A 57445-nucleotide genomic window follows, 5' to 3' on the forward strand; every position below is an offset into this window, starting at 1 on the left:
CCGATCGCCTGAATCGATGAAATGATCTCCGATACTTCCAGCCAGCTGACAAAGGACGCGGCCATTGCTCCGGGATCAGCGGGCATATCAATGGCCCTCTCGATGGTTGCGCCTGAAATATCTGTCATGATCAACCGGGTTCCGGGGATGCCAATTCGCTCCACCCGGCCATGCATTATTTGCTGCAATGGCTCTCCAACCCGGTATTGGGCAAAACGGATGCTGGAAGAACCCGCATTGATGATCAGAATTGTCGGTTTGGTTGTGTTCAAAAAAGCTGTTTTTCCGGTGTTGATCCTGTGTCTGATCTGATCGACCGGATTAACCGGTCTGGCATATGACATATCAATTTGTGCCAGACCGTTCAATCATGCCGATCAATAGCAAACCCTTATTTTTGCTGTCTTAAAAGATCGCGAATTTCCTGTAGCAACAGTTCCTGAGCTGGTGGCGGTGCTGGTTCTGCGGGTGCAGCTTGTTCTTCCCGTTTCATTGAGTTGATCGCCTTGACTGCCATAAAAATGGCGAAGGCGATAATGATAAAATCAACCAGTGTCTGGATAAATTGCCCGTAGCTGATGACCACCGCCGGCATATCGTTTGCGGCTTCCTTGAGCGTAATGACCAGGTTGGAAAAGTTGACACCACCGAGCATTACCCCGATGGGTGGCATAATGACATCTGCGACAAATGACGAGACGATTTTGCCAAAGGCAGTACCGATAACAATACCCACGGCCATATCGACCACATTCCCCTTTACTGCGAACGCCTTAAACTCTTTTATCATGCCCATGATGGAGGCTTCCTTATAATTTGGTTTAATTTGGGATTTCGTTGCAACCATATTCGGGGTGGCATCACTTCCCGTTGGGGTGAATCTGTTTATTCAGCCCCAGATTTTATTGTAAAAGTCTCGAGCCGGATTGATTCTATCGGGCTATCTATTTTTAGTAAGTAATAATTTTCTGATATGCAGCATTTTCTTTTGGTTGCTCCGGTTTATCTGAACCCACCGGACAATAATGTATTAGGTTGCCGACATTCCACCTTCGCCTAATTGTTTCAGGTCATCATTCAACGCTATCTTTTGGGTAGAGTAATGGCTTTCGGGTAAAGTAGCTGCAAATCGTGTGTGGGCAGGTTTTATGTCGATAAGTGTGGAAGTGGCCCTAATCAGAGACTTTCTCGCCGGGTGTCTTGTGTGATGGTGGTAGATGACAGAAGCCGGTTGAGCGGTCTGTTACCTAGTGACGGAGCGACCCGGCGAGGAAGACGGCTACTTTAAAGCACTGGCGAGTTATGTGAACGATGCTCTGCAACGCCGCCAGTAGCAATGGGATTCTTCTGCCCCCAGATCGCTCATCTGGTTCGGACGTGAGCACACATCGCTGGCCCGGATAGTCTCCGGTTAAGATGTATCCCGGCTTATCGGATGAGGCTTTGCCCAGGAAAAATCCCTTTGAGCTGTTATGCAAAGGTCGAATAGATGCTAGGCTTCATCTCCTTTAATCTGGGCCCTATAGAATTGATAACGAGAGGGAGGATTTCATGTCCGCAACCAATATTCGTCCCGTCCCCGACGACTTCGCTACGCAGGCACACATCGATGCTGAAACCTACGAGCGTATGTATCGCCACTCCATTGAGCACCCGGATGAATTCTGGGCCAGGGAAGCCGAACTGTTTCTCGATTGGGAAACACGCTGGCATGAGGTATGTGATTACGATTTCAACACCGGCGAAGCCAGCTGGTTTTCCGGTGGCAAACTGAATGTGACGGTCAACTGTATCGATCGCCACCTTGCGGAACACGGTGACAAGGTGGCGTTGATCTGGGAAGGTGATAACCCGGTGGAAAGTACCGATATCTCCTATAACGAGCTCAGTGAACAGGTCAATAAACTGGCCAATGTGCTGAAATCCCGGGGTGTAAAAAAAGGTGATCGGGTATGCATTTATATGCCGATGATTCCCGAAGCGGCCTATGCCATGCTGGCGTGTGCACGCATCGGCGCGGTTCACTCCGTCGTGTTCGGCGGATTTTCTCCCGATGCCCTGAAGGATCGGGTTCTCGACTCGGATTGTCAGGTGCTGATCACGGCGGACGAAGGTCTGCGTGGCGGCAAGAAAATTCCACTGAAAGCCAATGCCGACCAGGCTTTGCGGAGTTGTCCGAATGTGCACACCTGTCTTGTGGTGGAGCGCACCCGCGCCCTGGTGGAGTGGGACGACAAGCGAGATCTGTGGTACCACGAAGAAATGATGGAGGCGAATGAGTACTGTGCGCCCGAGCTGATGGATGCCGAGGATCCGCTGTTTATCCTCTATACCTCAGGCTCCACCGGGATGCCAAAGGGCGTGATGCACACCACCGCCGGTTATTTATTGCAGTGTGCCATGACCCACAAATATGTATTCGACCACAAGGATGACGACATCTACTGGTGTACTGCCGATGTGGGCTGGATTACCGGTCACAGTTATATTGTCTACGGCCCGCTCTGCAATGGTGGGACTTCGCTGTTATTTGAAGGCGTTCCCACTTATCCCGATGCTTCCCGTTTCTGGCAGGTAATTGAAAAACATAAAGTCACCATTTTCTACAGCGCACCCACGGCCATTCGCGCGTTGATGGGTGCCGGTGAGGATTTTGTCAAACAAGCTGATCTCAGTTCCCTGCGCTTGCTGGGTACTGTGGGTGAGCCGATCAATCCTGAAGCCTGGGAGTGGTATTACCGGGTTGTGGGAGACAGTCGCTGTCCGATTGTCGATACCTGGTGGCAGACGGAAACCGGTGCCCATATGCTGACGCCTCTGCCCGGTGCGACCCTGATGAAGCCCGGTTGTGCGACTGCCCCTTTCTTTGGCGTACAGCCTGTGCTGTTGGATGCCGAGGGGCATGAAATCGAAGGTCCCGGTGAAGGTGTTCTGGCTATCAAGGCGTCCTGGCCCGCTCAGATTCGTGGTGTATACGGTGATATGGAACGTTACCGGGAAACCTATTTTGCCCCCTATAAAGGTTACTACTTTACCGGTGATGGCGGTCGTCGGGATGCCGATGGCCACTATTGGATTACTGGCCGGGTGGATGATGTGCTGAACGTTTCCGGGCACCGCATGGGGACTGCGGAGGTGGAAAGTGCTCTGGTGTTGCATGCCAATGTGGCAGAGGCCGCAGTCGTCGGTTATCCCCATGATATCAAGGGGCAGGGTATCTATGCCTATGTCACACTGATGAACGGTGCAGAGCCGTCGGATGAATTGCGCAAGGAGCTGGTGGCGCTTTGTGTCAAGGAAATTGGTCCAATTGCCAAACCGGACGTCATTCATTGGGCTCCGGGGCTGCCGAAGACCCGGTCGGGAAAAATCATGCGCCGTATTTTGCGCAAAATTGCTGCCAATGAACTGGAGAATCTGGGTGATACCTCAACGCTGGCAGATCCCGCTGTGGTAGAGCAGTTGATCGAAAATCGGGCCAATACCTGAGTTCCGGCGCCAGTAAAACAGAGGAGAGAGATGAAAGTCCGGCTGGTTGATTATCAGGGGGGGGCGGATGCCTTCTATGGTCAGGCTTCCTCACCATTTGGGATGACCTGGCTGGTCTGGACGGTGTCCGGTATTGAGCAGTTGGTGTTTCAGGATCGGGGCGAAACGGATCCCTTTCGGGTTTTTCCCCGGCTGGACAGATCCCGGTGTTTCCATCGGGATGATGCGAACGCGGCACTTGTCATGCAACCGTTGTTTAAGCGGCCCGGACAGGAAAACTCGCAGCAAACCACCTTGATGTTGAGCATGCAGGGGACGGCATTTCAGCGACGGGTCTGGCAGGTATTGCTGTCAATACCCTTTGCCACTGTGAGCACTTATCAGCAGATCGCCAGCGCTATTGACCAGCCCAAAGCGGTGCGGGCGGTGGCCAGTGCCATTGGTGCAAACCCGGTGGCCTGGCTGGTTCCCTGCCATCGTGTAATTCGCAGCAATGGTGAGTTGGGCGGGTATCGCTGGGGATTCCCCAGAAAACAGCAGATGCTGGACTGGGAAAGGGCTGTTCCCGCATAACCAAAAAACCCGGCATAAATGCCGGGTTTTTTTATTCGCAGGTGTTGGTGCGGGTTTTAGCTTTCCTCTTGCAGATAGCGATCACGCGAAGCGGTAATTTCTCTGCGGGCGGCCTCGGCATTGTCCCAGCCTTCAACTTTCACCCACTTGCCGGCTTCGAGGGTTTTGTAGTTTTCAAAGTAGTGTTTGATCTGCTTGATCAACAACTCCGGCAGATCGGCAATTTCCTGAACATGGTCATACAGTTTTGTAAGTTTGGTATGCGGTACTGCCAGTAATTTGGCATCCACACCGGATTCATCGGTCATGTTCAGCACGCCGATGACACGGCTGCGGATCACTGAACCGGGCATGACCGGGTAGGGTGTTACTACCAGTACATCCAGCGGATCGCCATCTTCCGACAGGGTCTGCGGGATATAGCCGTAATTGGCGGGGTAGAACATCGGTGTTGCGACAAAGCGGTCAACAAAAATTGCATCACTGTCCTTGTCAATTTCGTATTTGATGGGGTCGTGGTTGGCGGGGATTTCAATGACCACATTGATATCGTGTGGCAGGTCGTTGCCAGCGGGAATCTTGTTGTAGCTCATGTCTGGTCTTCTTCTCTCTTGCAGTTAGGGAAGCGGAAATGCACAGGTTCAGCCGGCGGGTTTCCAGAGTGGCGGGATTATACTGGCCAGCATGGGCCATTGCCAGTTACACCTTGGTCTATACACCGGGGATAAAGCAACATCCGGGAAATTACCCGACAGGGTTCTGTTCGGGGCACGACTGTGGTTATTGGGCGATGACCGGCTCAATGATCAGCTCCACCCGGCGGTTTTCCGCACGGCCCCGGCGGTGCTGTTGTCAGCGATTGGCCGGTTTTGCCCGAAGCCCTGAACCACCAGTCTCATGGGTGCGATACTGTGCCGAGAAAGGTATTCCCCGATGGCGAGGGCGCGCTGCTCGGAAAGCCTTTGATTATAGACGGCCTCTCCCTGATTGTCGGTATGACCAGCCACGGTAACCATGGTGTGGTCATACTCTGACAACACCCCGGCAATGGTCGTCAGGGCCGACTGCGCCCCTTTGTTGATGGTCGTACTGTTGACATCAAAGGTAGTTGTTCTGGGGATAATCATGGTGATTTTAGTGTTCTGCCGACTGAGACTGATGTCATCAAGGCGGAGTTTTTGCTGCAGGTTGGCATACTGAACATCCATGTAATAACCCACCTGTTCAGTGGGTAACGGGTTGATTTTGCTGCTGCGGCTCAACTGCTCCATGCGTTTTATAGGGCCATTTTTCGTGTTCTCGACCGAAAGACTGGTGATTTTGGCCGGCTCTGACTGTTCAGTCAGGGACTCCCATACGGCACAGCTGCTGCTTGCCAATGCAATGATCGCTATTAATAGCCAGCGCATGGGCATTGCTGGACAGGCTGAGACGGGTGGGCTTTTCAAGCAGTCGGTACTCCCGTGGCTTGTTCAGTATCGGTCAGGGCGGGGTGGATTGGGTCTGGCCATTCCCCAGGGTTCGGATAGTTTATCCGGAGTGGAGCAGCCGGTCAGCTGTGTTTTTGATGAAAGGCAATAAATTGTCGAGCACTAAGCGGGCGACTAAAGAGGTAACCCTGTCCCAGCCTAACGTCCTGACTCAATAGCCAGTCCACCTGGTGATCACTTTCGACACCCTCGGCAATAATGTCCAGCCTCAATGATTTTGCCATCTCGATCACATGGACAATGACACTGCTGGTAACAGCTCGGTTTTCGATGGCATCGACAAAGGATTTATCGATTTTCAGCGCATCGAGCTCAAAGCTTTCCAGGTAGGAAAGGCTGGAGTAACCGGTACCGAAATCACCGATAGCCACCAGATAGCCCTGCTGGCGGAGGGTGCGGATTCGCTGTCGTGCCGTATCGCTGTCCACCAGAGCCCGTTCGGTGATTTCCAGTTTGATCGCCGAAGTGGTAAGCCCGGCAGCCTTCAGCTCGGTCTCAAGGTGATCAAACAGCTGGTCTGTCTGGAGATCCTGTGCAGAGAGGTTGAGATTGATACTGAGATTCGGACACTTTTTGAGATGATCGCCCAGTTCGCGAAGGATGCCATGCAGCATGGCCTGTGCGAGTTCAGTGGCCAGCCCGGCTTCCTCGGCGATGGGGATAAAAATATCCGGACCGACCATTTCACCGTTGCCGCGCGTCCAACGTGCCAGTGATTCGGCACCGAGGCAACGTCCATTGGACATATCCACGATGGGTTGATAGTTGACGCGCAATTGATGGTTGGTGATCGCGTCACGCAATTCGGCAGCCAGACTGAGGTGCTGGCGGGAGTAACGCACCACGGCGAATACCCAGAGAGGGATGAGTAGCAGGCCCAGTATCCCGGCGGTTATCAGGGTGGGTAGATAGCGTTTCCAGAATTCGCTCATTGGCTGAATGGCGACAATATCGATGGGGAAAAGCGTGCCCAGGGAAAACCGGGAGATCATCTGTTGCGTCGAGCGGTCGACGGTCAGCCCCAGTCTGAGGTGATCCAATGGTGGAAAAATCGCGTCCGGGGGCGTTGTGATCATGGGCAGGTTCTCTACCCAAAGACCAGCCATCTGACCATCCGGAAGCCCCACATTCAGTAACAATCGCGGGTCGATCACCACATCATGGTTGCCAAATCGCATCAGAAACAGCTGTACACCGCCCACTTCTGTCGCCTCGCTGGGCCACCAGGCAATAACGCCCGGGTCGTATATCCGGCTGGCTTTGGGTGGTGTGAAAGAGACGCCCTGAATAAACCCGGCACCGCAGTGCCGCTCGGCGGCCCGCCAGTAGCCAATCGCCCGGATATAGGGGCGAGCGACGGCGATATCCTGTATCATAGCCAGATGGACGGCGTTACATGGGTCGGTGGTCCGCTCATTGAGGGTTTCAAGTAGATTGCGGGCGTCAATAATGGCATGTTCCGTTTCCTCGCCGAGCCGCTGTGACAATTACTGCAGGCGCTGCTCCTCTGTGCCCACAGACTCTCGCCAGATATACCAGCCAAGCAGTACCGACAGGGTTAGCGTACCGAGTATTGTGACGGCTAAAATGCCGAAAAAGATCTTGTCTCGACGTGCCAGCATAGGTGGTTTACCGCAGCGGATTGATGAATCAATGGAGCATCACAAACAACGGATACAGGATACCGTATACCGGCCAGCGGTGCGATAAACAGGGCCACAGACTTGTTGGTTGATCGACATCAAGAGACCGTTGTCGAACCGCTGCTAGGATCTGCATTCTCCCCAACAGGTCTTTGATTGCAGTGATTTCCGACCATGGCATTGTTTGAGATCGGCACTTGATCGAGCGCTACGATCTCTCCGGGCCCCGTTATACGTCTTATCCCACAGCGCCACAGTTTCACGATGGGTGCGGTGAGGGGGTGCTGCGTCAGGCGATTGCGCGGAGCAACGCAGCGGGTCGTCCTCTCTCTCTGTATTTCCATATCCCGTTTTGTAGCATCGTCTGTTACTACTGTGCCTGCAACAAGATCATCACAGCCAACCGCAAGCGTGCGATGCCCTATCTGGAGCGGTTGATTGTCGAGGTGGCCCAACGGGGTGCATTGTTCGACCATTCGCGGCCAGTGCACCAGTTGCATTGGGGAGGCGGTACGCCCACGTATATCAGCGATGATGAAAAACGCCTGTTGATGGCAGCCACCCGCAAACATTTCAATCTGTTGGAGGATGATAGCGGTGAGTACTCCATCGAAATTCACCCCGGGGATATGGCTGTCAGTACCATCGCCTGCCTGCGGGAGCTGGGCTTCAATCGGCTCAGCATGGGCATCCAGGATTTCGATCCCGTGGTACAGTAGGCAGTCAACCGTTTCAACTCCGTGGAAGAAGTGCACGCACCGGTGGAGGCGGGCAGAGCCGAGGGTTTTCATTCCATCAGCATGGATCTGATCTACGGTCTGCCCCATCAGAGCTGGATGACCTTTGAGCGCACTCTGGGCAGCATCATTGAACTGGGGCCGGATCGCCTGTCAGTGTTTAACTACGCCCACTTGCCCCACTTGTTCAAGGTGCAGAAACAGATCGATAAGACGGCTTTGCCCAGCGGTACCGAAAAGTTGCTGATGATGGAACGGATGACCCGGATGTTACACGATGCGGGTTACGTCTACATTGGTATGGACCACTTCGCCCGCCCGGACGACGAGCTGGCGGTGGCCCAGCGCAATGGTTTGTTGCAGCGCAACTTCCAGGGCTATTCCACCCACGGTGGCTGCGATCTGGTGGCCTTTGGCGTATCGGCCATCAGCGCCATTGACAATGTGTTTGCCCAGAACCATAAGCAGATTGAAGATCACCAGACTGCCATCGACAGCGGTTATCTGCCGGTGGCGCGGGGGTTTGAGCTGAGCGCCGACGACCTGTTGCGCCAGGCGGTGATCAAGCAGTTGATCTGCCATTTCGAGTTGAACTTTGCTGACATCGAGCAACAGTTTGGTGTCAGGTTTGCCGAGTACTTTGCCCGGGAGCTGGCCCAACTAGAGTCTATGGCAGACGATGGTCTGGTAGCCTTTGGCGCAGAGGGTGTTCGGGTAACCCCGGCGGGACGATTGCTGATTCGCCGTATATGTATGACATTCGATGCCTATATCAACAAATCCGGATCGGAAATTCGATACTCCAGGATTATTTGAGTACAGTCATTGAGTTGGTGACTGATTCGCGTAGAATCGCAATTTCGCCTGCTCACAGCAGCTGAGTTTTCCTAAGGGGCGGCGCAAGCCTGAGACATCTTCGGATGAACCCTTTGAACCTGATCCGGATAGTACCGGCGTAGGGATAGGACGCAAAAGTCATCGTTCACTCCTCCCATATCCGGGTCTCCTTAACAGTGTTAATGAGGCTCATCATGATAGATAAATGTCGAACAACCCGGCTATTGGCTCTCGCCATCTGCCTGTTTTCGGGCGGCGTGCTTGCCACAGAGCTCGGGGATTCAGACAAGCCGACAGCCGATGCCACCACCCGGTCGTTACAGGATGAAACAATCCAGGAAGTCGTGGTGACTGCCCAGTTTCGCGAGGTATCCGTGCTGGATACCGGCAACAGTATCACCGTCCTCGACAGTCAGCAGATTGAACGCCGTCAGGCCCGTCATCTGGATCAGCTCCTGAATCTGGTGCCCAATGTAAATTTTTCCAGCGGTGCATCACGGGGCAAGTTTATCCAGATTCGCGGTATCGGTGAGCGCAGTCAGTTTATCGAGCCGCTGAATCCCTCGGTGGGATTGTTGATTGACGGGATCGATTTCAGCGGTATTGGCGGAGCGGCAACGACGCTTGATTTGCGTCAGGTAGAAGTATTGCGTGGCCCCCAGGGCACGCTTTACGGTGCCAATGCGCTGGCGGGGTTGATCAACATGACATCAAATGCCCCCGCCGACGTGTTTGAAGGTCAGATTGAAACCTCCATTGCTGACTATGAAACCCGCACCACCAGCGCGGTGTTGAGTGGACCGATTACCGATAATCTGGGTTACCGTCTGGCCGTGCAGAGCCACCGCAGTGACGGCTATATCGATAACGAATTTCTCCACCGCAAGGATACCAGCAACATCGATGAGCTGACCGCCCGGGGCAAGTTGAACTGGCGGGTCAGCGATCAGTTACAACTGAATTTTACCGGTTTCTACGTGAACGCGGACAATGGTTACGATGCCTTCTCGCTGGATAACACCCGCAATACACTCTCCGATCAGCCGGGTCATGACCGGCAGGAGTCCACGGCTTTTGCGGTAGAGAGTATCTGGCAGGCCACCGAGCAGTTTGATGTGGTCGGGCTGGTCAGTTATGCCGATACCAACCTTCAGTACAGTTATGATGAGGACTGGAGCTTTGCGGCTATTTGCGATGGTCTGCCCTGCGAGAGTTGGGCCTATTCCTCGTTTGATCGCTACCGGCGCAGCCGTTATAACGGCACTATCGACCTGAAGCTGGTTTCCAGCGAAGCCGGACGTTTATTTAATGGTGCCAGCGACTGGGTACTGGGTATTTACTACCGCAGGCAGAACGAGTCGTTGCTGCGTGAATACACCTATGCCGACGGTGATTTCACCAGCGATTTCGATACCCGCAACCGGGCTGTCTATGGTCAATTGGATACCCGGCTAAGCGATCGTTTAAACCTTGTCAGTGGCGCACGGATCGAGTTTCGCCGCGCGGACTACCTGGACAGCGAGGGAGTTCGTCACGATACCAGTGAAAGGCTCTGGGGTGGCCGTCTGGCTCTGGAATACAGTCTGACGCCGCAAACGCTCCTGTATGGTCTGGTCTCCCGGGGTTACAAGGCGGGTGGGGTCAACAGTAACCCTGAGCTGGAGCCCGGTGCGAGGGATTTCGATACCGAGTATCTGTGGAACTTTGAAACCGGGATCAAGGGTGACTGGCTGGACCGCACGTTGCAGCTTCAGCTGGCCCTGTTTTATCAGAAGCGCCGGGACATGCAGGTCAAGCAATCACTGGTCAAGCCGATTGCCGGTGACCTTTGTCCCTGCAGTTTTATTGACTCCTTTGACAACGCGGCCAAGGGTCGCAATTACGGTCTCGAGCTGATGTTCGACTGGCTGGCGATGGAGGATGTCCAGATATACGGCAGTCTCGGTTTGCTCCGGGCAACCTACCAGGATTTTGAAAGCTTCAGTCATGTGGATGCCGATCCGGAAAACAATGTGGCGGTCGATCTGGATGGCCGTGAACAGGCGCATGCGCCTTCCTACCAGTTTTCTCTGGGAGTCGAAGTGGCATTAACCGGGCAGCTGTCGGCGGCTCTGGAAATGGAAGGCAAGCAGCAGTTCTATTTGTCACCGCGTCACAATGCCAGGTCAAACCGCTACGAGCTGTTTAATGCCCGCCTTGAGTACCGTATGCAACAGTGGGATTTGCTGCTGTGGGGACGTAATCTCACAGACCGGGATGTGATTGTTCGCGGCTTCGGTGGCTTCGGCAATGACCCCCGCAATTTTTATCAGACTGAACCCTACTATCAGTATGGTGAGCCGCGCATTGTCGGTGTCACCGCCAAATACCGTTTTTAGTGGGTTTGACCAGGGAGATTTATCCTATGCAGGTAATCATTGATGTCAGTATGTACCCCAACCGGGAGGACTTTATTCCGCCGATCAAGGGGTTTATTGAAAAGATAAACCCCTATCCGGCGCTTGAGGTGCAGACCTTTCCCACCAGTACGGTGGTGCAGGGTGAATACCGGGCCGCCATGCAGGCAGTACAGGACACCATCGCCGACTGCCGTGAGGAATTCGGCATGGCGGTGTATGTACTCAAGGTAATTCCCGGCTATGAGGCGTTCTGAATGTCGTGGCTGAGCCTGGAGGCATTGGCAGTGGTGTTTTCACTGGCCTACCTCGTACTGGCGATGCGGGAGAACAGCCTGTGCTGGTTTTGTGCTTTTATTGGCACAGCCATCTACATCTGGGTTTTCGGTGGTGTCAGTCTCTACATGGGCTCGTTACTGCATGTCTATTATCTGGTGATGGCGGTTTACGGGTGGTATCAGTGGCGTCGTGGTGGTGCCGATCACCGCGGCGTCAGCATTTCCCGCTGGGGACTGGAGCAACACCTTTGTGCGCTGTTGGCTGTTCTGCTGGTATCCGCGATATCCGGCTACCTGCTGGCTGAACACACCGATGCCCACTTGCCCTATCTGGATTCCTTTGCCACCTGGGGCGGTGTGTTGACCACGGTGATGGTGGCCCGCAAGATTCTGGAAAACTGGCTCTACTGGATTGTCGTCGATGGGGCCTCGATTTATCTGTACCTGGATCGCGAACTCTATCTTACAGCCGGGTTATTTGCCGTTTATCTGGTGCTGGTCGTGTTCGGTTTTGTCCGTTGGAGAAGGCATTATATTGAGCAACAATCCGCTGAATAGCCGCGACAGTCTGTTGCAGCAGGTGCTATCCAGTTGGCGACGCTGGGAAGTCGGTCTGCCGGGCAAGCCATCTCTGGTGAATCCCCTGTCCGGTGGCAGAACCAACTCGTCATTTCTGGTGGCAAGTGGCTCCAGGCGTGCCGTAGTGAGGGTGAATACGCCGCACGGCAAGGCGCTGGGAATTGACCGGCAAAGGGAAGAGACACTGCTGCGCCTGTTGCAGCCCACCGGGTTGGTGCCAAGGATTTTTTATATAACTACAGAAGTACTGGTGACAGAATTTGTCGACGGGCGATTATGGGGGGCCGGGACGGCTGGCAACGATCGGGTAAGCCAGCAACTGCTGCCTTTGCTTGCAAAAATCTGGGCGTTTCCCAAACCCGATGCAGTCAATCGTTTCAGTTATCTGAAGCACTGTCGACATTACCTTTCCCAGTTGGCTGTTCGTCCCGTGGCAGCAGATGCTATCGAAGAGCATGCCGCGGCTGTCGATGCCTGTTCCTGGCAACCGGTCATCTGTCATCATGACTTGATACCGGACAATATCATCGATACGGGTCGTGGCCCGGTGATACTGGACTGGGAATATGCCGCGTGGGGGCACCCCGCCATGGACCTGATGCGGTTGGGTGTCGCGGCAAGCCATCACAATACTGATGATCTCAGCAAACTACAGGGCCTCCAACGCGGTATGGATACCCTCTGGCTAATGCTCAAGAACCAGCTGGGGGAGCCCGTTCGCTAGCGACAATAATTAAACGTGCGCCCCGCGGGCTTTGCCTTTCGGGTCAGGCTGACGCTTCCCTGTGAGCCGCCGCAATCATGGTGGATGCGAGGATTCCATAAGCAGCCAGCCAGGCGTCCCTGACATCATCGGTAAAATTGTCGCCAAGGCCGGTCTGTAAGGTTTCTATCAACGCACTACCGACAGTGTCATAGTGGGCATCTTCAACGCCGTAGGCGAGATGGCGCCTGCCCATGGCTTCCACAATGGGCACCAGTTCGTCGAGCCGATCGAGCATACGCACCGCAGCGCCGATCATTTCCATCAGCTTTTTGTCCTGTGCCTGCATGTCTCCCTTGAACAGGTGCTTCAGACTCGGATCAGCCGTAAACAGATTATTCTAGAACAGGGAAGCGGCGGTGTCGGCAATCGGTTCCACCTTGGCCCAGGAGGTTTTGCAGGCGTGTATTTGTTCGGGTGTCATGGATATATCCTCTATTGCGGTTCGGTGGTCAGCTGCGACAGCATATAGCTGACCGCCTGTGCCATTTGTTGGTCAGTCAATTCGGAGCCGCCGCGGGCGGGCATCAGTCCGTAGCCTTCAATGGCGTGTTGAACAAGGGTTTTCTCTCCCTGACTGATCTTGGAGGCCCACATTTTGGGGTTGCCGATGATCGGTGCACCATTGATCCCCGATGCATGGCAGACGCGACAATTGGCTTTCACCAGTGGTTCGCCAGGGTGGGCTGAAGGTTCAGCCACCCTGGCAGGTGTGCCGCTGTCAACGGATGAATCAGGCCTGTCGGAACAGGCCGACAGGCCGAGACAAAAAACAGCGGTGGCGATCATACATAACTTGTTAAGCATATGGGTCACCAGGGTCGAAAAAATCCGGTCAGTTAAAGGGGAACACGGATCACGACACCACCCATCACGTCGCCGATATCAAAGTCGGTTTTGGGAGAGTCCTTGTGTTCGTTATGGCAGGTTGTACAGGCTGGAGAGACAGCGACATCGGGGTACACCGCGGTAAAGTAGGTCACGTCACCCAGTTTTTCCTCGCCGTAGAAATTTTCACCGGGATTGTCCACGGTGTATTGCAAGCCCTCTTCTTCCAGGGGTGTCTTGGGTGCATTCTGCTTGTTGATTGGCCACAGGGATTGCAGTGAGTAGGTGAATTCATCGGTGACTTCTGCGACTGCTTCCGAGCCCGCCCGAAACATCTGGGCTGGCAATAATGCGCCGTTCTCTATTTCCTTCCAGTGTTCATCGGGTTTGATGGCGCCCGCGCCATTGGGCCCCAGGCGTTGAATGATCAATTTGGTGTAGTTGGCCCGGTCTGCATTCATCACCGCAAACAGGGAGTCGGTGTAGAGTTTTGGGGCGATACCAGCTGTTGCGGGCGGCGCTTCATTACAGGCAGCAATAACCAGGCTGCCAGAGACTAATGTGGTGATCAGGGCGATTTTCTTGATGTGTTGCATGGTGAATTCCTCGTGTTTTCAGAGTAATGGTAGGTAGGGTGGTTGGTGGTATTTTCAGCGGTGAATGGCATCAGTCGATCACCCGTTTGAGCGACCAGTCGATGGATGGAATATGAGTTGCCGGTTTGCCATTGAAGTTGTTGTTGATCAGTGTCGGGTCGGCCAGGGCATCAATGGAGAAGCCGAGGTTGTGGCACTGCATGCAAACCGGCCGGATCATCTTTTCATTGGGACGCAGGTTATGGTTCTGGTTGTGATTGACCTGTACCAGGGTCTCTCCATTCACAATGTTCTCCTCTCTCGGCATATGACAGGTGGCACAGCTGACGGCCTGTTCCACAGGAATCACACCGGCGATTGCCTGACTTAACAGCTGTCCGTGAGGCGATGCCTCAAACCCCAGTGAGTGTTCATCGTTGTGGCAGGTCAGGCAGGCTTCGCTGGCGGCAAACAGGGTGTCTGTCCGGTGTGCACTGTGACAGCTGTTGCAACCCTGTTGCAGGGACATCGCTGTCTCCTTGAAAGACATCTTAGAATCGGCGGGGCGGATAGCGGGCAGGGACTGAGCCAGTCGCATGCCGTGTTTGCCGGATTTGAAGCTGTCAGCTTCGTCGATATGGCAGCTTTGGCATTGTTCGATGCCCGGCTTCTCAATCCACTCATTTGAACCGGTGTCGCTATGACAGCCACCGCAATCCACGCCCGCATCGGCATGGCTGCTACCAGACCATTCGTGGTGAATGTCGGGGTGGGCCGCTTTCTGCCCGGGGAATGCCGGCTGTTGTTCGGGTATGCGTTTGCTGGCCAGAATGGCGGCCCCGTTGGGATTGGTCAGGCGAGCCATTTCTTTCAGCCAGGGACCTGTGTGGTTATCGACGAGAAAATCTTCAAAGAGTGCCCGGTTGTCGTAATAGTTGTGACAGCCTGCGCTGGCACAGCTGTCAAAGGCCAGATCCTGATGGCTCTCCCGGTCATCGCCGACATCGATGTGGCAGTGAAAACAATAATCGGCCGGCAGGGTCACTCCCATCGGGGCGGTGATTTCTTTGCGGTGCTCGGTATGACAGCTGACACAGTAGCGGGCGTCTACCACGCTGAGCCGGTCAGCATTGCGCGGGTCGGTAAATTTCTTTTTTGGGTGCGTGTCATTGGCCTCGGCCAGTTCGGCACCATGGCAGCTGACACAGGCTTCCTGAATCAGCTCGGGGCCACCAAAGGCCTCGGTATGACAACCGCTGTAGGCCAGTTCGATCTGGAAGTGGCCGTGACTGGCCTCGCCAATCAGGAGTGCTTCTTTGTTGTCGGCTTCCAGCAGGACGTAGCCGTAGTAACCTGCTACCGCCAGCATGACAAGAACCCAGCTGGCCCAGATGAACTTTTTCAACGCACCGACCCCGGCATCAGTAGTAATACACGGTGAGGATATGGAAAGCCAACAGCACAGGCAGGGGCCATGACACAACGATGTGCAGCCACTGCATAGACTTTCTTGTACCCTGAGCGGTACCTGTTCGCAGTTTGTGACCCAGGCCAATGGCGCCACTGGTAAAGGCACCCATCAGTAGTACCGCCAGAAAATTAATGATCAGCAATTGATTGAGGTTGGATCCCAGGTGAAAACCGCTGTGCAGCACCAGAGTGATACAGCACAGCACACCCAGTGAGGCATGGATGAGACGCCATCCGGAAAACTTGCCCATCCAGCGCCAGGACAGGCGTTTGCGCAGTGACATTAGTAAACCGATGGCTGTCAGTCCCAGCAGGGTGAAGCCGGTGACCTGTTTCCAGAATTTGTCATTCCAGATGCCCTCGAACCAGCCCTGCTGCTGGACGCTGTCGGCTACCTCTGCCTCCGGCCAGAGGGCGATCAGTGTTACCAGTGCGATGGCCAGTGCTGCACCGACAGTGAGGATGGTGGCTCCGGATTCCCTCTCCATACCGACAACGCCCAAAAGCTGTTGCAGCAGGGGTTTGCACGAGCCGCAGACGGTGCCGGCCCGGGTGCAATCCTGCAGCTGGAGCAGTGTGCTGCCATTGGTGGCGATTGCACTGGAAAGTTCGCCGCGACTAATATTGTTGCACTGGCAGATGATGGTGCCACTGGGCCAATTGGCAATATCGCTACTGCCCTTGCCCCATAAGGTGCCGGTCAGATAAAAATGGAGCAGGTGCCAGAATCGAATTTTTCGCGCATGCTGATAGGCCTCCTGAACGCGCCGGGATTCCGGCCAGTTGCCAATGGCTACCGCACCGATGATCTTGCCCCTGAGCAGCACCAGTTTGCGATAGGCGCCGTTCGACTTGTCAAAATATTGCAGTTCTCTCTGGAAAGGTCTGCTGGGCAATTCACTGATTTCCCCGAGACTGCAGACATCAGTGCCGACCACTTTGAGGTGGCTGACGGCCATGGATCCCAGATAGCGCGGCAGGTTTTGCTGCGGTTCGCTGGCAATGATCTCCGCCGTTACCGCGGCCTGTTCGTAACCGGGGTTGACCAGTCCATAGGTGATGCCCTGGTGTTCACAGCACTCACCAATGGCAAAAATGTCGGGGTCCGATGTCCTCATCTGGTCATTGACCAGAATGCCGGTACCGACCGGGATACGGGCTTTTCTCGCCAATTCGAGGTTCGGTGTGATGCCGGTACAGAACAACACGGTATCACAGGAAATCGTATCGCCGTCACGGGTGATGACCCCGGTGACATGTTCAAAGCCCTCCACAGAGGGAACGCCGGCATTGGTGATAACCTCGATACCGAGTGCGCGGACTTCGGCTTCGAGAAGCGCTGCCGCCGGTTCATCAACCGTGAAATCTGCTGAACCACGGTGACTCTGGTGTTGAATTTGAGCAGACCCTTGGCAGCCTCCAGCCCCAGCAGGCCCCCACCAACCACGACAATATGCCGGGAGCGGAGAATTCGTGCATACAGGCTCTCTGTATCTTTGAGACTGCGAAAGCTGAAGACCCCCTGTCGTTCTGTGCCGGGAATATTGGGAATATGAGCGCGGGCCCCGGTGGCCAGCACCAGCCTGTGATACTGAAAATAGCTGCCGGTCGCATCGGTAACCGTTTTCCTTTCACGGTCAATCTCCACGATGGCGGCGCTGGTAAACCGGAAATTGGGGTGACTGCAGAGCGTTGGCAGTGGTAGATCAATATCGTCCCGGTGAATCTCACCTGCCAATAGTGCCGAGAGCTGAATCCGGTTATAGGGTTTGCAGGCTTCATCACCAAACAGATGGACGGTCAGTTGCGGTTTTCTGGCAAGCAGGTCGTGGGTAAATCGCATGCCGACAGGGCCTGCGCCTATGACAATCACATCGATGTCATTGTGCGGCTCGTCTACCAGCTATCGGGTGCTGATATCAGCAGATTCACGATAACTGTCATTGCGATGGCTGTTTGAGGCTATGGTGACCATTCGTTGTCCGTTCAATAAAAAAGCCTGTCGGACCACTGTTTAAACAAGTGATTCGGCAGGCTTCATTACCTGGAACTTCATTTGTTGCCTCTACCCGGCAAGCAGGCGCTTTTGGGGTGGCTATTGGCTATTTATATGAATGCATAATAGATGCCAACCCATTAAATAGACTTAACACATTGAAATATAAAATTTTTTGTTGTTTTTTTGAGAATATTGACGATAAAGGAGGGCAGAAATCATGCACTGTTTTTGCCTCGGAGGTGGCGTTAATGGTGCATTAATGATGGGGCAGTGATGTGGATCAGGGGTGGTTGTTATTCTCGGTAGTCGAGCGTGGTTTAATGAGCCTGCCAAACAGGATACCCACTTCAAATAGTAGCCACATGGGTATGGCGAGTAGAACCTGGGAAAGAATATCCGGAGGAGTGAGCAGCATGCCGAACACAAAGCAGAGCACAAACACATAGGGGCGCTTTTTCGCCAGGTTGTCCGGTTCTATGATCCCCATCCAGGTGAGAATCACCACGCCGATGGGGATTTCAAAACTGATGCCAAAGGCAAAAAACAGCTTCAGGACGAAATCCAGGTAGCTGCGAATATCCGTCATGACGGCCACACCCTCTGGGCCGACGCTGGTAAAGAACATGAAAACCAGCGGAAATACCACGTAGTAGGCGAAGGCCATGCCACCGTAGAACAGCAGAACGCTGGAAAAAAACAGCGGTAACACAATTTTCTTTTCACGCTGGTAAAGTCCGGGGGCAACAAAGGCCCATACCTGATAGAGAATAAATGGCATGGCGGCAAAAATTGACAGTACCAGCGTCAATTTGAAGGGTGTGAGAAAAGGTGATGCAACGTCAGTGGCTATCATTGATGACGTGGCGGGCAGGTGCAACCTGAGGGGTTCCGAGATATATAGATAGAGTTCGTTACTGAAAGAAAAAAGCCCGAGAAAAAACAACAGCACCGCAATGACACAGCGCAGCAGACGATTGCGCAATTCGATGATATGGCCAATAAAGGGTTGATTCAGAAGTTTTTCTTCGCTCATGGTTTGGTTTCGTCGGCCGCCCTGGTTGTCTCGACCAACGGCTGATCGGTATCGGATTTGGTGTCCTGTGGATTGGGCAGGTCTTCGATTTCCGCTTTGGCGTTTTTCAGGCCGCGCATCAGTTTTTCATTGTGCAGCTGCCGTCGGATATCATCCATGCCGACTTCATTTTCGAGTTCCTGCCGGAGGGAAGAAAATGTCTGCCGTATCCGGCCAATCCACAAGCCCAGAGTCCGCAGTGTCTGGGGCAGCCGTTCCGGGCCCATGACAACCAGAGCCACGACGGCGATGACTAACAGTTCGGCAAAGCCAATATCAAACATACGGCAATATCCGGCAGAGTGTTGTCATGCTTTTACTGGTCTGTGGTTTTCTTTTCGCTGACCGACGCGGCGCTGTCATCGGCATTCATTAGAGTATTGCCCACTTTTCCATCGTCGAGGGTTTTTGGGCTCTTGTCGGCATTACCGGACATGGATTCCTTGAACCCCTTGACGGCACCGCCGATATCTGTACCGATACCACGAAGTTTTTTGGTGCCAAAAATCAGCGCCACGATAATGAGAATAATTAACAGTTCCTGCCAGCCGAAGCCCATAAGTCTCTCTCTTGTCAATCAGGTTGAATTGCGTTGCGCTTTCTCTTCGAGGCCCGAGAGATTAAAGCGTCGTTCCAGCTCCCCGAGAACCGATTCAGGGCCTTCACCTAGATGAGACAGCATTACCAGCGAGTGAAACCAAAGGTCTGCGGTTTCATAAATCACTTTGCTGTTGTCATTGGTAGCCGCTGCATCCTTGGCGGCCAGAATGGTTTCAATACACTCTTCACCGACCTTCTCAAGGATTTTATTCAGACCCTTGTGATGCAGGCTGGCCACATAGGACTCCTGATGCGAATGGCCTTTACGATCTTCCAGTATCTGGCTTAATCGAGTCAATATGTCGTCACGGCAACTGCTCATGAATAAATGTCTCTGGGATCTTTGATAACGGGGTCCACCGTGTGCCACTGTCCGTCCTTCAGGACACGATAAAAACAGGATGTGCGCCCCGTATGGCAGGCAATTCCACCAAGCTGCTCAACCTGTAACACGATAACATCGCCATCGCAGTCCAGACGGATTTCCCTGACGCGCTGAATGTGCCCGGACTCTTCACCCTTGCGCCACAGTTTGTGACGCGAACGGGACCAGTAGACAGCGCGCTTTTCCGAGACTGTCAGTGACAGCGCCTCCCGGTTCATCCAGGCCACCATCAGAATGCGGCCCGTTTCGGCGTCCTGCGCAACGGCGGGCATCAGGCCATCGTCGTTCCAGGTGATTTGGTCGAGAAAGTCAGTCATGGCGGCCATTATGACAGTTGTAGTTGGATCGGCAATACGGATTTTTCAGGACGACCGTCAGCGCACTATCAATAACAGCACACCGAGTGCTGCCAGAACCAAACTGCCGACGGGCATTTGCCGGAGTGTTTCCGTCCATTCGGGAAAGGCGCTGCCCAGGCCGATGCCCAGCAGCGCTGCGCCAATCAGAGTTCGCCGCCGCCCGGATCTGACCGGGACACTGGCAGGAATTTGCTTCAGGCCGGCCTCTTTCGCCTGTAATCGCTCCAGAGTCTGAAAGACCAGCTGAGGTACCTGGGGAAACTGTTCCAGCCATTCCGGGCCGTGGCGTTTAAGCTGTTCCATCAGGGCATTGGGCTTGAATCGCTCCTTCAGCCAGCGCTCCAGAAAGGGGTGAGCCGTGGCCCACAGGTCGAGGTTCGGATACAGTTGTCGACCCAGGCCCTCGATATTGAGCAGGGTTTTTTGCAGCAATACCAGCGATGGCTGTACTTCCATATCGAAACGCCGGGCGGTGCGGAACAGGTTGACCAACAGCAGACCAAAAGAGATTTCGCGCAGGGGGCGCTCGAAGATGGGTTCGCAGACGGTGCGGATGGCAGCGGCAAACTCACCCACATTGGTGCCCTCCGGAACCCAGCCCGACAGGACATGGAGTTCTGCCACCTGTTGATAGTCGCGGCGGAAGATGGCCAGTAGATTGCGGGCCAGATAATACTGATCGGCCTCGGTCAGGGTGCCCATAATGGCGCAGTCCACCGCCAGGTATTTCGGTTGTTGCGGGTCCTCCGGATCGACAAATATATTGCCGGGATGCATGTCGGCATGAAAAAAGTTGTGCTCGAATACCTGGGTAAAAAAGATTTCCACCCCCCGTTCGGCGAGCACTTTGAAATTGGTCCCGTGCTGTTGGAGGGTGACGATATCCGTGACCGGTATTGCGTAAATGCGCTCCATCACCAGGACTTTTTCATTGGTGTGTGACCAGAATACCTCGGGTACGTAGAGCAGCGGGGAGCGATCAAAATTGCGTCGCAACATGGAGGCATTGGCGCCTTCCCGTTGCAGATTGAGTTCATCGAGAATGGTGTTCCTGTAGTCGCTGACCACCTCGGTTAAGCGCATTCTCCGGCCATCCACGGTATTGGTTTCGAGCCACCGGGCCATGGTGAACAGCAGCCTGATATCCTGGTCAATGGTTTTTTCGATACCGGGCCGAATGGCCTTGACGACGACTTCCCGCCCGTTGTGCAGTGTCGCTGCGTGGACCTGTGCCACGGAGGCGGAGGCCAGGGGCTCTCGATCAAAGTGTAGAAACAGGTTGTCGACACTGTCCTCCAGCGCCTGCTCGACAATGGCGACGAAATGGGCTTTGTCGAAAGGGGATACATTGTCCTGCAGTCTGTCCAGTTGTTGGCAGATATCCGGTGGAATCAGGTCTGGCCGGGTAGACAGTAGTTGACCGAACTTGATGAAAATCGGCCCGAGGTCTTCCAGTGCTTGCCGCAAGCGTTCACCGCGCGGTTGTTTGGGTTCGGGTAACAGTCGATTCAGCTTGAGCAGAAACCTGACTCCCCAGGGCAGTCTGTCTGCCTCGAGAAAGGTGTCCAACCGGTAACGAATGGTGGTGCGCAGGATCGTGCTGAGCCGACGGATTCTTGACATGGCTAGTCGCTGTTCCGGGGTTGGGAGTCTAGCTTGAGACTGAATTTGTGGATGCGGGCAGCCAGCCGGTCCACATCCGTACTCAGTTGGCGAATCTGCGTTCTGAAATGAGCCACCTCTTTGGCACTGGGGGTCAGTCGTATTTCCTCCTGGGCGAATTCGGCGGCAGCAGTGCTGGCCCGCTCTGCTGCCTGTGTTTGCCAGACCGTTGCCCTGCGCAGGGACTCTCCCACCAGGTGCGCGGGTACATCACCAATCAGTTTCGCCAGTGCGGCCTCCCAGTCCACATCCAGGTGTTTGAGAATCCTGCGTATCTGCCGCAGCAAATCGTGGTCGCCCTGTACTTCGACGCCCGTGCCGTAAAAGGAGACTTTGTCCTCGCCGTTTGTCGCCAGTGCTGCCAGCGACAGGGCGGTTCCCCGCAGGGTGGTATTTGCCGCTCCGTCGTAACGGGAAAGCAGGCTGATACGGTCTTCTTCAAAAATTACGTAGAAGCTCAGTGGCGGCAGGGTACAGTTGATTTCAAGAGCCTGACCGCTGACTTCACCAATGGCTTTTTGCGTGGCGGGATCGTACTTCAAGGCACTGTTGACAGCTGTTTCCACAGCCATCAAGGCAGAGCCGTGCAGTGCCAGTAGTGGATTGCGTTTCAGAAAATCAAACATCAGGGTTTGAAGCCCCGGTGTAGAGCGACAATGCCACCGGTCATATTGTGGAACTCGGTGTTGACGAAACCTGCGTCTGCCATCATCGCCTTGAGGGTTTCCTGATCCGGGTGCATACGAATCGACTCTGCCAGATACTGGTAGCTCTCGGCATCATTGGCGACCAACTGGCCTATTCTTGGCAGCAGGTTGAACGAATAAAAGTCGTATACCTTGCCCAGCAGACCACTGGTGGGCTTAGAAAACTCGAGCACCAGTAATCTGCCACCGGGTTTCAGCACCCGAAGCATGGATTGCAGTGCCTGATCCTTGTCGGTGACATTGCGCAGGCCGAAGGCGATGGTAATGCAGTCAAAGGTATTGTCCGGAAAGGGCAGATGCTGGGCATCGGCCTGAGCATAACGGATGTTGCCCGCTGTACCGCGGTCCGTCAGTTTGTTGCGGCCCACTTTGAGCATGGAGTCATTGATATCGGCCAGTACTACTTCACCGGTGGGCCCCACCAGTCGTGAAAATCTGGCAGTCAAGTCGCCGGTTCCACCGGCGATATCCAGCACCCGCTGGCCGCTTCTCACCCCGGACAACTCGATGGTGTAGCGTTTCCATAGCCGGTGGATGCCCCCCGACATCAGGTCATTCATCAGGTCGTATTTGCCAGCCACGGAGTGAAACACATCAGCGACGTGAGCGGCTTTTTCCTGCACGGGGACGGTTTTGAAACCGAAGTGAGTCGTTTTGTTGTCAGTCATGGCCCAACGCCGGATCGGTAAAGGCCGATATTGTACACCGACACCGGCGAGGTGTCCCTCCGGCAGACGGTCTCAAGGCATATTAGTGATGCGCTGGGAAATGCTGTTGTAATGCATGTCAGCCGATATAACGCTCCCGCCTGGCGGGTTTGAGGCGCGCCAGATCGACGACAATAAGACCATCCACACAGTTGGCAAAGGCCGGATCGATATTGAAACCGGCAAACTCTACACCGCCCGGCTGACAGACCTCGGTGTACTGCTTGAACAGGGTGGGTACGCTGAGGTTCATGTGGGCCAGCTCGCTTTTCAGCTGGGTGAACTCCTCCCGTTGATCCACACCGGGAAATTTTATGGCCAGCTCGGTCAGACGTTCCTGGTTGATTCGGTAGGGCAGCATCGGCTCTGCGAGGTTTTGCGGGCTGGGGTAGTGATGACTGTAAAAATATACCAGCATTTCCATGGCCCATTCGGGATAACTGTTACTCAGCGTCACCGGTCCAAACAAGTAGCGGTAGTGAGGGTTTTTGCGCAGAAAGGCGCCAATACCGTACCACAGGTAGTCCAGGCTGCGGCGGCCCCAGTATTTGGGTTGCACGAAGCTGCGGCCCAGTTCCAGCCCCTGTGCCAGGTAGGGTTTCATGGCAGGGGTGTAATCAAACAATTCTGCCGAGTAGAGCTGCCCCCGCCCCAGGTTGTCCTGGCAAACTGAAGCATCACAGAACCGGTAGGCGCCGGCGATTTCCAGTTCTTCTTCGTCCCACAGCAGCAGGTGGAAATAGTGGTGATCGTAACCGTCGATATCGCGGCGGCTGCCGGTACCTTCCCCTACTGCCCGGAAAGCGATTTCCCGCAGTCTACCGACTTCGCGCATGATCAGTGAATCGGGCTGGTAGCGGTACAGGTAAATCTGCTTGCCGTCACCGGTGCTGCCGAGCCGTTCGCATTGTTTGATCGCTTCGCGCAGCAACGCCCGGTTTTCCGGGTGAGCGATGGCACTGACGGTATTGAAGATTCCCTTTTTGTTTTGACCGATACGGTAGAGATGACGCTTGAAGAGTTTACTTTTTTCCCTTAGTGGCACGTTGATGCGCTGGTAACAGTCGTAGCTGATCGGTTCGCCGATACGAATATCCACACAGTTTCGTGCCTGTTTGAACATCTCTCTCACCAGCAGCAGGGTGGAGAGGGGTTTGGCAACGAGTGACACGCTGTAGAACAGTGCCGAATTACGACCATCCACGAATAACGGCAGTATAGGCGCCTTGCTGTTGATCGCCATGCGCAGGAAACCGTTGCGCCATTCACCATCGCGGATACCCTGGGGGCCGAGACGGGATACCTCGCCGGCGGGAAAGATAATCACCGCGCCTTCCCTGTCCAGGTGTTCGCGAATGGCGTTCAGGTTCTGGCGCGTAGTGTTTCCGCCCATGTTGTCCACTGGCAGAAGCAGGTTGTGCAAGGGCTTGATGGTGAACAACAGTTCGTTGGCCACTACCTTTGCATCCGGGCGCGCTTCTCTCACCAGTTTCAGCAGCACCAGACCGTCCAGTGAGCCGATGGGGTGATTGGCAATGATGACCACCCGGCCCTGGGTCGGAATACGGTGCCGCTCGTGGTCGCGCACGGTATAGCGGAAGTCGAAGTAATCCAGTACCTGTTCAACAAAATCGAAGCCCTGAAGATGGGGATAATCCTGCTCGAATTGCTGAAAATTCTGCTCCCGAAACAGCATCCTCAGTACCCGGATGATGGGGCGAACTAGTCTGGGGTGGCGCTGGTAGAAGCCGGGGTAGCGATCCTGGATAAAGAGTTCGATATTGAGCATGGGCTGGCTTCTCCTTTTCGACCAGCTTATTGAATCAATATGACAGATTATGGATATACCAGTGACAGCCCCGTGACAGTGTGGCCGACCGTCCCATCAGGCAGCTTCCCTGGCGGTGTCCTCTCTGTGGAAAACGGCGCAACCTTTGCCCCCTTTTTTTTGCAAGATACATAGCGCTGTCGGCATCGTTGATGAGATGGCCTATCTGTGCAGTCGCGTCTGCATCGAGAAACCGTATCCCGATACTGGTAGAGACCCTGAGTTCCTTGCCGTCAAACGAAAAGGGTGCACTAATAGTGTTGATCAGTCGCTGCGCAATCATCTCCACTTTTTTCTGGGCAACAACAGAGTCCGGGCCCAGGTTGCCGAGGATGACGATGAATTCATCCCCGCCCAGTCGCCCGACAATGTCCTCAGTGTGGGTAATGGATTTCAGTCGTTTGGCAATTTCCACCAATATGGCATCACCAGCCTCATGGCCGAACTTGTCATTGATCGGCTTAAAGCCATCCAGGTCCAGCACCATCAGGCCACCAAAAACATTATGGCGCACTGAGCCGGCCAGGGTTTTTTCCAGATGCTGATAAATAAGTCTGCGGTTGGCCAGTTGGGTAAGAGGGTCGAGGCAAGCCATATACTGGATCTGATGCAGTGTGTCGTTATGTGCCTTGACGAAGGGCTTGACCACCCAGAAATAGATAATGGGAGTGGATAAAAAGACCAGAGAAAAAGCATTCAGGGTGGCTTCCTGAAAGACGGAGATTGAGGGGGAAAGGGCGTACAGTGCTGCCATCACCAGAAACTCGGCGCCTGAGACAATGCCCACAATTCGGACAGTGACCTGTGCTTTGCTGGGCAGATCAATGGTTTTTCCGGATCGGTTCACCGGCCTTGTTTCTGGTTGTTGTTTCAGTAGATCAAACTATGGTATTGGATTCTCGAATTCATGGGTAGTCTTATGAGCTTTTCACATAAGTCAGCTGAGCTTTGCCTTTGTCAGATTTAACCGAAGTTGCTTTTCAATTTCCAGAATAACAAATACGGCGAGGCCAATGGCGACAATCAGCAGACCCTCCGTCACAGATACCGGCTCAGTATTGAAAATTGCCTGCAGGACTGGGACGTAAGTGATCGAAAATTGAGCCAGCGTCACCAGGATGACTGCGGTCCATATTGCTTTTGTGCCGCGCACAGCCCGCCAGGTCAATGATGCGCCGTAAATGTTGCGAATGAAGAACAGGCTGAATATCTCCATGACAACCAATGTATTCATTGCCATGGTCTGGGCCAGGGCAATATTATAGCCACGATCAATGGCATAAGTGTAAATACCAAAGACCCCACATACGAACAGGCTGCAGAGTAACAGAATCTGCCATACCCAGATGCCGCTCAGTAGCGGTGTACCCTGGGGGCGAGGTGGAAGGTGCATGGTATTTTCTTCTGTCGGTTCAAAAGCCAGGGCGATACCCAGTGTGACAGCCGTGATCAGATTTACCCAGAGAATCTGAATGGGTGTGATGGGCAATGCCATCCCCAATAACAGCGCTATCACAATAGGCATTGCTTCGCCGACATTGGTGGGCAGTGTCCAGCTGATGACCTTTTTTATGTTGTCGTAGACGGTCCTTCCTTCGCGGACAGCGGCCACGATGGAGGCGAAATTGTCATCTGCCAGTACCAGCTCGGCCGCCTCTTTTGCGGCTTCACTGCCTTTTTGCCCCATGGCAATGCCGACATTGGCCCGTTTCAGGGCCGGGGCATCGTTGACGCCATCCCCGGTCATGGCAACAACCTTGCCCTGGGCCTGCAGTGCCATAACCAGCCGCAATTTGTGCTCGGGGCTGGTGCGGGCAAAAACATCCGTATCGACCACAGCAGATGCCAGCTCAGTGTCGGTCATTTGATCGAGGTCCACGCCAGTCAATATCCTGTCCGGATTTTCCAGCCCAATCTGCCGGGCTATGGCGGCGGCAGTACCCGCATGGTCGCCGGTGATCATCTTTACCTGAATACCGGCCTGATGACACTCGGCCACAGCAGTAATAGCGCCCGAGCAGGGCGGATCCATCAAACCTACCAGACCGAGCAAGGTAAGCCCGTCCTTTACATCCGTCATTTCCAGTAAAAGGTGTTGCGGTTTGACATCCTTGACGGCAAGGGCCAGCACACGCAGCCCTTTTGCCGCCAGCTCTGTACTGCTCTGATGCCATTGATCTCGCTCGAGTGACACGATATCACCTGACTGGGTGTACTCGTGACTGCACATGGCGAGGATCTGTTCGGGGGCACCTTTGACAAAAATAGCCGCCTTCCCCTCATGGTTATGATTGAGGGTTGCCATAAAGCGATGCTTGGCATCAAAGGGAATGGTATCCGTTCTTGTCCAAAGGCCCTGTTCGACATGCCGATCAATGCCGGTCCTGCCTGAAAAGGCCAGTAGCGCCGCCTCCATGGGGTCTCCCTCTATACTCCAGCTTTTCTCTTTTTCATGCAGGGCACTGTCGTTGCAAAGTGCCGCCGTTCTGCCCATTTTTGTGAGTACCGGATGATCCTCCTGGCTGATGGCGATCTCATCTACATGAACCTTGCCAGAGGGCGTATAACCTTCACCATCGACTGCCAGCAACCTGTGCTGGATAACAACAGTCGTGATATTCATCTCGTTTCGAGTCAGGGTGCCGGTTTTATCCGTGCAGATGACGGATACAGACCCTATGGTTTCTATCGCTGGCAAGCGACGTACAATGGCATTTCTCCTGGCCATGGTTTGAACGCCGATAGCCAGGGTGATGGTCAATACTGCTGGCAGGCCTTCCGGTATGGCGGCCACGGTCACACTGACTACCGCCATGAAGAGTGCGTCAAAAGCCTGGTGTTGAATAAAGACACCTAAGGCCAGTATAAGGCTGGCAACGGCGAGTATCATTGCGGTGAGCCACTTTGAGAAAGTCGCCATCTGGGCCACGAGAGGCGTTGTCAGTGTTTCCACAGTGGAGAGCAGGCCGCTGATATGACCTATCTCGGTACTGCCGGCAATGGCTGTAACCACCCCTTTGCCCTGACCACTGGTCACCAACGTTCCACTGAATGCCATGCAACTGCGATCGCCCAGAGGGACTTCCTGCGTGATGGCCGCAGTCTGCTTTTCCACAGGTAGGGATTCGCCAGTAAGAATAGCCTCCTGTATTTGCAAACCATGGGTCTTGATAAGACGCAAGTCCGCTGGCACCTTGTCGCCGGGCTCCAGTAATACGATATCTCCAGGTACCAGCCGCTCGGCGGGGATGCTGTGTCGCTCACCATCCCGCAATACCGAAGCATTCGGTGACAGCATCCGACTGATGGCATCCATGGCCTTCTCGGCCTTGCCCTCCTGAATGAAACCGATCAGGGCATTGATGATCACGACGGCCAGGATGACAGCTGTATCAATCAGGTGGCCGAGCAATGATGTAATCACTGCTGAGCCGAGCAGGACATAAATCAACACGTTGTGAAAATGCACAAGAAATCGCATGACCGGGCCGCGTCGTTGGGGTTTCGGCAGGCGGTTGTGGCCAAAGCGGGCGGTCCTGCTCTCGGCTTCTCTTGTGCTCAAGCCCTGGGGCGTACAATCCAGCTCGGATAATGTGTTTTCGTAGGTGCGTTGGTACCAGGTTTCGTTTTCCATAAAATATCTGAGATCACTCCAGGACGCAGTTCGGGTTGATTGAGTAGTTGCGATGGCCAGTTTGGGGAAGTGTAACCGAACCGGTTCTGGAGAATTATTTTTTGTAGCGCGAGCAAAGTCTGGCCCGATGTATCAGAATACTGCCTGTATTCAAGTGATGTGGCAGCACTTACTTGCAGACTGATACATATCTGGAGAAGTTATAACAATGGCAGTTACTTGCAGAACAGTGGAAGAGGCATTGGCACCGATCAAATCCGGCGACAGGGTCTGGTGTCATTCCATGGCGGCAACACCCTACAGGTTGTTGGAGGCCCTGGCGATACATGTGTTGAATCTCGAAAACGTCACGCTGCTCCAGCTTCATCTGGAGCATGCAGAAGCAGTCTGCCAGCCGCAACTCGAAGGGCATTTGCGCAATCGCTGTTATTTCGTCAGTCACAGCACGCGGGAGCTGGTGAATACCGGCAAGGCAGATTATGTGCCGATATTCCTTTCGGAAATCCCCAAACTGCTGCGCAGTGGTCGCCAGCCCATCGATGTCGCCCTGATTCAGGTGTCACCCCCGGATCGTCACGGCAATTGCTCCCTCGGTGTTTCGGTGGAGGCGACTCTGGCAGCTTGCAACATGGCAAAAACTGTGATCGCCCAGATCAACCCGCAGATGCCCCGCACCCATGGTGATGCGGCCATTTCATTGAGATCCATCGACTTCGTTGTGGAGATCGACAGTGAGATCCCCAGCTTTCCGCCATCACGGCCAAAAGATGAACACCTGCAGATTGGTGGTCATGTGGCAGAGTTGATTCGCGATGGCGATTGCCTGCAAATGGGCATCGGTGCGATACCGGATGCGGTGCTGGCACACCTCGGTAGTCATCGACACCTGGGCATTCATACAGAAATGTTTTCCAGTGGTGTACTGCCACTGGTGGCCTCTGGTGTTATCGACAACAGCAACAAGGTGATTCAGCCGGGCAAAATGGTCACCAGCTTTATTCTGGGGTCCGATGCGCTGTACGACTTTATCGCGGATAACACAGAGGTGCTGTTTCTCGATGTCGAGTATGTCAACAACCCGGCAGTCATCCGCAAAAACCCCCAGGTGGTATCGATCAACAGTGCGATTCAGATTGACCTGTCCGGTCAGGTTTGTGCCGATTCCATTGGGGGCAAGGTTTATTCGGGTTTTGGCGGGCAGGTGGATTTTGTTACCGGTTCCCAGCTTTCAGAGGGTGGGCGCTCGATTATTGCAATGCCTGCCACCGCGCTCTCGGGCAGTCAATCACGTATCGTCAGCCATCTGGCCGACGGTGCGGGTGTGGTGACCTCGCGCGCCCAGGTGGATTTCATTGTGACGGAATATGGTGTTGCCCACTTGCATGGTCGCAGCCTTCGCGAACGGGCAGAACGGTTGATTGCCATCGCGCATCCGGATTTCCGGGAGACTCTGGCAAAAGCTGCCAATATCTAGTCCGCTGAAAACCAGATGTCGCCATACCATGCCCGGGCGCGAAGCCCCGTGTTGTCGGTATCGGTCATCAGGGCGACGGCCGCGATCTCACCCGGTTCCTCGCCGAACAGACGCCGATAATCGGCCAGTACATCCCGTTGTTCCTGTACCCATTGACCCTGCAACCCGTGACCACCCCGGACAGCGATCATCCGGGCATTTGAAGTGAAGGCGTTGGGCCATTCGCTACCCGCGGGCTGGTTGCTCGACCAGACATAATTGATGGCGCGGGTGCGCCAGAACATGAGCCCACCGGAAAACACCACATAGAGTCGCGCCGGGTAATCATCACCAGCCTTGCTGCGTTCGTTATGGCCACTGAGCAGATTGTCCACTTTCCAGGACCAGCTCAGCAATGGCGTCTGCTTCAGGTCTATTGCGATTTCCCGGAACAGGCCCGAGGCACTGGCCTGGCTGTCAGCGAGCAGTACCTGTTGGCCGTCATCGACAACCAGTTGATAGTCGGTTTTTGTGGCAAACGCCTTGGTGTGCCACTGGTCGAGTTGGCCGGCGGAGAAATGGCCAACCTCGATTCGCTTTACTTCCGCGAAGGCTATCCCGGAGCAGGGCAACAGTGCAGCGATCAATGCCACTTTCAGCCATACTGCTATTAATTGACAGGTCGTTGATGGTGAATGGGACAAATACATATTTAGATCCGCCAACGTGTGTTGCCCGGTTAGCTGTCACAAAGAACCGGGTGCGCAATGAGCAATTGTTTGTTGGACAACAGGTTAGTGTCGTCTGTGGCGTTGGGCAACCCGTTTGGCGCAACGGTTTCTCTGATCTAAAAAATCAGTTTTCTCGGGACAGGTAACTTGGTAGTTATGGAGCAATTACAGAGTGAGTTGACAGCCATGGAGCGCCGCAGGCTTAAATATCTGGCGGCAGCATTCCTGCTGGTAATCACGCTGAGCATTGCCCTGGCGTTGTACCTTGCCTCCACAGTGGGTGCCATGCTTGTACTGGGGGTCGGTTATATTGTCTGGAAAGTATTCATCATGGTGATTGAAAGACAACTGGCCATGGCCTGTAGCGTTTGTGGGCGGAGGGGCTTGACTGAAACCCCCGGATTGCCCTGCCAGTTGCCGGAATATCAATGTCGAGCATGTGGCATGCGGTTCCGGGGAGGTCGTCCCATACCCGCGACACAAACCGGTGAATCAGGGAGTGCTGACTGAAGAGCGGGTTTCAAAGCCGGTTTGCCGCGTGGCGATTCAGCAAAGCCTAATGTCTGGTGGGACTGATCAACTTGATTATCTGACGGTCCGGTTCGCGAAATTCGCCGGCGGCCTCCAGCGCAGAAAGATATTCCTGCCAGTAATTCTGATAGTTGATGGCTAGATCACGCAGATAATCCCAGGTGAAAATACCGCTGTCGTGACCATCACTGAAAGTCACCTGCAGGGCGTAATTCCCCGAAGGGGCCACATGGGTAATACGGACATTGCGTTTTCCCGACTGCAGTGTTCCTCGCCCCTTGCCGTGCCCGCGAACTTCTGCACTCGGCGAATGAACCCGCAAATATTCCCCACTCAGTGTGAAGTGGCTACCATCGTCGTATTCCAGTAACAGGCAACCCTCCTCAAGATTCAGTTTAATTTTTTTCGGTATCATCGCAGCCATCCTGTCAGTATTATCCGGTGACTATTATCGATCTACCCAGCGCATGGCTATCCAGCACCTAGAGGATGAACCGGGACAAATCTTCATCCCGGGAAATTTCACCCAGGTATTTGTCGACATACGCACTGTCAATGTCAACAAGCTCGCTTTTGCCACCGAGATCAGAGGCTTCGAACGACATTTCCTCCAGCAAGCGCTCCATGATGGTATGCAGGCGCCGGGCACCGATGTTCTCTGTCCGCTCATTGACCTCAAAGGCGATTTCTGCGATCCGCTTTACGCCATCGGCGGTAAAATTGATACGAAGCTGTTCCGTGGCCAGTAGCTCCCGATATTGCTCGGTCAGAGAAGCGCTGGGCTCGACGAGAATTCTCTCAAAGTCCGCGCTGGTGAGGGACTCAAGTTCCACCCTGATCGGTAGCCTGCCCTGTAGCTCGGGAATCAGATCCGAGGGTTTTGAAAAGTGGAAGGCACCAGATGCGATAAACAGGATATGGTCGGTTTTGATCATGCCGTGTTTGGTAGAGACAGTGCAGCCCTCGATCAACGGCAGCAAATCCCGTTGTACCCCTTCCCGGGAAATATCGGTACCCGACGTCTCGCCGCGCTTTGTAACCTTGTCAATTTCATCGATGAAAACAATACCGTTCTGCTCCGCAACTTCCACTGCGCGGACTTTCAGTTCATCATCATTGACCAGTTTCGCGGCTTCGTCCTCGGTAAGTTTTTTCATGGCCTGTGCCACGGTCATTTTTTGCCGGCTGGTTTTGTTTTTCCCCAGGTTGGAAAACATGCTCTGCAACTGGTTGGTCATTTCTTCCATGCCTGGCGGCGCCATGATTTCAACGCCCATCGGCGATGCATTGACCTCGATTTCAATTTCCCGGTCATCCAGCTCACCCTGACGAAGTTTTTTGCGGAACACCTGCCTTGTACCGGATTCTATCTCGGTCTGCTCTTTATCCCGGGCCGGGGGTAACAGGACATCGAGGATACGCTCTTCGGCAGCGTCCATGGCACGGTGCTGAACTTTCTGCATTTCCTTTTCACGCAGTTGCTTCACCGAGGTTTCCACCAGATCGCGGATAATCGATTCCACGTCCTTGCCCACATAACCCACTTCAGTGAATTTGGTGGCCTCTATCTTGACGAAGGGTGCATCTGCCAACCGGGCCAGTCGTCGGGCAATTTCCGTTTTGCCGACCCCGGTGGGGCCGATCATCAGAATATTTTTCGGTGTTACTTCATTGCGCAACTCTTCTTTCAGTTGCATGCGACGCCAGCGGTTGCGCAATGCAATGGCTACAGCACGCTTGGCGGCATCCTGCCCAATGATATGGCGGTCGAGTTCATGGACGATTTCACGGGGAGTCATATTTGACATGGCTTGGGCTCTTGTTTCCGGTTGTCGCTCAGCCAGTGGGCAGTAGCGATATAGTATGGGTAGTGGCGACTGATCGATTGGTACGGCAGAGGTCATCACTCTGCCAGCAATGCATTGCTCAGTAATCGAGTTGTTCAATCGTACGATTGTGATTGGTGTAGATGCAGATATCGCCTGCGATAGCGAGTCCTTTCTCGACGATTTCCCTGGCGCTCAGATCGGTATTGTCGAGCAGGGCGCGGGCAGCGGACTGGGCAAAAGGACCACCGGAGCCGATGGCAATCAAGTCCTCCTCGGGTTGTATCACATCGCCGTTCCCGGTGATGATCAGGGATGCCTCCTTATCGGCTACTGCCAGTAGCGCCTCCAGTTTTCGCAGTATGCGGTCTGAGCGCCAGTCTTTGGCCAGCTCCACAGCGGCGCGGGTCAGGTTGCCGCGATGCTGCTCCAGTTTGGCCTCGAATCGTTCAAAAAGGGTAAAAGCATCGGCTGTGCCACCGGCGAATCCGGCAATGATCTGATCTTTGTAAAGCCGCCGCACCTTGCGTGCGTTGCCCTTCATGACGGTATTGCCGAGGGTGACCTGCCCGTCTCCGCCGATCACAACGGTGCCATTGCGACGCACGGAGAGAATGGTGGTACCGCGATACTGTTCCAAAAGATTCTCCTTTGAGCTGTTCTATCCAGCTGAAATAATTTTATCCAGATGCCTAAATGGGGCCAGAGCCTGAGAATTCAATGCCAATTGTTGCTCTCAAACCCCTGTTATCAGGTCTCCTCGAGATGCAGTGCGCCGTTCTCAATATGGCAGGGCATGCTCTCGAGATACTGGCCGGCACAGGGTCCGGCGATGCATTTGCCACTTTCTATCTGAAACAAGGCACCGTGGGTGCTGCACTGAATGTATTGCCGGTCATAGTCCAGAAAGCGATTTGGCATCAAATTCAATGGTGCGCCCGTATGGGGGCAGCGGTTGCGATAGGCAAACAACGCCTGGCCCCGTCTCACCACCAGAAAGCTTTCGTCGGCGATCTTCACTTCCCGGCTGCCCGGGTTCGCCAGTTCATGCAGATGACAGAGCGGCTGTGCCGACATCAGCTACCTCGACGCAGTGCTTCAATACGCTCGCCCAGAGGCGGGTGTGTCATGAACAGGCGCGAAGCATGTTCTTTCCAGCCACTTGAAATACCGAAGGCGGTGAGGGTGTCCGGCATCTGATTGGGTACGTGGGCCCGGGTTTCCTCCTGAAGTCGCTGCAGCGCCGAAATCATTGCACCCCGGCTGGCCAGGTGTGCACCACTGTCGTCGGCGCGGAATTCCCGCCAGCGTGAGAACCACATCACAATCATCGAGGCAAAAATACCCAGTACGACCTGCAATACCATGACAATCATGAAATATCCCATACCGTGCCCACTGTTGTTTTTGAACACCGCCCTGTCGATAATCGAGCCGAGAATCCGGGCAAAAAACATCACAAAGGTATTCAGAACCCCTTGTACCAGTGACAGTGTCACCATGTCGCCATTGGCCACATGGCCAATTTCATGGGCCAGTACGGCGCGTACCTCCTCACGGTCAAAACGCTGCATCAACCCGGCGCTGACTGCCACCAGTGCATCGTTCCGGTTCCAGCCTGTGGCAAAGGCATTTGATTGCTGTGCCGGAAAAATACCGACTTCCGGCATACCAATGCCTGCTTTTTTTGCCAGATCGGCAACGGTTTCCTTCAGCCAGCGCTCCTCGGGGGTACGCGGCTGGTCTATCAGCTGTACGCCGGTGGACCGTTTTGCCATCCATTTTGAAATAAGCAGCGAAATGAACGAGCCGGCAAAACCGAACAGACCGCACATGATCAGCAATCCGGTGAGGTTCCCCTGAACTCCTTGAGCGGCAAGGTACTGCTCCAGTCCAAGGACTTTGAAAATGATGCTGAACAGCACCAGAATAGCGATGTTGGTGCCCAGAAAAAGGCCGATTCTTAACACGTTGTATCTCTCCTAGTGATGATATTTGCCAGCATGGTGTCGGTAACTGGCTCTCTGTAAGATGCGACTGGTTCTAAAAAATTCAACCGTCGGGCGGGTGAAGATTCTCAAGTGCATTCTGTTTTCATGCCAGTCTTGACTAGTTGACCCGATGTTTTCATAAAAGGCCATTACTATAACAAAGATGATCAAGGCGCTCTTCGGAAGATTTATGTATTCCTGGGCGGAGGTGCAGTAACCCACCATCAATCCGATGTACTATGGAGCAGGTTGGGTTCTGGTTCTGCCAACAGGAGGTTCTTTCATGACTGTAATGAAGTCTTTAGTAATACTGCTGATGGCACAGAGCCTGATTCTGCTGCCCGGGTGCGCTCTGTTGTCGTCGGGACAGCAACCGCCGGAAGTTCGGCTCAGCAATGTGGAGCCTGCCGCCCGACAAGGGCTCGAACAAAATTTCATGATCAGTCTGCGAATCCTCAATCCCAACAGCACGCAACTGAATATTTCCGGGCTATCCTACAGTCTCAAGTTGGAGGGGCATAAGCTGGTCAGCGGGGTCGCTGGGGAACTCCACCCCATTCCGCCATACGGACAGGTTGCCATAAAGGTTCCTGCGTCCACCAATCTGATCAGCGGTTTGAAAATCATTGGTGCTTTTATGGAGAAGAACGAGCAATCGGTAGACTTTCAACTGGAAACCCGGATTCACAGAGGTTGGTGGCGCATGCCGATTACTGTGGTTGAATCCGGCTCGCTCAATTTGACCAGATAACCACAGTCACTTCGGATCAAGCGCGCGTGATACTCCAGCGAATAGGCGAATGGTTAGCAAAAAAGCTGGCTGAGCCCCGATATCACAGTACCATGCCAACCCGCACAGACTTGCTGGCGGCAACACTTCGTCCCGGTGATGTGTTGTTGGTGGAGGGACTGAGTCGTTTCAGTGTGGCCATCAAGTATCTTACTCAGTCAACCTGGTCCCATTCCGCACTCTACGTGGGTTCCTGGCAAGGGCAGACCGGGATGCTAATAGAAGTGGATGTGCGCGAAGGGGTCAGGCTGGTACCGTTGAGCCACTTTTTTGGTCTTCAGGCACGGATTTGTCGACCGGTAAACCTAGATGAACAGGAGATAACCGAGCTGATCAGTTATGCGTCGGACAGACTCGGCTATCATTATGATCTGAAAAATATTATTGATTTGATGAGGTATTTGATACCCACGCCCCCAGTACCGAATCGATGGCGACGGCGGATGTTGTCGCTGGGCAGTGGTGATCCCACCCGGGCCATCTGCTCGTCCCTGATCGCCCAGGCATTTCAGTCAATACGTTATCCAATTCTGCCTAAAGTGACGCTGGAAAAGGCCCTGGATCCCGATATGCAGGAAATTTACCAGGAAATCCTGCATATCCGGCACCACAGCCTTTTTGTGCCGAGAGATTTTGATCTGTCGCCCTATTTTGAGGTGGTCAAGCCGACCCTGGTGGCCGGTTTTGATCCGCATCTGGTGACCTGGAGTGAGCCCCCCGTTGAACTGGAGATGCAGCTTCAGAAATCACCCGGGAACCAATTGCCAGATTAGCGGCAGGCCAGTTAATCCACTGTATTTAACAGGCGGATTTCCCTCTGCGGGAAGGGTATGCTGATACCGGCCTCGGTCAATGCCTGAAAAATCGCACCATTAACCCTGAACCGTGTTTCGTGAAAATATTCTGTGGGCACCCAGAAACGCATCATGAAGTTAATTCCGCTATCGGCAAAATTATCGATGCCGATCAAAGGTTCCCGGGACTCTGCGGCACCCTGTTCCGTCAATACTGACCGCAACACGTCGATGACGTTCTTTGGATCAGACCCGTAACTGACCCTCACGGTAGTTTCTGCCAGTTTGTTGGCAGCGGAGTTGTGCAGTATCTCGCCGACGATATGCCGGTTTGGAATGGTAATGCGTACATCATCCTCATCTTTCGGGATGGTGTAAGCGAGGTGAACCTCGTCCACCAAACCGGTTTCGCCTTTCACGGTGATGGTATCGCCCACCACGAAAGGACGGGTAATGATGATATTCAGACCTGCGCCATAGTTGGATAACAAGCCCTGAACGGCCAGGCCGGCGCCCAGTGAGAGAGCCCCGATGGCCGCCACAAAAGGCGTCACACTGATACCGATTTTGCCGAGGGCAATGATGGCCACGCCCACCAGAATGACAATTTTGACAAAGCTGGCGATAAAGCGGCTCAGGGTAATATCGAGCGCCTTCTTCTCGCAGAGTTTCAGTGTCGCGGCCGAGACCTTGGATGCCACAAACATGCCGATAAGAAAGACGATCAGTGCACCCACCAGCTGGAAGCTGTAGTTCACGAAAAACTGCACGATACTGTTGTAAATCGCTTCGACTTGTTGAAGTTCTTCCTGCATGACTGGCTACCCCGCTGTGTTTTGCAGGAAGCATAGCAAAATAGTATTCGGCATATTAAGGTGTTATTTTCCCGACAGGCTGCATTCTCGGCAAAACCTACATGGCAAGTATCAACAATCGAATGCTAATGGGCTGTGATGAGCAGCTTTTGCGCGAACTGGACAGCGGTGTGTTGTTGCACGGTGATGTCATCAAGCCGTTTCAAACGATGTGCGATACCGCTGCCCGGGATGGTCTGAACATCACCGTGGCCAGCGGCTACCGCTCCTTTGCGCGACAGCTGGCTATCTGGAACGACAAGGTCAGGGGCGTGCGTCCGGTACTAAATGATAGCGGACACCCACTTGACCTTGCCACGCTCGCTGACCATGACAAAGTAATGGCGATATTGCGTTGGTCGGCATTGCCTGGCTGTTCCAGGCATCATTGGGGAACTGATATAGATGTCTGGGATGCAGCGGCTGTGGCATCTGACTATCGACTTCAACTTGTCCCCGGGGAGTACGCCGGCACAGGGCCGTTCAGCAGATTGTCCGAATGGTTGCAGGAACATGCCGCCGGTTTTGGCTTTATCAGGCCCTATGCGATCGATCGTGGTGGCGTGGCTCCCGAGCCATGGCATCTGAGTTACCTGCCGGTGGCCCGGTTGTTTGAAGAAAAACTGGATACAGCATTTCTGTACAAAGTTCTGGATAATGACCGGTTGGAGTTGCGGGATGCTGTTCTGGCGAATCTCGATACAATCATGGCAAGGTTTGTGCTTCCGGGAATGACATAGTCCTGAAATGAAAAATGAAAATAGGTTTAAAAGATACTGATGGTCGATCTGCAACAAGCAACCTCTGCAAATGATGTCCTCTGGCAATCCATTCGTCGTGAAACTGCTGAGCGGGCGAGACAGGAGCCGGTTCTGGCCAGTTTTTTTTATGCTGCCGTGCTCAGTCACAAATCGTTGGAAGCAGCGCTTGCCTACAACCTGGCCGAGCAGCTCGGCAACAGTATTTTATCTCCGCTGGCCATTCATCAGGTGCTGCTGGATGCGATGCAGAGTGACGGTGCTATTTGTGAGCGGATGAGGCGCGACCTGACGGCCCACATGGAGCGTGATCCAGCCTGTAGCCAGTACTGTCTGCCGCTGCTTTATTTCAAGGGGTTTCATGCCCTGCAGGTGTACCGCGTGGCGAACTGGCTCTGGCGGCACCAGCGGCGCTCCCTGGCCCTGTTTCTGCAAAGCCGGGCATCGGAAATATTTGCGGTGGATATTCACCCCGCTGCCGACATTGCCGGCGGGATTATGCTTGACCACGCCACAGGTCTGGTGATCGGTGAAACTGCGGTGATCGGCGAGAATGTTTCCCTGCTGCATTCCGTGACTCTGGGTGGCACGGGCGCGCAGTCGGGTGATCGCCATCCAAAAATCCGCTGCGGTGTACTGATTGCTGCCGGTGCCAAAGTGCTTGGCAATATTGAAGTGGGCGAGGGGGCCAAGATCGGTGCCGGAAGCCTGGTTCTCGATCCGGTGTTGCCACACACCACGGTGGTGGGTGTTCCGGCCAGAGTGGTTGGCGTCCCTGGAGAAGCCGAACCCTCTCGCACCATGGATCAACGCATCAATCTGGATTGTGTTTGATGGAACGCATTTATGGGTTGCTAAAACGCCGTGCGCTTCATGCCACCATGTACTCCTGGCGTGGCTTGCGTGCCTGTCTTGAATACGAGGAGGCCTTCAGGGTTGAAGTGGCGGTTGCCTGCCTGCTTTTTCCGCTGGCGTTTTTCGCAGCAAAAAACCCGGTCGAGCTGGTTCTGCTGCTCGGCTCCGTATTGCTGTTGTTGATTGTGGAACTGCTCAATTCCGCTGTAGAGGCTGCTATTGACCGCATTAGTGAGGAGCACCACGATTTGTCCGGCAGGGCCAAGGATCTGGGTTCGGCAGCGGTTCTGTTGACGATACTGTTGGTGATAATTACCTGGGTTGCTATTGCTATCCAATGAATGGGTATCGTTCGATCGAAAATCAGGATGGGTTGCTATCCGTAATAGGTAAGGGGGTGACGGGTGATGAGCGATAGACGTTTTGAAGTGATTTTTCTTGGTGATGTGGTGCCCGGTCAATCCCTGCCGGAAGTGAAAAGCCGTCTTGCAAAATTATTTGGTGCTCCACCTGCCAAGGTTGAACAGATGTTTTCCGGCAGGCCGGTGGTCATCAAACGTGATCTGGATGAAGAAGCGGCAGAGCACTACAGGAATGCCTTAAAAGAGGCTGGCGCTCTGGTGGATATCCGCCCTGTTGAGACGGTCAGTGAGATCGCCAACCATACCGGCGCCACAGAGGAAAAAGGGCAGGCCCCCACAGGGCCGACCACGGATGATTCGCCAGCCCAACAGACTCTGGCCTCTCCGTCCGGTCCGGAAAATCTGCAGGCGGCAGAAACTATCGATGTCGCCCCGGTAGGGGCAGATGTCCTGCTCTCTGAGTATCGCCGGGACTTTACGCCCAGAGATCTGGACACGTCCTACATGACTGTCGATGAACCCGGTGTCGATGTGCTGAAGGATAATGAGAAAGCCCCGTTCGTAAAGCGGGATGTGGATACCTCCCATCTCTCTGTGAAAGAGCCTGACAGTGAAGGATTCTGAATAGTCAGCATCTGGCCACCCCCATCGCCCGACATTTATACATGACGCGACTGTTGACAATTTTCCAACTGCCTCCTGGATAGAGTCCTGGTGATGTCTTCAGGAACAGCCTGAAAATTTCCGTTAAAGGGGCCTTGTGACGGGTCCGCGCAATACGGACTGACCTCGATCACCAACCTGAATACTGGACTATGCTTTTGATAGGGCAGGATCGGTGATGTGGCACGCTGTGCTTTGTTCAAGTCGGCCGTCCCACCGCTGATGTTAGTGTGGAGGTGTATGTGACCGTTACGCTCAATGACAAGTATCTTCTGGATAAAGGTCGCGCTTTTATCAGCGGCATTGAGGCACTGGTTCGCCTGCCGATTTTACAGCACCAGCGGGATCAGCAGCGGGGGCTGAAGACAGCCTGCTTTACTTCCGGTTATCGCGGTTCGCCCCTGGGGGGCCTCGATCAGGCGTTGTGGAAAGCCAGGCCGTTCCTCGACAAACACGATATTTGTTTTCAGCCCGGGATCAATGAAGATCTGGGTATGACGGCTGTGTGGGGCAGCCAGCAGGTAAATCTGTTTCCGGGCGCCCGCTACGATGGTGTCTACGGTATGTGGTATGGCAAGGGTCCCGGTCTCGACCGCAGCATGGATGTACTGAAACATGCCAATGCGTTTGGCACCTCAAAATACGGCGGGGTACTGGCGGTGGTGGGCGATGATCACGCCAGCAAATCCTCCACCTTGCCGCATCAGAGCGACCACATGTTTATCGGTGCCACCTGCCCCGTGCTGAATCCCGCCAGTGTGCAGGAGGTGCTCGATCTGGGTATTTATGGCTGGGAGTTATCCCGCTACTCCGGTTGCTGGGTGGGAATGAAAGTGATCACTGAAAACTGTGACGCGGCGATTTCTGCTGAAATCGATCCCGGCCGTGTGCACATTGTCTTGCCGGAGGATTTTGAATTTCCCCCGGACGGTGTTCATGGTCGCTGGCCTGATACCCCTCTGGAACAGGAACAGCGTCTGCAGCGCTTCAAGATCTATGCCGCGCTGGCGTTTGCCAGAGCGAATCATCTCAACCGGATTACCCTGGATAGCCCCAATGCCCGATTGGGTATTGTCACCACTGGGAAATCCTATCTGGATACGTTGCAGGCACTCGATGATCTGGGCATCGACGAAACCCTGGCACGCGAAATTGGCCTGCGACTTTACAAAGTAGGTATGAGTTGGCCGCTCGAGCCGTCGGTTACCCATCAGTTTGCCGACGGGCTTGAAGAAATACTGGTGATTGAAGAAAAGCGCAGCGTGATTGAGGACCAGCTCACCGGGCAGCTCTATAACTGGCCGGTGGACAAGCGCCCCAGGGTGGTGGGGGAATACGACGAACACCGTCATCTGCTGGTGACCAACCTTGGCGAACTGACGCCGTCAGTGATTGCCCAGGTAATTGCCGCGCGTATTGCACGTTTTTATACCAGTGAAGTTGTCGAAAAAAGGCTGGCTTTTTTGCAGACCAAACAGCAGGCGCTGACCAGCAAGTCGTCAATGCTCGAGCGGAAACCCTGGTACTGTTCCGGCTGCCCCCACAATACCTCCACTGTGGTGCCGCATGGCAGCATGGCGATGGCCGGCATCGGCTGTCACTATATGGTGCAGTGGATGGATCGTGATACCTATACCTTTACCCAGATGGGTGGTGAAGGGGCCACCTGGATAGGTCAGGCACCGTTCACTGATACCCGCCATGTTTTCCAGAATCTCGGCGATGGTACTTACTTTCACTCCGGGCTGCTGGCGATTCGTGCCGCCATCTCGGCAGGCGTTAATATCACTTACAAGATTCTCTATAACGATGCGGTAGCCATGACGGGCGGGCAGCCGGTGGATGGTTTTCTCAGCGTGGCCCGAATGACCTATCAGTTGCGCGGCGAAGGGGTAAAACGCCTGGCGGTGGTATCGGATGACCCCGCGCAGTTTGATCGCGATTTCCCGCGGTTTGAGGGTTTGACGATCGATCATCGGGACCGGCTCGATGCGATTCAGCAGGAGTTGCGCGAGGTTCCCGGTACCAGTGTGCTGATTTATGTGCAGACCTGTGCCGCCGAGAAACGCCGTCGGCGCAAAAAAGGGCAGCTGGAGGATCCTGCCAAGCGGGTTTTTATCAACGAAATGGTCTGTGAGGGCTGTGGCGATTGTGGTATCAAGTCAAACTGCCTGTCGGTACTGCCCAAAAACACACCGCTGGGTCGCAAGCGGATGATTGATCAATCTGCCTGCAACAAGGACTACTCCTGTGTGAAGGGGTTTTGTCCCAGCTTTGTCACAGTGCACGGTGGCGGCCTCAGGAAGCACCGGGGTCTTGAGGACGATACCCGGTTATCTGAACTTCCCTATCCGTTGTTACCTGAAATTACCATTCCCTACAACATTCTGGTGGCGGGTATCGGTGGCACCGGGGTGCTGACTATTGGCTCCGTACTGGGTATGGCCGCCCACATTGCTGACTTGGGTACGTCTGTATTGACCCAGACGGGCCTGGCACAAAAATTCGGTGCTGTTACCAGCCATGTGCGCATTGCCAACCATCAGGCAGATATCCACGGTGTTCGTATTCCAGCCGGGGACGCACACCTGCTGCTGGGGTCGGATCTGGTGGTTTCGACCGGGCAGGAGGCATTGGCAAAAGTGAACAGTGAATTCTCTGCCGCGGTAATCAACAGTCATGAGACGCCGACCGCCGAATTTACCCGCAATCCGGATGCCCCTTTTCCCTTTGCTGATATGACTCAGGCCATTCGCGATGAAACCGGTGCCGAGCGCACCTGGTTTATCGACGCCACAGCCCTGGGTGCCGGGCTGCTGGGAGATGCCATCAGCGCCAATATGCTGTTATTGGGCTATGCTTGGCAACTCGGTTTGATTCCGCTGCCGTTAGAGTCGATTGAACAGGCGATTACCCTGAACAATGTGTCCGTGGCGATGAACCTCAGGGCATTTCAGTTTGGCCGCCATTTTGCAGTAGATCCGGAAAACATTCTCGCGATGGCGGGGTTGGCAAAAAAGCCGTCCGTCAATCCCGATCCATCACTGAATGAGTCTATTGAATATCGTTACCGGTTTCTGGTGGACTACCAGGATCGGAATTTGGCGGACAGATATCGTCATCTGGTGGAAGCTGTCCGTGTTGCAGAACGCAACCGGTTCCATGAAAGCGATGATGAAAAGCTGTTATTGACTCGTGCGGTGGCTGAAAATTATTTTAAATTGCTGGCCTGCAAGGATGAGTATGAAGTGGCGCGACTGTTCACCAATGGTGATTTCGAGCGTCAGTTGAGAGATGAATTCGAGGGTGATTTCACGCTGAAGTTTCACTTGGCTCCCCCGATTTTCGGTCATCGTGATCCACTAACCGGCCATCTCCAGAAACGCGAATTTGGCCAGTGGATCATGCCGTTGTTCAGGCTGCTGGCAAAATGCCGTTTTCTTCGGGGTACGCCGTTTGATCCTTTCGCTTACAGTGAAGAACGTCGCACAGAGCGACAACTGGTGGCGGACTATGAGGCGCTGGTGGAGATGTTGCTGGTTGAAATATGTCCAGACAACTATCCAACAGCGGTGGAGCTTGCGTCACTACCGGAGAAGATCCGCGGATTTGGTCACGTCAAGGCCGACAACCTGAGTCGTATCCGTCACCGCCAGACAACATTACTGGCCGAACTGCAGGGATCACCGGTGATGATCGTCCCTGTGGCCGGGACCGGAAAATAGCCGGCTTCAAGGCTGGGCAGAGTCGAGTAGAGGAGACAGTGGATGAGCGTGTTTTCCCATCCGGCATATGACCACCATGAAAAACTGATCTTTCACCAGGATGCCGCTTCGGGATTGCAGGCGATTGTGGCGATCCACAACACCAACCTGGGATTTGCATTGGGTGGGTGCCGGATGTGGCATTACGCTTCCGAGCACGATGCCGTGGCTGATGTGCTGCGCCTGTCCCGCAGTATGACCTACAAGGCAGCAATTGCCGGGCTCAATCTGGGGGGCGGCAAAAGTGTGATAATCGGTGATCCGCGCCGAGATAAGACCCCTGGCCGCATGCGTGCTATGGGCCGGCTGATCAACAGTTTGCAGGGGGAGTATGTCTCGGCAGAAGATGTCGGTATCAACGAGCGGGATATTAGCCTGATGGCCAGTGAAACCCCGTTTGTGACCGGCTACCAGGCAGCGAACCGAACCGAAAGCGGCGGCGATCCGTCACCGCTCACGGCCTATGGGGTTTTTCGGGGAATCGAGGAAGCGGTCAGGTTCAAGCTGAACCGGGACAGTCTGGCTGGCGTCAGGGTAGCGATTCAGGGGTTGGGGAAAGTCGGATATGAGCTGGCCCGCCTGTTGACCGGCGCTGGTGCGGTGGTATTGGCAACGGATATTTTTACCGAGAATCTCAGCCTTGCGATCAAGATGCTGGGTGTAATACCGGTACCTTCCGAGGAAATTCATCGGCAGTCTGTCGATGTATTTTCACCCTGTGCCATGGGGGCAGTGCTGAACGCGGGATCAATTCCCGAACTATTGGCACCAATCGTGGCGGGCTCCGCCAACAATCAGCTTGCCAAATCGGCTGATGGTCGACGGCTGGCGGATGCCGGTATTCTCTATGTGCCCGATTATGTAATCAATGCCGGCGGCCTGATTGAGGTCTACTATCAATATGTTGGGGCCGATCGACGAGATGTGCGGCGGCATATAGACCGGCTGGCCGGGGAGACATTGCCAAAAATTTTTCATCTCGCGCAGGAGCGTAATACGCCTACCAGTGAGGTGGCCGATCAGCTGGCCAGAGAGCGTTTCATGATCCCGTCTGCCGACTATGCCGAGACAACCTGATACCCGTCAGCGCTATAATGCGCTTTGTATATGACAGGAAGACCATGTGACTGACGACGATGACGGTATTTTCCGCCAACAGATGAAAGATGTTGAGCCGCTTAAAAAAGCGGCTGAGCGGGTTCCTCTGAAACAATCACCCATGATGACACCCGGACTGGAATCCCGTCGGCGTGCTGCCGAGGCGGCGATCGGCAGTGATGTCGATGGCCTGTCGTCAGAGGCCTATATCCTGCCGGTAAAGCCAAGGGATGTTCTGTCATTCAAGCGCAGTGGCGTCCAGCATGGCGTCTTCAAAAATCTGCGGATGGGGAAGTATGCCGTCGATTCGCGGCTCGATCTGCATCGCCTGACGGTTGAGCAGGCGCGGCAGCAGGTTTACCTCTTTATTCAGGATTGCCTGAAACACGACATACGCTGTGCATTGATAACCCACGGGAGAGGGGACAATCGGGAAAAACCCGCACTTCTCAAAAGCTGCACCAACCATTGGCTGCAGCAGATGGATGGGGTGCTGGCCTTTCACAGCGCCCAGCCACAGCACGGTGGCACAGGCGCCACCTATATCATGTTGCGCAAAAGTTCGCGGAAACGTATTGAAAATCTGGAGCGGCATCACAAAGGAATCAAGTCGCGCCTGTAGTAGAGTGGCAGACGGTTCCACCTGGTGACTGAGAGCCTTTGCTGGGTGCTATTGCTTGCGCTTCAACAGCAGTGAATCAATCCCGTTTCCCGACAGACTCTCTCTCGCGCTCGCCAGTTCCGCGCGGTTGGCAAACGGGCCCACCAGAACCCGGTGCCAGGTTTCCCCTGGACGGGGGCTGACCATCTCGATACTGGCGCTGAGATTCAACAGCAGCAGTCTGGCCCTCAGGCTGTCTGCATCCCGGTTACTTTTGAAAGACCCCACCTGAAGTAGAAATACTTCCTTGACTGTGGGCGTTGTGGGTGTGCTTGAGGCCGGATCAACCGGTGTTTCTTCCACTTGCGGGACCGAGGAATCCGGCACGATCACTTCGGTTTCCCGCAGCAGGGTGTAGAAATCAAAACGTGGTTTAACACTGGATTCCTCCTCGACGGGTTTTACAACGGGTACCTCGGGTGCGGTCTGATCCGGTGCCTGAAGAAGAAAAGTTACCAGGATTCCTACCAGAATACCGGCCAACAGCCACAGCCATCCCGGAAGGGTCTGCCGGGATGGGCTCTTCTTGCGAACATTGCCACTATTGCGGCGGCCAGTTTTTCTCGCGTAGTCCCTGGTCATCTGTTTGTCTATGCTCCGGTGAAGGACGCCATTGTAGGGGTAACCTGCCGAGCCTTCCAGACTCTAATTCTGATGTTCTAGCTCATGTCCTGGGGGTCAACATCCACCGACCAGCGAATTTTCCCCGCCAGTGGGGACTGCTCCAGGATCGGGCAGAGGGTTGCCAGCAGGTGCTGGAGAGCCGGACGCTCTGCGCTGCAAATCGTCAATTGGTGCCGAAAACGACCACCTCTCCGCTCCATGGGTGCGGGTAGCGGGCCGAGGTAGCTGAGGTGGTTTGTCGGGGGCAATAATATCTCTGCCTGTTGGCGGGCGAAGCTGAGGAAGTTTATGGCCAGCTGACCATTTTCAGCCTCGGCACGCAGCAACACCAGATAGCTGAACGGTGGCAGCTGAGCCAGTTTTCGCTCAGTCATCAACAGATCGGAAAACGTCGCATAGTCCTCTCGGGTCAGGGTGGTGAGCAGCGGGTGATCGCAATGATGACTTTGCAGGATGACCGTGCCGGGTTTGTTGCCCCTGCCGGCCCGGCCAGCCACCTGGGTAATCAATTGTCCCATCTTCTCCGGCGCCCGGAAATCCGGGCTGAACAGGCCAGCATCGGCATCCAGAATGGCCGCTAGGGTAACATTGGGGAAGTGGTGCCCCTTGGCCAGCAGCTGCGTGCCGAGCAGAATACAGGGCTCTCCCAGATGTACCCGGTCGACCATTTTCTGCATGGCTTGCTTGCGCCGGGTGCTGTCTCTGTCCACCCGAATAACGGGAAAGTCCGGAAACAGTGCTTCAAGGGTTTCCTCGCTGCGTTCGGTGCCCTGTCCGAGACACTGCAAATGAAGGCTGCGGCAGATGGGGCATTGCGGTGGTACCGACTGTCTGAATTCGCAGTGATGGCAAACCAGCCGTTGAATCTGACGATGAACCGTCAGTCGCGCTTCACAGTGCAGGCAATTCGCTATCCAGCCACATTCATGGCAGGTTAAGGTCGGCGCAAACCCCCGACGATTCAGGAAAACCAGCACCTGATTGCCGTCATTGAGGTGGGACTGAATGGCATCAATCAGTTCTCTGGAATAGCCCCCGGACAGGTTTGCCTTGCGGATGTCGACGGGCTGCCAGCGTGGATGCTGAGCGATACCGGGGCGGCAGGACAGAATCAGGCGGGTGTAGCGTCCCAGTTCGCAGTTGTATCGGGTTTCCAGGGATGGTGTGGCCGATCCAAGGATCAGGGGAATGGACTCCATTCTGGCCCGCACCACGGCGAGATCCCGTGCCGAGTAGCGAAACCCCTCCTGCTGTTTGAAAGAGGCATCGTGCTCTTCATCTACAATCAGAATGCCCGGTGCATGCAGCGGTGTGAAAATAGCGGAACGCGTGCCCATTACAATCGGGGCGGTACCGGTGCGTGCAGCGTCCCAAGCCAGGATGCGCTCCCGGTCCGTGAGGCCGGAATGGAGTACGGCCACCGGGCAGTTGAAACGGGTTTTGAAACGATCCAGGGTTTGTGGCGTCAGGCTGATTTCCGGAATCAGTACCAGCGCCTGACGCCCGTACCGAATTACCTTTTCGATGGCCTGTAAATAAATTTCGGTTTTGCCGCTGCCGGTTTGACCATCCAGTAAATAGGTGTGAAAGCCATGCAACTCAATGCGTTCCATAGCCTGTTGTTGTTCGGGATAAAGGGGCAGGGGGGATTCCGATAATAACTTGTCCGGGTCGAATAACCCGGTGTTCAGTCGGGTTTCCAGCGATTCGATCAGGCCCTTGTTTTCCAGTTGTCTATGCGCGGCAACACTGATGCCATGTCGCTGAAAATCGTCCTTTGTGGCGGAGGGTTGCTGTTGCAGTAAATTCAGTGCCTGTTGTTGTCGGGGGGCACGCGCAAGGGCGCTGTCTGGCAGCCCCTTGCCAGACAGCGTCAGTTGCCAGCGAACTTCGCTTCGCTGGGGTATGGCGTCCCCTTTGCGAAGCGCCGCCGGGAGCGCTGTACTCAGGGCATCGCCAGGGGGGTGCTGGTAATACCCGGCAGCCCAGACACAGAGTTCCAGAAAGGTTTCGGGCAGCAACGGTTCATCTTCCACCAGTTCAGTCACAGGCTTCAGCAACGCGGTAGGATGTTCGCTGGATGCCGCAATTTCGATGACGACCCCGATGACCTGGCGGCTACCAAAGGGTACCCTGACGCGGCAGCCTGGTCGGGGCAGTCGGGGATTATTTTTTGCAGGGATATAGTCGAACAGTCGCCGCAGCGGGGAGGGGACAGCAACACGGATAATGATAGATTCAGTCATTGATGTGTTTTTTTGCTAAAACCTTGAATGGGAATCGTTTTCTGGTAGTATTCGCGCTCCGTTTAAAGGCGGCATGTGGTGCCCGACATTTGAAAGGCATCCCGAGGGATTGAACGCAATCTGTTATCAGCAAACCGAGGCGAGACCCGCAGTGTACCAGAAGTGCACTTGGGTTAGAGTGATCGGTTCGGCAAGCAGGAGTGAATCAATATTCGGGTTGCACAGGTAGGATCGGGTTGGCGATATGCAAGAGACTGAGGCAATGAGATATGAAATCCGAAATCCACCCAAATTACGGCACACTGTCAGCCACCTGCAGTTGTGGCAATGCGTTTGACGTAGGCTCCACCATGAACGGCAGCATCCACGTGGATGTCTGTTCAGCCTGCCACCCGTTCTACACCGGTAAGCAGAAAGTCGCTGATACAGGTGGTCGTATCGACCGTTTCAACAAACGTTTCGCCGGTCGTTCCGCCAAGAAATAATCTGAATATGTCTGCCTTTCGAGGCAACCGATGCGCGCTCTGGATGATATGCCAAAGCGCGTTTTTTGTTGTCTGGCTGTTTGTCGCCGGTGGGCCCGCCAGGGCTGATCTACGCTGCCAGCCTTTCGCCCCGCTGGAGAAGGTTGCTGTCACTCATGTCTATGACGGCGATACCGTCAAACTGGGCGATGGCCGCAAAGTTCGATTAATCGGTATCAATGCCACAGAACCGGGCCGCGATGGACAACCGGGTCAGCCGTTTGCCACCGAGGCCCGTGACAGGTTGCGCAGCCTGATCAGGGCTGCCTCGGAATTACATCTGTTAACGGACCGGCAAACCCGTGATCGCTATGGTCGAATACTGGGCCACCTGTTCAATGAGCTAGGAGACAGTCTTGAACAAACCCTGCTGGAACAGGGGCTGGCCTACCATGTGGCGGTGCCGCCCAACTTGACGCTGGCGGATTGTTTCGCCCGTGCCGAGCAGCTGGCTGTCAAGCAACAGCGGGGACTCTGGAGTGGTGCCGGTATTGCCCCCGTCCTCGCCATAGAAGTGCAAGACGGGGGTTTCAAGCGATTGCAGGGCACCGTAACAGCCGTTCAGACCGGTAGCCACTGGCGGCTCATTCTGGATGATGTGATCAATGTGATGATTTATCCGGAACACCGCCATCGCTTTGAGACAAAACAGCTGAACAGTTTGCAAGGCCAGCGAGTGGAAATACAGGGATGGGTTTACCGCAGCCGAGGGGAATGGCGAGTCAAATTGGAAACCGGCCATGGGCTGGCGGTGTTGTAGCCAGGGATTTTTCGTTCAGTAAATTTTAACATTGTTTCAAAAATCGGCGTCTCCATTCTAACCGTATCAAGCAATACGGTGTTGCAGGGGACTCCCGGGATCAGTAGTTGCGATACCTGCGTGGCCCACGTTTTGGCTGGGATTTTCTGACCCTATGGTCGACACCAAAATCCGGTAACACTGGATGGGGCAGCGTGCTAATCTGATCGCCTGTGATTACTTTGGATGGAGATGTGTCATGGACAAAAATACCGTTTTTCTGAGCTGTGTATTGGCAATTGCGCCATTGTCTGTCAGTGCGGCCAGTTGGTGGGATGCCGGCAAGGAACTGCTCGGTGGCAATACGGGAAACACGACAGAAGCCGCTGCATCGGTCGGTGGCTTGACTGATCTATCCACCGATGAGATTGCCGCTGGACTTAAAGAAGCTCTGCGTGTGGGTGCCGGTAATGTGGTTTCACAATTGGGTGCTCAGGACGGGTTCTACCTCGACGAGGCGATTCATATTCCATTGCCGCCACAACTGCAGCAGGCCAAAGGTGTGCTTGAGCAGGTGGGTATGGGCGCCAGTCTGCAGGAGCTTGAAGTGAAACTGAACCGGGCTGCCGAAGCCGCTACCCCCAAAGCCAAGGCGATGTTTCTCGATGCCATCAGTGCCATGACTATCGATGATGCGAAAAAGATCTACAGCAGCCCAGAAGACGCTGCTACCCGCTATTTTAGTGAAAAAATGCGTGGCCCTCTCGCCGAGGAAATGCGCCCGGTGATTGAAGCCAGTCTCGCTGAGGTGGGAGCATTGCAGACTTATGATGCGATTGCCAGCAAATACCAGACCCTGCCTTTTGTCCCCGATCTCAAAGCCGATTTGACGGACTACACGATAAACGGTGGCATGGATGGCATCTTTTATTACCTGGCCAAAGAAGAGGCGGCAATTCGCGAGAACCCGGCCAAGCAAACCACTTCACTGCTGAAAAAGCTGTTTGGTCAGCCCTGAACGGAGGTTGGCAATAACGTCGGCTAAAAACAGGCTTCTGGTTTTGTGGTCATGCACCCTGTTCTACTCTCCATAGCACTGCTGATCTGCAGCAATGTCTTTATGACCTTTGCCTGGTATGCCCACCTCAAGGCGTTCAATCACAAACCCTGGGTAATCGCGGCCCTTCTCAGCTGGGGTATCGCACTGCTGGAATATCTGTTTCAGGTACCGGCCAATCGTATCGGCTACACGATGCTGAATGTCGGTCAGCTGAAGGTTATTCAGGAAGTGATCACGCTGAGTGTTTTTGTCCCGTTTTCAGTCATGTACCTGAAAGAGCCCCTCAAGCTTGATTACCTGTGGGCCGGGTTATGTCTGATGGGGGCGGTTTATTTTATGTTTCGCGATCGGTTGCTTTGATTGGCTGTATCGTCACGTTCACGCAGCGGTTTCAGGTCGATACCCATCAAAATTCCCTATCAGCCACTTTGCAGAATACTATCTGTTAATGGGTTATGCTAAGCCCACGAAAAGAGGCATGGAAGTTAAAATTGGCGTAGCATCCTAACTCCACCCGGTCGTATCGGGCGAGTCGTTGAATCATCAAACTCGGCATGGTAGTCAAATTTATTGTGAAACTGACGTGATCAGCTGAAATGAGAGTGAGCCCGCAGCCAGGGTTCACATGTTTCGATCAGCGCACCAGACATCTGGTGCTCAGGCCTGGAGAGTAGGCGAATGATAAAAATAGGTATTCCGAAAGAAATTTATCCCGATGAAAGGCGCGTTGCCGCCACCCCCGCCTCCGTTCAAAAGTTGCTAAAGCTCGGCTACGAGGTGTTGGTTCAGTCAGGGGCCGGCGAGCCGGCACATTATGATGATGAGGCCTATACCAGTGCCGGTGCTGCCATTGTTGTGGATGCCCCTGCACTCTGGAGTCAGGCAGATTTTATCCTGAAAGTGCGTGCTCCCATGTATAACCCCATGCTCGACAGGCATGAAGTTGACCTGATGAAGCAGGGCGCTTGCCTCGCAAGCTATATCTGGCCTGCACAAACCCCCGAGCTGCTGGAGAAATTGGCGGCAAAAGGGGCTACGGTGTTTGCTATCGACAGCCTGCCCCGGATCAGTCGCGCACAGAAGATGGATGCCCTGAGTGCCATGGCCAACATTGCCGGTTATCGTGCCGTCATCGAGGCAGCCAATCACTTCGGGCGCTTTTTCACCGGTCAGGTGACGGCAGCTGGCAAGGTGCCTCCCGCCAAGGTCATGGTGATCGGTGCCGGGGTGGCGGGTCTTGCTGCAGTGGGCACCGCCAACAGTATGGGTGCCATCGTACGTGCGTTTGATACCCGTCTGGAGGTGAAGGAGCAGGTGGAGAGCATGGGGGCCGAATTCCTGGAACTGGATTTTGGCGATGAAGATGGCAGCGGTGGCGGTGGTTATGCCAAGCAGATGAGCGATGAGTTCATCAAGGCCGAGATGGCCCTGTTTGCCGAGCAGGCAAAAGAGGTGGATATCATTATCACCACCGCGTTGATTCCCGGTCGTCCCGCCCCGAAACTGATTACCGCCGAGATGGTGGCCTCGATGAAGCCGGGCAGTGTCATCGTCGATCTGGCCTCGGAGCGGGGCGGCAACTGTGAACTCACCGAGCCAGGCAAGGTGGCCGTACACCACGATGTGTCCATCATCGGCTATACCGACCTGCCCAGTCGTATGGCAAAGGTGTCCAGTGATCTCTATGCCAGCAATCTGACGCATCTGGTGAACGATCTGACGCCGGAAAAGGATGGTCAACCCAGCGTTAACATGGAGGATACGGTGGTTCGCGGACTCACGGTCGTCCACCAGGGCGAAATTACCTGGCCGCCACCAAAAGTCGAGGTGTCAGTGAATGCTGCGCCGACACCCAGTACTGAAGAGCCGTCACGCAAAGATAAAGAGGTCAAAAAAGAGCCCTCGGTGATTGGCCGATGGCTGGGCAAAGGCGTGCTGCTGGCTGTCACCGTGCTGGCCCTGTTGGGCATTGGTGCCTATGCTCCCACCAGCTTTCTCAGCCATTTTACGGTGTTTGTACTGGCCTGTTTTATTGGCTGGCAGGTGATCTGGAATGTGACGGCGTCCCTGCACACCCCCCTGATGAGTGTGACCAATGCGATCAGCGGTATTATCGTGATTGGCGCATTGCTGCATCTGGCTCAGTCTGAAACCGGTGCAGTTGGCATCATGGCCTTTATCGCCGTGCTGATTGCAACCATCAATGTGGCCGGCGGCTTTCGGGTCACCCACCGCATGCTGAAAATGTTTCGTCGATAGGAGGGCACACCATGAGTTCAGGAATCGTCAGTGTGGCCTACGTTGTGGCCAGTGTTTTATTCATTCTCAGCCTCGGTGGTTTGAGTCATCAGGAATCCGCCCGTCGTGGTAACTATTTTGGTGTGGCCGGGATTCTGATTGCGGTTGGCGTCACCATAGCCAATGTCGGCACGGGCGACATGATTGCCATTCTGATTTCGATTGTGCTCGGTAGCATCATTGGCATTTTTCTCGCCAATCGGGTCGAAATGACTCAGATGCCGCAATTGGTGGCGCTGTTGCACAGTTTTGTCGGTTTGGCTGCCGTATTGGTGGGGTTCTCCGGTTACATTGAACCGTTGATCGTAACCCACGGTGCAGAGCACACCATCAAGTTGATCGAGATATTTCTCGGAATTTTCATCGGTGCGGTGACTTTTACCGGCTCGCTGATCGCCTGCGGCAAACTGGATGGTCGTGTGTCCAGCAAGGCATTGACGCTGCCGGGTCGTCACCTGATGAATCTGGTGGCGCTGGCCGTTACGGTAGTACTGGGTGTCATGTTCGTCGGTGCCGATAACCACTGGGCCGGGTTGCTGGCGCTGGTTATCATGACCATTATTGCCAGTGTGCTGGGGATTCACCTGATCATGGCGATCGGCGGAGCCGATATGCCGGTGGTGGTCTCCATGCTCAACAGCTATTCGGGTTGGGCAGCAGCCTCAATCGGTTTCATGCTGGGCAATGACCTGTTGATCGTGACCGGTGCTCTGGTGGGCAGCAGTGGTGCCATCCTCAGTTACATTATGTGCCGTGCCATGAATCGCTCCTTTATCAGCGTGATTCTCGGTGGCTTTGGTCAAACCACCAGTAGCATCAGTGCGGCTACGGGGGATGAAAGTATCCAGGAAACCTCCATCGATGAGCTTACCGAGGAATTGCTGTCATCGGATTCTGTGATCATCGTTCCCGGCTACGGTATGGCAGTCGCCCAGGCGCAGAATGCGGTGGGCGACATCACCAAGCTGTTGCGCGAGAGAGGCGTCACCGTGCGGTTTGGTATCCATCCGGTGGCCGGTCGATTGCCGGGGCACATGAATGTGTTGCTGGCAGAGGCTCACGTTCCCTATGACATTGTGCTGGAGATGGATGAAATCAACGAAGACTTTCCTTCAACAGACGTGGTGCTGGTGATTGGCGCCAATGACACCGTCAACCCGGCCGCTGCCGAAGATCCGGCTAGTCCGATTGCGGGTATGCCTGTTCTTGAAGTCTGGAAATCCCGTCAGGTGGTGATCCTGAAACGCGGTATGGCAACAGGTTATTCCGGTGTCGAAAACCCGCTGTTTTACAAGGACAACGCCCGGATGCTGTTTGGCGATGCCAAGGAGACAGTAGATAAACTACTGGGTGCATTGCGCTCATGAGGGCGTATTTCAAGTCAGACGGCCTGCGGAGCAGGCCGTTTCTCTGTTACCGGTGATTCATCGGGTATATGCTTGAGCCACGAAGCAGTATATTGGTGTGGTAAAGACGATCCCCGAATTCCAGTCCGAGCTGGAAGGTTTTTTCGAGGATTTCCAGAAAGATCGGGCTGTCACTCCTTCATCCATTCTGGTGCAGCTGTTCTTTTCCTCCGATAACCCGGAGTGGATAGACCACGTCTGCCATGTCGTGCTGAACGTCATGTCGGAGGCGGTTGTCATGGGCGCTACCAAAGATGGCGAGATTGCTCATGGAAAAACGCTGACCAATAGCACGGTGTTTTCCATCTCGGTCTTTGAAAAAACCACTCTGCGGGTCGTTGCCGATACCTGTCTCCCCGGGGAAGAGCTGGTGCTTGGGGAAAACCTGCGACACCAGTTGCTCAAGCAGGAGCAACAGATTTGCGGTGTGCTTTTTCTCGCGACACCCCTGTCAATCAATGTCAGCAGACTGTTGGATGAGTTGGCGTCTGGTGGGCTTGATTTTCCGCTGTTTGGTGGTGGTGCGGGCGATTATGCCGTGATGGAACACAGTCTGGTGATGGCCAACCACCAGACCATTGATCGGGGTGCGGTGGTGGTTGCCCTGATCAGTGATGACCTGTTCATCAAGGAATACACGTATTCAGGCTGGATGCCGTTGACCAAAGAAATGACCATTACCGCCACCAAAGGCGACAGGGTTGCCACCGAGATTGATGGCAGACCTGCCTACGATGTGTATAGCGGTTATCTGGGTATCAAGAACGATCAGCAGTTTTTTCTCAATTCACTCGAATTCCCGTTTCTGATCGAACGCGATAACGAACTGCTTGGCCGCATGCCCATGAAAGTCACCGAAGACGGCGGTATACATTTCATTGCCGATATCATGCCTGGCGATAAATTTCGTATTGGCTACGGTGATCCCAAGGAGATTATTGCCCATGCCAAACATACCCGTGATGAACTGAGTGAATTTCGACCCGAGGCAATTTTTCTCTATACCTGTGCCTGCAGACGTTTCCTGATGCAAAATGATGTTGAAATGGAAACGTTGCCATTTGAAGAGGTTGCACCAACAGCCGGTTTCTATACCTACGGTGAGTTCCTCGGGCAGGGCAGTCACATCAGTCATTACAACTCCACCATGTTGGTGGTGAGCATGCGGGAAGGCGAGCCGAAACAGCCGGTGGCGGTTATCACCACCGATCAGACAGCCAAAACCAGCCCGGCAGACAAACCCGATCTGTACAAGGATCAGCACATTCGTGTGGTTTCCCAGCTCATTCACTTCATCGAAACCATCACCGTAGAGCTTGAAGATCGAAACAGAGAACTCATGCATCTGGCGATTACGGACAAACTGACCGGGTTGTTCAACCGCGCCAAACTCGATCAGGTGCTGGACGAAGAGATTATCCGCCATAACCGTTACGGCAAGGAATTTTGCGTCATCATGGCAGATATTGATGATTTCAAGATGATCAATGACACTTTCGGACATCACATGGGTGATGCAGCGCTGGTGGTCTTTTCCGACATACTGCGGTAATGCATTCGTGCCAATGATACCGCCGGTCGCTGGGGCGGCGAGGAGTTCCTGATCGTCCTGCCACACACATCGGTCAAAGCTGCCGCACAGACAGCGGAAAAGATTCGCGCACTAGTGGCGAGTGGTGATTACGGTGAGGTTAAAAGCGTCACGGCCAGTTTCGGTGTGCTGGCGCATAATCCTGGTGAAACTGTTGACGCCCTTTTTTTGCGGGCAGATATGGCGCTCTACGCTGCGAAGCGAAAGGGCCGAAATGCTGTGGTGTGCCAGTAAACTAATTGCTGGTCATTCTGTCGATTATTACCCTGACCTCTTCTTTAAATAGCCAGATAGCCCATGATCAGTACCGCATATCGCAGGCCTTTTCCTGTGGCCACCAGAATAAAAAAAGTGCTGGCGGGGACTTTCATCAGCCCGCCGACCACCGTCAGGGCATCGCCACCGATCGGTAGCCAGGTCATCAGCAGGCTCCATTTTCCGTAGCGGTTGAACCAGTTTTGCGCCCGCGCTATATCCGCCTTGCGGGACGTCAACCAGCGGCGTTCCGAGTAGTCCCCCAGGCGCAGCCCGATCCACCAGTTAACCCCCGCACCCAGGGTGTTTCCGGTGGTTGCAAACAACCACAACAGCAGCGGGTCTAGCCCGTCCCGGAGTTGGGCAACCAACAGTATCTCGGAATAAAACGGCAGCAGGGTGGCCGCACCAAACGCCACGGCACAGAGCAATAAATAATCAATCATTGGTCTTGAGGTGGCCGGGATAGGTGAGCGAAACCGCCAGAACGGGCTGTTTTCGGTGGCTGGGGTGTATCCTTCAGCTCACCGGGTTTGCCGATATGATAACCCTGGATAAAATCAACACCCATGTCCTGAAGCAGTGCCTGAATTTCTGCATTTTCTACAAATTCGGCGATGGTCTGTTTGCCGAGGGAATGGGCGATATGATTGATTGACCTCACCATAGCGAGATCGGCAGGGTCTTTGTCGATATCTCTGACAAAAATTCCATCGATTTTAATCAGGTCTGCAGGCAAGTATTTGAGGTATGCAAAGGAAGAAAAACCGGTTCCAAAATCATCCAGCGCAAACTTCACACCATATTGCTTCAGCTCATTCATAAAGCCTGCTGCGCCCTCAATATGTGTAATCGCCTCCGTTTCAGTAATTTCGATAATCATGGCATCGGCGATGGCGTTATTATTTTTTATTTTTGTCACCAGAAATGAAGATATCTCGTTATTGTTGATAGAAGAGC

At 54.3% G+C, this 57445-nt stretch carries 57 protein-coding genes, 3 pseudogenes and 1 riboswitch (1 of these 61 cut by a window edge); of the genes and pseudogenes, 26 read left to right on the forward strand and 34 right to left on the reverse strand.

Translation table 11 applies throughout. The annotated features are described in order from the left end of the window. Both ACTF5G_RS02635 and mscL read right to left on the reverse strand, forming a co-directional pair. Window positions 1–272 (reverse strand): hypothetical protein (locus ACTF5G_RS02635; protein WP_438951272.1); only part of this gene is annotated, 272 nt, incomplete at its 3' end. A 119-nt stretch (window positions 273–391) separates the two neighbouring features. Next, window positions 392–796, reverse strand: a complete 405-nt coding sequence (gene mscL / locus ACTF5G_RS02640; RefSeq protein WP_438951273.1) for a large-conductance mechanosensitive channel protein MscL — start codon at window positions 794–796, stop codon at window positions 392–394. Between the two features lie 755 nt (window positions 797–1551). Between mscL and acs the strand changes: the two genes are divergently transcribed. Together acs and ACTF5G_RS02650 are read left to right on the forward strand one after the other, a co-directional pair. Further along, window positions 1552–3489 carry an acetate--CoA ligase gene (acs, locus tag ACTF5G_RS02645; RefSeq protein WP_438951274.1) on the forward strand — a complete coding sequence of 646 codons (1938 nt, stop codon included), beginning with the start codon at window positions 1552–1554 and terminating at the stop codon, window positions 3487–3489. 30 nt (window positions 3490–3519) lie between these two features. Next, entirely contained in the window at window positions 3520–4062 is a 543-nt protein-coding gene (locus tag ACTF5G_RS02650) for a methylated-DNA--[protein]-cysteine S-methyltransferase (RefSeq protein WP_438951275.1), read from the forward strand. Between the two features lie 56 nt (window positions 4063–4118). Here ACTF5G_RS02650 and ppa read toward each other — a convergent pair whose 3' ends face one another. The 4 genes from ppa to ACTF5G_RS02670 all read right to left on the reverse strand — a co-directional run bounded on the left by ppa (window position 4119) and on the right by ACTF5G_RS02670 (window position 7174). Beyond that, complete coding sequence (gene ppa / locus ACTF5G_RS02655) at window positions 4119–4655, reverse strand: inorganic diphosphatase (RefSeq protein WP_438951276.1); 537 nt, start codon at window positions 4653–4655, stop codon at window positions 4119–4121. A 213-nt stretch (window positions 4656–4868) separates the two neighbouring features. Further along, the gene (locus ACTF5G_RS02660; protein ID WP_438951277.1) at window positions 4869–5471 is read right to left on the reverse strand and encodes an OmpA family protein; all 603 of its coding nucleotides are present in this window, start codon (window positions 5469–5471) and stop codon (window positions 4869–4871) included. 143 nt (window positions 5472–5614) lie between these two features. After that, entirely contained in the window at window positions 5615–7039 is a 1425-nt protein-coding gene (locus ACTF5G_RS02665; protein ID WP_438951278.1) for an EAL domain-containing protein, read from the reverse strand. Beyond that, the gene (locus tag ACTF5G_RS02670) at window positions 7040–7174 is read right to left on the reverse strand and encodes a hypothetical protein (RefSeq protein WP_438951279.1); all 135 of its coding nucleotides are present in this window, start codon (window positions 7172–7174) and stop codon (window positions 7040–7042) included. Window positions 7175–7392: 218 nt separating this feature from the next. On the opposite strand from ACTF5G_RS02670, the gene ACTF5G_RS02675 reads away from it, so the two are divergent. The 6 genes and pseudogenes from ACTF5G_RS02675 to ACTF5G_RS02700 all read left to right on the forward strand — a co-directional run bounded on the left by ACTF5G_RS02675 (window position 7393) and on the right by ACTF5G_RS02700 (window position 12746). Further along, on the forward strand, window positions 7393–7914 hold the full coding sequence (locus ACTF5G_RS02675; protein WP_438951280.1) for a radical SAM protein: 522 nt from the start codon (window positions 7393–7395) through the stop codon (window positions 7912–7914). A 12-nt stretch (window positions 7915–7926) separates the two neighbouring features. Further along, a pseudogene (gene hemN, locus ACTF5G_RS02680) lies at window positions 7927–8748 on the forward strand (oxygen-independent coproporphyrinogen III oxidase); the annotation flags it as partial. Between the two features lie 64 nt (window positions 8749–8812). Further along, a riboswitch (TPP riboswitch) is annotated at window positions 8813–8911 on the forward strand. A 52-nt stretch (window positions 8912–8963) separates the two neighbouring features. Beyond that, complete coding sequence (locus ACTF5G_RS02685) at window positions 8964–11147, forward strand: TonB-dependent receptor (protein WP_438951281.1); 2184 nt, start codon at window positions 8964–8966, stop codon at window positions 11145–11147. A 26-nt stretch (window positions 11148–11173) separates the two neighbouring features. After that, entirely contained in the window at window positions 11174–11422 is a 249-nt protein-coding gene (locus ACTF5G_RS02690) for a hypothetical protein (RefSeq protein WP_438951282.1), read from the forward strand. After that, window positions 11423–12001 carry a nicotinamide riboside transporter PnuC gene (pnuC, locus tag ACTF5G_RS02695; RefSeq protein ID WP_438951283.1) on the forward strand — a complete coding sequence of 193 codons (579 nt, stop codon included), beginning with the start codon at window positions 11423–11425 and terminating at the stop codon, window positions 11999–12001. Continuing rightward, entirely contained in the window at window positions 11979–12746 is a 768-nt protein-coding gene (locus ACTF5G_RS02700; RefSeq protein WP_438951284.1) for a phosphotransferase, read from the forward strand. Before pnuC ends, ACTF5G_RS02700 begins: the two co-directional genes overlap by 23 nt. Window positions 12747–12789: 43 nt before the next feature. Here the strand turns inward: ACTF5G_RS02700 and ACTF5G_RS02705 are convergent, their stop codons facing one another. The 17 genes and pseudogenes from ACTF5G_RS02705 to ACTF5G_RS02785 all read right to left on the reverse strand — a co-directional run bounded on the left by ACTF5G_RS02705 (window position 12790) and on the right by ACTF5G_RS02785 (window position 28611). Further along, the gene (locus ACTF5G_RS02705; RefSeq protein WP_438951330.1) at window positions 12790–13119 is read right to left on the reverse strand and encodes a globin domain-containing protein; all 330 of its coding nucleotides are present in this window, start codon (window positions 13117–13119) and stop codon (window positions 12790–12792) included. Window positions 13120–13220: 101 nt separating this feature from the next. Beyond that, window positions 13221–13592: a c-type cytochrome gene (locus ACTF5G_RS02710; RefSeq protein ID WP_438951285.1), complete on the reverse strand. Its 372-nt coding sequence runs from the start codon at window positions 13590–13592 to the stop codon at window positions 13221–13223. A gap of 32 nt (window positions 13593–13624) precedes the next feature. Next, window positions 13625–14209 (reverse strand): Tll0287-like domain-containing protein, encoded by a 585-nt coding sequence (locus ACTF5G_RS02715; RefSeq protein WP_438951286.1) that lies wholly within the window; start codon window positions 14207–14209, stop codon window positions 13625–13627. A 70-nt stretch (window positions 14210–14279) separates the two neighbouring features. Continuing rightward, a complete protein-coding gene (locus ACTF5G_RS02720) occupies window positions 14280–15593 on the reverse strand; it encodes a cytochrome c3 family protein (RefSeq protein ID WP_438951287.1) in 1314 nt (437 codons plus the stop codon). Between the two features lie 16 nt (window positions 15594–15609). Next, a complete protein-coding gene (locus ACTF5G_RS02725; protein WP_438951331.1) occupies window positions 15610–16776 on the reverse strand; it encodes a (2Fe-2S)-binding protein in 1167 nt (388 codons plus the stop codon). Then, a pseudogene (locus tag ACTF5G_RS02730) lies at window positions 16774–17501 on the reverse strand (NAD(P)/FAD-dependent oxidoreductase); the annotation flags it as partial. The gene ACTF5G_RS02725 and the pseudogene ACTF5G_RS02730, both read right to left, overlap by 3 nt. Before the next feature lie 436 nt (window positions 17502–17937). Further along, entirely contained in the window at window positions 17938–18690 is a 753-nt protein-coding gene (gene tatC / locus ACTF5G_RS02735; RefSeq protein WP_438951288.1) for a twin-arginine translocase subunit TatC, read from the reverse strand. Then, entirely contained in the window at window positions 18687–19013 is a 327-nt protein-coding gene (tatB, locus tag ACTF5G_RS02740) for a Sec-independent protein translocase protein TatB (protein ID WP_438951289.1), read from the reverse strand. The genes tatC and tatB overlap by 4 nt, the downstream gene beginning before the upstream one ends. 32 nt (window positions 19014–19045) lie before the next feature. Continuing rightward, complete coding sequence (gene tatA / locus ACTF5G_RS02745; RefSeq protein WP_438951290.1) at window positions 19046–19288, reverse strand: twin-arginine translocase TatA/TatE family subunit; 243 nt, start codon at window positions 19286–19288, stop codon at window positions 19046–19048. Between the two features lie 18 nt (window positions 19289–19306). Next, window positions 19307–19651: a phosphoribosyl-ATP diphosphatase gene (locus tag ACTF5G_RS02750; protein ID WP_438951291.1), complete on the reverse strand. Its 345-nt coding sequence runs from the start codon at window positions 19649–19651 to the stop codon at window positions 19307–19309. Then, on the reverse strand, window positions 19648–20031 hold the full coding sequence (gene hisI, locus ACTF5G_RS02755; RefSeq protein WP_438951332.1) for a phosphoribosyl-AMP cyclohydrolase: 384 nt from the start codon (window positions 20029–20031) through the stop codon (window positions 19648–19650). The genes ACTF5G_RS02750 and hisI overlap by 4 nt, the downstream gene beginning before the upstream one ends. Window positions 20032–20088: 57 nt before the next feature. After that, window positions 20089–21696, reverse strand: a complete 1608-nt coding sequence (gene ubiB / locus ACTF5G_RS02760) for a ubiquinone biosynthesis regulatory protein kinase UbiB (RefSeq protein ID WP_438951292.1) — start codon at window positions 21694–21696, stop codon at window positions 20089–20091. A gap of 2 nt (window positions 21697–21698) precedes the next feature. Further along, window positions 21699–22361, reverse strand: coding sequence for a ubiquinone biosynthesis accessory factor UbiJ (locus tag ACTF5G_RS02765; RefSeq protein WP_438951293.1), 663 nt, complete (start codon window positions 22359–22361; stop codon window positions 21699–21701). Continuing rightward, entirely contained in the window at window positions 22361–23110 is a 750-nt protein-coding gene (gene ubiE / locus ACTF5G_RS02770) for a bifunctional demethylmenaquinone methyltransferase/2-methoxy-6-polyprenyl-1,4-benzoquinol methylase UbiE (protein WP_438951294.1), read from the reverse strand. The genes ACTF5G_RS02765 and ubiE overlap by 1 nt, the downstream gene beginning before the upstream one ends. A 118-nt stretch (window positions 23111–23228) precedes the next feature. After that, window positions 23229–24938: a GNAT family N-acyltransferase gene (locus ACTF5G_RS02775; RefSeq protein WP_438951295.1), complete on the reverse strand. Its 1710-nt coding sequence runs from the start codon at window positions 24936–24938 to the stop codon at window positions 23229–23231. Between the two features lie 34 nt (window positions 24939–24972). Further along, entirely contained in the window at window positions 24973–25824 is an 852-nt protein-coding gene (locus tag ACTF5G_RS02780) for a diguanylate cyclase domain-containing protein (RefSeq protein ID WP_438951296.1), read from the reverse strand. Between the two features lie 90 nt (window positions 25825–25914). Beyond that, a complete protein-coding gene (locus ACTF5G_RS02785; RefSeq protein ID WP_438951297.1) occupies window positions 25915–28611 on the reverse strand; it encodes a cation-transporting P-type ATPase in 2697 nt (898 codons plus the stop codon). A gap of 208 nt (window positions 28612–28819) precedes the next feature. On the opposite strand from ACTF5G_RS02785, the gene ACTF5G_RS02790 reads away from it, so the two are divergent. Further along, window positions 28820–30085, forward strand: a complete 1266-nt coding sequence (locus tag ACTF5G_RS02790; protein WP_438951298.1) for an acetyl-CoA hydrolase/transferase family protein — start codon at window positions 28820–28822, stop codon at window positions 30083–30085. Here the strand turns inward: ACTF5G_RS02790 and ACTF5G_RS02795 are convergent. Then, on the reverse strand, window positions 30082–30717 hold the full coding sequence (locus ACTF5G_RS02795) for a DUF3047 domain-containing protein (protein ID WP_438951299.1): 636 nt from the start codon (window positions 30715–30717) through the stop codon (window positions 30082–30084). The genes ACTF5G_RS02790 and ACTF5G_RS02795 overlap by 4 nt on opposite strands. Before the next feature lie 234 nt (window positions 30718–30951). On the opposite strand from ACTF5G_RS02795, the gene ACTF5G_RS02800 reads away from it, so the two are divergent. Next, window positions 30952–31305 (forward strand): hypothetical protein, encoded by a 354-nt coding sequence (locus ACTF5G_RS02800; RefSeq protein ID WP_438951300.1) that lies wholly within the window; start codon window positions 30952–30954, stop codon window positions 31303–31305. Window positions 31306–31351: 46 nt separating this feature from the next. Here ACTF5G_RS02800 and ACTF5G_RS02805 read toward each other — a convergent pair whose 3' ends face one another. The 5 genes from ACTF5G_RS02805 to htpX form a co-directional block, all read right to left on the reverse strand. Then, window positions 31352–31741 (reverse strand): gamma-butyrobetaine hydroxylase-like domain-containing protein, encoded by a 390-nt coding sequence (locus ACTF5G_RS02805; protein WP_438951301.1) that lies wholly within the window; start codon window positions 31739–31741, stop codon window positions 31352–31354. A gap of 67 nt (window positions 31742–31808) precedes the next feature. After that, complete coding sequence (hslU, locus tag ACTF5G_RS02810; RefSeq protein WP_438951302.1) at window positions 31809–33134, reverse strand: ATP-dependent protease ATPase subunit HslU; 1326 nt, start codon at window positions 33132–33134, stop codon at window positions 31809–31811. A gap of 118 nt (window positions 33135–33252) precedes the next feature. After that, window positions 33253–33792: an ATP-dependent protease subunit HslV gene (gene hslV / locus ACTF5G_RS02815; protein ID WP_438951303.1), complete on the reverse strand. Its 540-nt coding sequence runs from the start codon at window positions 33790–33792 to the stop codon at window positions 33253–33255. 110 nt (window positions 33793–33902) lie between these two features. Continuing rightward, a complete protein-coding gene (locus ACTF5G_RS02820) occupies window positions 33903–34229 on the reverse strand; it encodes a Rieske (2Fe-2S) protein (protein WP_438951304.1) in 327 nt (108 codons plus the stop codon). After that, window positions 34229–35122 (reverse strand): protease HtpX, encoded by an 894-nt coding sequence (gene htpX, locus ACTF5G_RS02825; RefSeq protein ID WP_438951305.1) that lies wholly within the window; start codon window positions 35120–35122, stop codon window positions 34229–34231. The genes ACTF5G_RS02820 and htpX overlap by 1 nt, the downstream gene beginning before the upstream one ends. A 304-nt stretch (window positions 35123–35426) precedes the next feature. Between htpX and ACTF5G_RS02830 the strand changes: the two genes are divergently transcribed. Together ACTF5G_RS02830 and ACTF5G_RS02835 are read left to right on the forward strand one after the other, a co-directional pair. Then, window positions 35427–35894, forward strand: coding sequence for an LEA type 2 family protein (locus ACTF5G_RS02830; protein WP_438951306.1), 468 nt, complete (start codon window positions 35427–35429; stop codon window positions 35892–35894). A gap of 26 nt (window positions 35895–35920) precedes the next feature. Further along, window positions 35921–36706, forward strand: coding sequence for a YiiX/YebB-like N1pC/P60 family cysteine hydrolase (locus ACTF5G_RS02835; protein ID WP_438951307.1), 786 nt, complete (start codon window positions 35921–35923; stop codon window positions 36704–36706). Window positions 36707–36717: 11 nt separating this feature from the next. Here ACTF5G_RS02835 and ACTF5G_RS02840 read toward each other — a convergent pair whose 3' ends face one another. Then, entirely contained in the window at window positions 36718–37542 is an 825-nt protein-coding gene (locus ACTF5G_RS02840; protein WP_438951308.1) for a mechanosensitive ion channel family protein, read from the reverse strand. A gap of 101 nt (window positions 37543–37643) precedes the next feature. Between ACTF5G_RS02840 and ACTF5G_RS02845 the strand changes: the two genes are divergently transcribed. From ACTF5G_RS02845 to smrA, 7 genes are all read left to right on the forward strand, one after another. Next, on the forward strand, window positions 37644–38321 hold the full coding sequence (locus tag ACTF5G_RS02845; RefSeq protein WP_438951309.1) for a M15 family metallopeptidase: 678 nt from the start codon (window positions 37644–37646) through the stop codon (window positions 38319–38321). Between the two features lie 39 nt (window positions 38322–38360). Next, window positions 38361–39173, forward strand: a complete 813-nt coding sequence (gene cysE, locus ACTF5G_RS02850; protein ID WP_438951310.1) for a serine O-acetyltransferase — start codon at window positions 38361–38363, stop codon at window positions 39171–39173. Continuing rightward, window positions 39173–39535 (forward strand): diacylglycerol kinase, encoded by a 363-nt coding sequence (locus tag ACTF5G_RS02855; RefSeq protein ID WP_438951311.1) that lies wholly within the window; start codon window positions 39173–39175, stop codon window positions 39533–39535. Before cysE ends, ACTF5G_RS02855 begins: the two co-directional genes overlap by 1 nt. Before the next feature lie 66 nt (window positions 39536–39601). Beyond that, on the forward strand, window positions 39602–40180 hold the full coding sequence (locus ACTF5G_RS02860) for a hypothetical protein (protein ID WP_438951312.1): 579 nt from the start codon (window positions 39602–39604) through the stop codon (window positions 40178–40180). 227 nt (window positions 40181–40407) lie between these two features. After that, window positions 40408–43944, forward strand: coding sequence for an indolepyruvate ferredoxin oxidoreductase family protein (locus ACTF5G_RS02865; protein WP_438951333.1), 3537 nt, complete (start codon window positions 40408–40410; stop codon window positions 43942–43944). A gap of 42 nt (window positions 43945–43986) precedes the next feature. Beyond that, window positions 43987–45060, forward strand: coding sequence for a Leu/Phe/Val dehydrogenase (locus ACTF5G_RS02870; RefSeq protein WP_438951313.1), 1074 nt, complete (start codon window positions 43987–43989; stop codon window positions 45058–45060). 46 nt (window positions 45061–45106) lie between these two features. Then, a complete protein-coding gene (gene smrA / locus ACTF5G_RS02875; protein WP_438951314.1) occupies window positions 45107–45703 on the forward strand; it encodes a DNA endonuclease SmrA in 597 nt (198 codons plus the stop codon). Window positions 45704–45751: 48 nt separating this feature from the next. Here the strand turns inward: smrA and ACTF5G_RS02880 are convergent, their stop codons facing one another. Further along, entirely contained in the window at window positions 45752–46324 is a 573-nt protein-coding gene (locus ACTF5G_RS02880) for an SPOR domain-containing protein (RefSeq protein WP_438951315.1), read from the reverse strand. Window positions 46325–46401: 77 nt separating this feature from the next. Then, on the reverse strand, window positions 46402–48612 hold the full coding sequence (locus tag ACTF5G_RS02885) for a primosomal protein N' (RefSeq protein WP_438951316.1): 2211 nt from the start codon (window positions 48610–48612) through the stop codon (window positions 46402–46404). Window positions 48613–48881: 269 nt separating this feature from the next. Here ACTF5G_RS02885 and rpmE point away from each other — a divergent pair, with 269 nt between their 5' ends. The 7 genes and pseudogenes from rpmE (at window position 48882) to ACTF5G_RS02920 (ending at window position 56464) form a co-directional block, all read left to right on the forward strand. Further along, complete coding sequence (gene rpmE / locus ACTF5G_RS02890; RefSeq protein ID WP_438951317.1) at window positions 48882–49097, forward strand: 50S ribosomal protein L31; 216 nt, start codon at window positions 48882–48884, stop codon at window positions 49095–49097. A 7-nt stretch (window positions 49098–49104) separates the two neighbouring features. After that, window positions 49105–49896, forward strand: a complete 792-nt coding sequence (locus ACTF5G_RS02895; RefSeq protein WP_438951318.1) for a thermonuclease family protein — start codon at window positions 49105–49107, stop codon at window positions 49894–49896. A 238-nt stretch (window positions 49897–50134) separates the two neighbouring features. Next, window positions 50135–50893, forward strand: a complete 759-nt coding sequence (locus tag ACTF5G_RS02900; RefSeq protein WP_438951319.1) for a DUF4197 domain-containing protein — start codon at window positions 50135–50137, stop codon at window positions 50891–50893. Window positions 50894–50944: 51 nt separating this feature from the next. Then, window positions 50945–51295, forward strand: coding sequence for a DMT family protein (locus ACTF5G_RS02905; RefSeq protein WP_438951320.1), 351 nt, complete (start codon window positions 50945–50947; stop codon window positions 51293–51295). 318 nt (window positions 51296–51613) lie between these two features. After that, window positions 51614–53194: a Re/Si-specific NAD(P)(+) transhydrogenase subunit alpha gene (locus ACTF5G_RS02910; RefSeq protein ID WP_438951321.1), complete on the forward strand. Its 1581-nt coding sequence runs from the start codon at window positions 51614–51616 to the stop codon at window positions 53192–53194. Between the two features lie 11 nt (window positions 53195–53205). Next, a complete protein-coding gene (pntB, locus tag ACTF5G_RS02915) occupies window positions 53206–54600 on the forward strand; it encodes a Re/Si-specific NAD(P)(+) transhydrogenase subunit beta (protein WP_438951322.1) in 1395 nt (464 codons plus the stop codon). Window positions 54601–54790: 190 nt separating this feature from the next. Beyond that, window positions 54791–56464, forward strand: a pseudogene (locus ACTF5G_RS02920) (sensor domain-containing diguanylate cyclase). 44 nt (window positions 56465–56508) lie between these two features. Here the strand turns inward: ACTF5G_RS02920 and ACTF5G_RS02925 are convergent. Both ACTF5G_RS02925 and ACTF5G_RS02930 read right to left on the reverse strand, forming a co-directional pair. Beyond that, window positions 56509–56931: a YqaA family protein gene (locus ACTF5G_RS02925; RefSeq protein WP_438951323.1), complete on the reverse strand. Its 423-nt coding sequence runs from the start codon at window positions 56929–56931 to the stop codon at window positions 56509–56511. Further along, window positions 56928–57445 carry the end of an EAL domain-containing protein gene (locus tag ACTF5G_RS02930; RefSeq protein ID WP_438951324.1) on the reverse strand. 1639 nt of this gene lie beyond the right edge of the window, so only the last 518 of its 2157 coding nucleotides appear in the window; its start codon lies off the right edge, out of view; it ends in the stop codon at window positions 56928–56930. The genes ACTF5G_RS02925 and ACTF5G_RS02930 overlap by 4 nt, the downstream gene beginning before the upstream one ends.

It is taken from the genome of Porticoccus sp. (genome assembly GCF_965660005.1).
Taxonomy (GTDB): Bacteria; Pseudomonadota; Gammaproteobacteria; order Pseudomonadales; family Porticoccaceae; genus Porticoccus.

Bases quoted from the DNA above. Each gene is read 5' to 3' on its own strand.
- rpmE (WP_438951317.1), top strand. From the start codon at position 48,882: ATGAAATCCGAAATCCACCCAAATTACGGCACACTGTCAGCCACCTGC.
- tatB (WP_438951289.1), bottom strand. From the start codon at position 19,013: ATGTTTGATATTGGCTTTGCCGAACTGTTAGTCATCGCCGTCGTGGCT.
- ppa (WP_438951276.1), bottom strand. From the start codon at position 4,655: ATGAGCTACAACAAGATTCCCGCTGGCAACGACCTGCCACACGATATC.
- acs (WP_438951274.1), top strand. From the start codon at position 1,552: ATGTCCGCAACCAATATTCGTCCCGTCCCCGACGACTTCGCTACGCAG.
- ACTF5G_RS02690 (WP_438951282.1), top strand. From the start codon at position 11,174: ATGCAGGTAATCATTGATGTCAGTATGTACCCCAACCGGGAGGACTTT.
- ACTF5G_RS02715 (WP_438951286.1), bottom strand. From the start codon at position 14,209: ATGCAACACATCAAGAAAATCGCCCTGATCACCACATTAGTCTCTGGC.
- ACTF5G_RS02895 (WP_438951318.1), top strand. From the start codon at position 49,105: ATGTCTGCCTTTCGAGGCAACCGATGCGCGCTCTGGATGATATGCCAA.
- ACTF5G_RS02775 (WP_438951295.1), bottom strand. From the start codon at position 24,938: ATGCTCAATATCGAACTCTTTATCCAGGATCGCTACCCCGGCTTCTAC.
- hslU (WP_438951302.1), bottom strand. From the start codon at position 33,134: ATGTCAAATATGACTCCCCGTGAAATCGTCCATGAACTCGACCGCCAT.
- ACTF5G_RS02860 (WP_438951312.1), top strand. From the start codon at position 39,602: ATGAGCGATAGACGTTTTGAAGTGATTTTTCTTGGTGATGTGGTGCCC.
- ACTF5G_RS02785 (WP_438951297.1), bottom strand. From the start codon at position 28,611: ATGGAAAACGAAACCTGGTACCAACGCACCTACGAAAACACATTATCC.
- ACTF5G_RS02790 (WP_438951298.1), top strand. From the start codon at position 28,820: ATGGCAGTTACTTGCAGAACAGTGGAAGAGGCATTGGCACCGATCAAA.
- ACTF5G_RS02870 (WP_438951313.1), top strand. From the start codon at position 43,987: ATGAGCGTGTTTTCCCATCCGGCATATGACCACCATGAAAAACTGATC.
- ACTF5G_RS02885 (WP_438951316.1), bottom strand. From the start codon at position 48,612: ATGACTGAATCTATCATTATCCGTGTTGCTGTCCCCTCCCCGCTGCGG.
- ACTF5G_RS02855 (WP_438951311.1), top strand. From the start codon at position 39,173: ATGGAACGCATTTATGGGTTGCTAAAACGCCGTGCGCTTCATGCCACC.
- pnuC (WP_438951283.1), top strand. From the start codon at position 11,423: ATGTCGTGGCTGAGCCTGGAGGCATTGGCAGTGGTGTTTTCACTGGCC.
- ACTF5G_RS02660 (WP_438951277.1), bottom strand. From the start codon at position 5,471: ATGCGCTGGCTATTAATAGCGATCATTGCATTGGCAAGCAGCAGCTGT.
- ACTF5G_RS02925 (WP_438951323.1), bottom strand. From the start codon at position 56,931: ATGATTGATTATTTATTGCTCTGTGCCGTGGCGTTTGGTGCGGCCACC.
- ubiB (WP_438951292.1), bottom strand. From the start codon at position 21,696: ATGTCAAGAATCCGTCGGCTCAGCACGATCCTGCGCACCACCATTCGT.
- cysE (WP_438951310.1), top strand. From the start codon at position 38,361: ATGGTCGATCTGCAACAAGCAACCTCTGCAAATGATGTCCTCTGGCAA.
- tatC (WP_438951288.1), bottom strand. From the start codon at position 18,690: ATGAGCGAAGAAAAACTTCTGAATCAACCCTTTATTGGCCATATCATC.
- ACTF5G_RS02830 (WP_438951306.1), top strand. From the start codon at position 35,427: ATGACTGTAATGAAGTCTTTAGTAATACTGCTGATGGCACAGAGCCTG.
- ACTF5G_RS02820 (WP_438951304.1), bottom strand. From the start codon at position 34,229: ATGTCGGCACAGCCGCTCTGTCATCTGCATGAACTGGCGAACCCGGGC.
- ACTF5G_RS02805 (WP_438951301.1), bottom strand. From the start codon at position 31,741: ATGATACCGAAAAAAATTAAACTGAATCTTGAGGAGGGTTGCCTGTTA.
- tatA (WP_438951290.1), bottom strand. From the start codon at position 19,288: ATGGGCTTCGGCTGGCAGGAACTGTTAATTATTCTCATTATCGTGGCG.
- ACTF5G_RS02725 (WP_438951331.1), bottom strand. From the start codon at position 16,776: ATGAGGACATCGGACCCCGACATTTTTGCCATTGGTGAGTGCTGTGAA.
- ACTF5G_RS02800 (WP_438951300.1), top strand. From the start codon at position 30,952: ATGGAGCAATTACAGAGTGAGTTGACAGCCATGGAGCGCCGCAGGCTT.
- ACTF5G_RS02750 (WP_438951291.1), bottom strand. From the start codon at position 19,651: ATGAGCAGTTGCCGTGACGACATATTGACTCGATTAAGCCAGATACTG.
- ACTF5G_RS02765 (WP_438951293.1), bottom strand. From the start codon at position 22,361: ATGTTTGATTTTCTGAAACGCAATCCACTACTGGCACTGCACGGCTCT.
- ACTF5G_RS02880 (WP_438951315.1), bottom strand. From the start codon at position 46,324: ATGACCAGGGACTACGCGAGAAAAACTGGCCGCCGCAATAGTGGCAAT.
- ACTF5G_RS02900 (WP_438951319.1), top strand. From the start codon at position 50,135: ATGGACAAAAATACCGTTTTTCTGAGCTGTGTATTGGCAATTGCGCCA.
- hisI (WP_438951332.1), bottom strand. From the start codon at position 20,031: ATGACTGACTTTCTCGACCAAATCACCTGGAACGACGATGGCCTGATG.
- ACTF5G_RS02710 (WP_438951285.1), bottom strand. From the start codon at position 13,592: ATGCTTAACAAGTTATGTATGATCGCCACCGCTGTTTTTTGTCTCGGC.
- ACTF5G_RS02670 (WP_438951279.1), bottom strand. From the start codon at position 7,174: ATGCTGGCACGTCGAGACAAGATCTTTTTCGGCATTTTAGCCGTCACA.
- pntB (WP_438951322.1), top strand. From the start codon at position 53,206: ATGAGTTCAGGAATCGTCAGTGTGGCCTACGTTGTGGCCAGTGTTTTA.
- ubiE (WP_438951294.1), bottom strand. From the start codon at position 23,110: ATGACTGACAACAAAACGACTCACTTCGGTTTCAAAACCGTCCCCGTG.
- ACTF5G_RS02685 (WP_438951281.1), top strand. From the start codon at position 8,964: ATGATAGATAAATGTCGAACAACCCGGCTATTGGCTCTCGCCATCTGC.
- ACTF5G_RS02905 (WP_438951320.1), top strand. From the start codon at position 50,945: ATGCACCCTGTTCTACTCTCCATAGCACTGCTGATCTGCAGCAATGTC.
- ACTF5G_RS02650 (WP_438951275.1), top strand. From the start codon at position 3,520: ATGAAAGTCCGGCTGGTTGATTATCAGGGGGGGGCGGATGCCTTCTAT.
- ACTF5G_RS02910 (WP_438951321.1), top strand. From the start codon at position 51,614: ATGATAAAAATAGGTATTCCGAAAGAAATTTATCCCGATGAAAGGCGC.
- ACTF5G_RS02840 (WP_438951308.1), bottom strand. From the start codon at position 37,542: ATGCAGGAAGAACTTCAACAAGTCGAAGCGATTTACAACAGTATCGTG.
- ACTF5G_RS02845 (WP_438951309.1), top strand. From the start codon at position 37,644: ATGGCAAGTATCAACAATCGAATGCTAATGGGCTGTGATGAGCAGCTT.
- mscL (WP_438951273.1), bottom strand. From the start codon at position 796: ATGGGCATGATAAAAGAGTTTAAGGCGTTCGCAGTAAAGGGGAATGTG.